Origin of the sequence: Sphingomonas cellulosilytica (assembly GCF_052321755.1) — a bacterium.
Taxonomy (GTDB): domain Bacteria; phylum Pseudomonadota; class Alphaproteobacteria; order Sphingomonadales; family Sphingomonadaceae; genus Sphingomonas.
Window position 1 is genome coordinate 1 of record NZ_JBQRTT010000008.1, and the last position, 57,671, is coordinate 57,671.

Below are 57,671 nucleotides of genomic sequence, written 5' to 3' on the forward strand. Positions count from 1 at the left end.
CGTACGTCAGCACGCCCCATACGCTTGCCGCCGTAACGCACAAACCATGACGCGGGGTGGAGCAGCCCGGTAGCTCGTCAGGCTCATAACCTGAAGGTCACAGGTTCAAATCCTGTCCCCGCAACCACTGGTATAGAACGCCCGTCCTTGGCATCGCCCGGGCGGGTGTTTTCGTTTGCGGCATAGGCGATGAGGTCGGCAACCTTCGCCACCACCTCGGCCTCGGGGCCATCTTCGCCATCCGGGTAGATCGTCACGCTCTCAATTAGCCTTGCCAGCACCGCTGATGCCTCTGGGCGGATCGCGTCATCATCTAGGGAGGCGCGCAAGGCTGCCACCTTGCGCCGGAACTGGTCGACTAAGACCGGGTGGGGCAGGATGTCTGCACGTGGCTTTACTTCGGTCGCGCCGTGAAGGCGCGCTTCAAGGCGTATCTTCTCAGCCTCGCGCTCCCTGATCATCGTCTGCAGCGCGGGGCTGGCGATCCCAACGAGCAGGTTCTGGTATAAATTGGCCAGTTCGACCTCGAGCTGGCGCAAGCGGGCGTGGGCCGCCTCGTTGCGGTGTCCGTCACCTCTGGCCAGCCTGGCCGCCTCGCGCCGGAACTCCTGGACGAACAATCGGGCATGATCCTCAGTCAGTAAATGGGTTTGGAGCATCGCGAGCGTTGCCGTCTCGAGCGGCTCCTTACGAACCGACACGGTGTTGCCGCAGGTGCCACGCTCCTTCTGTCCGGCGCAACGGTAATAGTCCTTCCCACTGATCGTACAATTCGACCCACAGCAGCTGCAGCGGATGATACCCGACAGCAGATGTTTTGCACGCTTGCTGCCGATCGACGATGAGGCCGTTGCAGGGCGCTTGCGCCGCTCGATCTCGCCACGCGCGGCCTCGAACAGGGTATCGTCGATGATCCGCAAATCAGGGACTGCGACCTCCACCCACCCGACGGGTCGCGGAGCCTGTAGCGGCGTTCGCGCTTCTCGCTGTCTGAACCGCCCCGGGTTTGTCGGAGGCCCCAACTCCTGAGAGGAAGGGGCTATGACGAGCAAGACGACGAACAAGTTTGCACCCGAGGTCCGCGAGCGAGCGGTACGGATGGTGCTGGATCACGAGCGCGATCACCCATCGCGATGGGCAGCGGTGGTTTCCATTGCCGAGAAGATCGGCTGCGTTCCGCAGACGCTGCATGAGTGGGTAAAGAAGGCGGAGGTGAACAGCGGCAAGCGCGCTGGCGTCCCGACCGAAGTTGCCGACAAGATGAAGGCGCTGGAACGCGAAGTCCGCGAACTGCGACAGGCCAACGAGATCCTGCGCAAGGCGTCCACGTATTTTGCCCAGGCGGAGCTCGACCGCCCGTTCCGGCGATGATCGCCTTCATCGACGATCACCGTAAAGCCGATGGGGTCGAGCCGATCTGCCGCGTCTTGCCGATCGCCCCATCGACGTATTTCGAGCGTGTCGCGCAGCGGCAGGATCCAATGCGCCTGTCGGCGCGGGCGCAGCGGGATCAGGTTCTCAAGCCCGAGGTGGCTCGCGTGTTCGCCGAGAACTTCGCGGTCTACGGCGTCCGCAAGGTCTGGCGGCAGATGATGCGGGAGGGCTTCCCGGTCGCCCGCTGCACCATCGAGCGGCTGATGCGCGATATGGGTCTACAAGGCGTGATCCGGGGCAAGCCGGTTCGCACGACGATGAGCGACAAGGCAGCGCCGTGCCCGCTGGATCACGTCAACCGCAGGTTCTACGCGCCAGCGCCGAACATGCTCTGGGTGTCGGACTTCACCCCGGCCTTCGCCGGGGCAGGCTCTACGTCGCGACCTGGGCGGGGTTCGTCTACGTGGCCTTCGTCATCGACACCTATGCTCGCCGGATCGTCGGTTGGCGGGCCAGCAGGACGGCGCATGCCAGCTTCGTACTGGATGCCCTCGAGCAGGCGCTACACAATCGCCGGCCGGTTCATCGTGGCGGCCTGGTTCACCATAGCGACCGCGGGTCGCAATACGTGTCTATCAAGTACACGGAGCGCCTCGCTGAAGCGGGGATCGAGCCATCGGTGGGCAGCGTCGGCGACAGTTACGACAATGCTTTGGCCGAGACGATCAACGGCCTCTACAAAGCCGAGGTGATCCACCGGCGTGGACCGTGGCGCAGCTTCGAGGCGGTGGAATACGCCACCCTCGAGTGGGTGGACTGGTTCAACCATCGCCGGCTGCTCGAACCTATCGGCAACATCCCGCCTGCCGAAGCCGAAGAGCTGTATTATGCTGCCGCGGACAACATCGATATGGCGGCATAACTCACAACCCAGCGCCTCCGGCAAACCCGGGGCTGTTGACTACTATAAGCGATACCGCATGCACTCGGCCCTCGGGTATCTAACACATGACCAAACCGAGCAGCGCATGACCGGCCAACGCCGTGTCCGCTGAGCCGAGCGAAGATCGCGTACTCTATCCGACACCCGAACCAAGCGATGCGGCATTCGCCGGGTAAGTACTATTGAAGCCTTATTTCATACATCGCCGATGTCTTCGCGCGGACCTCATCAGCCGACACGTCGGGGGCTAGCTCGATAAGGCGCAGGTCGGCCTGTTCGCGTGCGAAGACGGCGAGATTCGTGATGATGAGGTCCACGCACCGCTCCCCGGTCAGCGGTAGAGAGCAACGCTCGACGATTTTCGGGGCGCCGGATTTGCTGACATGGTCCGTGACGACGACGACGCGCTTCACGCCCGCGACGAGATCCATCGCGCCGCCCATGCCTTTGACCATCTTGCGAGGAATGGTCCAGTTGGCGAGATCGCCATTGCCGGCCACTTCCATGGCGCCCAGAATGGCCATGTCGATATGACCGCCACGGATCATGGCGAAGCTGTCTGCCGACGAAAAGAAGCTGGTGCCCGGTCGTGCCGATACGGTCTGCTTGCCGGCATTGATGAGGTCGGGATCGACCTCGTCCTCATACGGGAACGGTCCGATGCCGAGCATCCCGTTTTCCGACTGCAACGTTACCGTCATCGCCGCCGGAAGGTGGTTGGCGACCAGCGTCGGGATGCCGATACCGAGATTGACATAGTAACCGTCACGCAATTCCTTCGCGGCACGCGCTGCCATGCCATTGCGATCCCAGGGCATCAGGCGGCCTCCCTCTGGCGAATGGTACGGAACTCGATCTTCTTGTCGTAGGGCGCGCCGACGATCATGCGCTTCACGTAGATGCCGGGCAGGTGGATGTGATCGGGATCGAGGCTGCCGACCGGCACCACCTCTTCCACCTCGGCGACGCAGATGCGCCCTGCGGTCGCCATCGGCTGGTTGAAGTTGCGCGCGGTCTTGCGGAAGATCAGGTTGCCGCTCTCGTCCGCCTTCCACCCCTTGATGATCGAGAGGTCGGCGCGGATGCCGCGTTCGAGGATGTAATCCTCGCCGTCGAAGCTCTTCACCTCCTTGCCCTCCGCCACCAGCGTGCCGACGCCGGTCCTGGTATAGAAGCCGGGGATGCCCGCGCCGCCGGCCCGGCAGCGTTCGGCGAGCGTGCCCTGCGGGCAGAATTCCACCTCCAGCTCGCCGGACAGATACTGGCGCTCGAACTCCTTGTTCTCGCCGACGTAGCTGGAGATCATCTTCCTGACCTGACGGGTGCGCAGCAGCTTGCCGAGCCCTTCGCCGTCGATGCCGGCATTGTGGCGATGTTGAGGTCCTTGACGCCGGAGGCCTGGATGGCGTCGATCAGCCGTTCGGGGATGCCGCACAGGCCGAAACCGCCGGCGCAGATCGTCATGCCGTCGTGGAGCAGGCCGTCGAGCGCCGCTGCCGCATCAGATCGTAGCTTGTTCATTGTGTCGGAGCCTCAGTGCATCGGAAGAGGGGGCAGCAGGCGTGCGCGATATTCGCCAAAGCCGATCGGCACGAAGCCGTCGCGCTCGGCGCGCGCCCTGAAGATCACGTCGTCGCCATCTTCGAGCCACAGCCGGCTCTCGCCGCTCGACAGCGGCAGCGGCTCGGAGCCGCCGGTGATCTCGGCGAAACACGCCGCGGCGGTCGCGGCCCGTCCGGAACAGGTGCCGCTGCCAATCAGGTCACCGGCTTCGATCAGGCAACCGTTACTGCTGTGATGCGCAATCAGTTGCGCCATCGTCCAATAGACTTCGGTGAACGAGGTCGCGACGATCCGCTGTTCGGGCAGACCGGCCGCGCGCATCGCGGCGCTATGCAAATGGGCTTGCAGAGCGATGGCGTAGGCGCCGGTGCGCTGGTCCTCGGCATCGTAAAGGTAGGGCAGCAATGCCGGATCACCGGCGCCGCGTGCCTCGGGCGCCAGCGCGAACGGCGCCAGCGCTTCCATCGTGACGATCCAGGGTGAGATGCCCGTCGCGAAGCTCTTGCCGAGAAACGGTCCCAGCGGGTTGCTTTCCCAACGCTGGATGTCGCGGGCCGACCAGTCGTTCAGCAGGCACAGGCCGAAGATATGATCGCGCGCCCGATCGATCGGGATCGGCCGCCTGTCCGGATTGCCGCGGGCGATGAGAACGCCCAATTCCAGTTCGAAGTCGAGCGCCCGGCTTGGACCGAAGCGGATGCTGCCGTCTTGGTCCTGCCATTGTCCGGACGGCCGATGAACGGGCAGACCGCTTTCCTGCACGGTGCTGGCACGGCTGGCATAGGCGATCGGCAGGTGACGGAACGCCGGAGGCACGGTCGCCTTTCCGTCGCGGCGCTGCGTCGCCCGTGCGATATGGTGGATCGACAGCATAGCATCGCTGAAGCTGCGGGGGCGCAGCGGCATGGATAGACGTGCGGCGGTCATCGGAACCAGCGCCGCGTGTGGACGGTCGGCAACCGGGCAATCCGTCGACAGGAGGCGCGACAGCACTTTCCGAAGCGCCGATACGTCCGCCGGCTCGCATTCGAGCAGCAACCCCAGGTCAGTATCCGATCCCGCGATCGCCGCATGCTGGGCACCGGCGGCAACGCCGGCGAGCGCGCCCGAGGCGATCAGCGCGCGCAGGTCGACGATCCGATCGCCGATCGCGACGCCACCGCGCGGGCCGTTCCCGTCGTCGAACACACCGAAAGGCAGGTTCTGGAGCGGGAAGTCGCCGTCCTCCGCATCCGCGCCGTCGACCCAGCTCTGCCGTGCGGGGTCGTGAGTTTCGTTGAGCGTCGTCACCTCAATCATCAAGCACCGCCACTACGCGGCACCAGCCGGCGCTCGCCTTGTGGATCTTCACCGGGAAACACAGGATTTCGAAACCGGTCGAGGGCAGCTGATCGAGGCCGTGCAGCTTCTCCATCTGGCAGTAGCCTATATCGCGACCCGCCTTATGTCCTTCCCAGATGATCGAGGGATCGTGATCCCGCTCCCACCGTCCGGCGGTAAAGCTGAACGGGGCGTCCCACGACCAGGCGTCCGTTCCGACGACGCGGACGCCGCGCGAGGTCAGCCACAGCGTCGCCTCGCGTCCCATCCCGCAGCCGGCGTCGAGATATCCCGGTTTGCCGTAGAGGGCACCTGCCGCCGTGTTGACCACGAGGATGTCGAGCGGTTGCAGGTCGTGTCCGATCCGCGCGAGTTCAGCCTCGACGTCCGTCTCCGACACGACATGCCCATCCGGCAGATGGCGGAAGTCGAGCTTCACGCCGCGCCCCCAGCACCATTCCAGTGGCACTTCGTCGATGGTCAGGGACGGGCGCGGCCCTCCGGGCAGCGCCGCGTCCTGATAGCTGTGATAATGCCATGGCGCGTCCATGTGCGTGCCATTGTGCGAACTGACGTCGAGCCGCTCGACCGCCCAACCCTGGCCATCGGGGAGGTCCTGTCGCGTCAGGCCAGGGAAGAACGACGCGACGTTCCGGACCGAATCGTCATGGCGCGTGTAGGCGATCCTTGGAGCCGAGGACGGCGGATCGCTTTCGATGCCTTCGCGGATCGAGACCGACAAATCTATCAGCTTGCGCGCCATGCGGGTTCCTCTGACATCAGAACTTCTTTTCGAGTTGCAGGCCGATGGTGCGAGGCCGATTGAAGCTCACCTGCGGGTAGGAGAAGGTAATGCTGCCACCCGCAACCGAACGTGCATTGGTGAGATTCGTCCCGTACAGGGTCAGCGAGACCTGCGAGGGCTGATCCGTAACCCCGATACGGGCACCGAGCTCGCCCAGTGGCACGCCCTGGATCGTGGAGGACAATTGGTCCGTCTGATACAGGTAGATGCGGCTCCGATAGCGGTACGACACTTCGACCAAGGCCTTCTTGTTCGCTGTCACCTGGGGCGCGTAGCTCGACTGCAGGTAAAACTGCCAGTCCGGCGATCGTACGAGACTGTTCCCCGAAGCGTCGATCGGTCCCTGGTTCAGCAGATTGCGCGCACCCGGGAAGCTGGAGTACCGCCCATGCGTATAGCTGACGTTGCCGGTAAGCGTCAGGTCGTTCACGGGGTGAAGCGTCGCCTCGGCCTCCAATCCCTTGATGCGCGAACTGGCGGCATTGGTGATCGCAACGCCGCCGGTCGGTACGCCTACGCGAACCTGGAGGTCACTGTAGAGGTTGGTATATGCCGCCAGTGCCAGCGACAGCCGGTGATCGATCAGGTCGAGCTTCGCGCCGATCTCCGCGGAATTCAGCTTTTCCGGCTTGAAGGCAGGATCGTTGCCGAACGCATTGAACCCGCCCGATTTGAATCCGGTGCTGTAGCCGCCGTAGACGAGCAGATCGCGACTCGGCTGGTAGATCAGCTTCGCCCGCCAGGATACATTGTCGAACACAGCCTGATCGGGGTTGTAGACGATTGGCGTACCGGACAACGCCCCCGTGACGACATTTGTGGTCGGCGCGTTCAGCGTGAAGTCCTTCGTCTCCCGCGTGTAGCGGACGCCGCCGATGACCGACACGGTCGGCAGGATACGGAAGGTCGCGTCGGCGAAACCAGCGAACGAACGGCCATCCTGATAAGCAACGTAGCGCGTATCTAGACGCGTAGGAACGGTGAGCTGGAAGTTGTAGATGTTGAAGTTCATGCGCTGGATGGCACTGGAATAGTAACCGCCGACAATCCAAGACAGCCGGCTGCCACTATCGGCAGACTGCAGGCGGACCTCCTGGCTGAACACCTTTGCAGGCAGCGAGCCGGCGTTGAATCCTTCCCGGGCCGTATTCGCGAAACCGTCCGAGTCCGACTGGCCTACGCTGGAAATCGAGTCATAGCCGGTCAGCGATATCAGATCGACACCGCCGAGATGCAGCGTTGCGTTCAGAACCGCATTGTCATCGGTAATGCGCGTGAACGTCGGCCTGTTCAGCGCGAACAGGTTGTCATCCAGGATCGCATGAAGCTGCGCCGCGCTGAGTGGAACACCCGGGGTCGCAGTCCCGGCAGGGATCAGTGCTCCGGCAGGGTTCGGATTCGCCGGCGTCGCGGCATAGCGTGTCAGCGCCGGTTGAACGAGCGTGTAGGTGTGCCCGGCGATGAACCGGATCTCGAGCGCGTCGCTCGGCTCCCACTTCGTCGTCGCGCGGGCGGTGAAGCCACGACCGCCACCGATGCGCTTACCGTTGAAGGTATTCGTTGCCCAGCCGCGATCGTCGTAATAGCCCACGGCCAGGCGTGTGGCGATGCGGCTGGTGAATGGCAGGTTGATCGCACCTTCGGCACGAACCTCGGTCGGATCGGCAAAGGTCAGGCGGCCGTAGCCGGCGACGACATGACCGGGGTCGGGCGTCGTGATAAGGACCGCTCCGGCGGTGGCGTTGCGGCCCTGCAGGGTGCCCTGCGGGCCGCGCACGATCTCCAGGCTTCCGACGTCGACCAGCGAGGTGCCGCTGAACGCACCCGAGGACTGGTAGATGCCGTTGACGTAGACCGCGACAGGGTCGTCGACGAAGAAGGTGTTGGAACCCGCCGTACCGCGGATAGAGATGGGTGCGCTCGCATAACCCGTACTTTGCGAGATGTAGATGCCGGGCGCGATGCCCTGGATATCGGACAGGGTCTTCGCGCCGGAATTGACGAAGGCGCGGCTGTCGAGCGCGGTGATCGCGATCGGCACGTCCTGCAGCCGCTCGGAGCGGCGCTGCGCGGTGACGACGATGTCGCCTGCATCCGGCGCGGATGCGGAGGCGGGGTCGGTTGCTCGCGGCGGCGTGGTTCCGGCACCCGTCTCCTGCGCATCCGCCGGCACCGCGAGCACAAGTGCAATCCCCGTTCCCAGGCATGCCCAGAGCTTCATCGTTCCCCTCCATCTTCATTATTATTAATTAGGTTGAATAGATAACAACATGTGATTAGTCAACGTCGAAAGATCAAGGGAGGCGAGGATGCGGTGGTCGAAAGACGCGGCGGCGGCACGTGACGAGATGGTACGGGGTTGGCCGACGTTGGTCGGTGCCACACTTGGCGTAGCGAGCGGCGCAGCGGCGCTGCCTTTCTATACGGCCGGCGTGTTCGCGGTGCCGCTCCGGGAGCAATTCGGCTGGTCACTCGGCCAGGTATCGCTCGCGGCCTTCGCGATACCGATGACGACCGTCTTCGTCGCGCCGCTGGCGGGCGCGGTCATCGACCGATTCGGCGTGCGCATCCCCGCATTGGTCGGCATGCTGGCGATGGCAGGTGCATTCGCCGGGTTCGGACTGATGCAAGGTGCCTTCTGGGCCTATATCGCCCTCATCGTGATCATGGCGGGTCTGGGATCGCCGTCCACCCCGATCGGCTACACCCGCTTCATCAACGAGCGCTTTTGCAATGCCCGCGGTCTGGCGCTCGGCATCGCCATGGCAGGCACGGGCTTCTCGGCGGCGTTGGCGCCGCCCTTCCTCACCGACATCATCGTACATCACGGCTGGCGCACAGCCTATTTCGCCCTCTCCGCCGTTGTGGCTGGCTTGGCGCCCATCGTACTCATTCTGCTGTCCATCGGCGCCCGTTGCCAACCGGTCGCCGAACGTCCCCCATCCGCCAAGCCCCAGGTGCCGGCGTTTCGAACGCTTGCTGCGGATCGAATCGTCCGACGGCTTGCCCTGACGTTCTTCGTCCTTGCCCTCGGCATCGGCGGCTTCGTCCTTCACCTCGTCCCGTTGCTGCGCGAAGACGGTATGAACCCCGCCGCTGCGGCACTGATTCAGGCGCGCCTGGGGATGGCCATCATCGCAGGACGCCTCATCATCGGCTTCCTCGCCGACTATGTCTTCGCTCCACGCCTGGCTGCCGTGTCGCTTACCGCCAGCGCAGCCGGGCTCGTCGCGCTGGCATGGTTCGGCCCCGTGGCAGCGCCGGCGGCCGCAATAGCCGTCGGATTCGCGCTGGGTGCGGAGGTCGATCTCGTCGGCTATCTGACCGCGCGCTATTTCGGGCTGATGGCCTATGGGCGGACGTATGGCCTGCTATACTCGTCCTTTGCACTCGGGACGGCGTTCAGCCCCTTGATGGTGGCCTATCTCGTCAACGTCAGCGGCGGTTACACAGCGCCACTCTATGGAGGAGCGTTGCTGATCCTGGTCGCCGTCACGCTGCTGGCCACCGCGCCACGCTTCCCGGTTCTAGCCGGAGGCGAGGGGATCGCTTCGCAGTCTTCCGAAGGGGCGCTATGAGCGGGGCATGTCCCGGCCAAGCCTCGCCTCCCTACGCCTGTTCGTCGATCTTGCGCGCACGCTGAGCTTCAGCGACACCGCGGCGACGGCCGGCATAACGCAGCCGGCTCTCAGCCGCACCATCCGCCTCTTGGAAGAAGGTCTCGACGAGAAGCTATTTGTCCGCACGACACGAACGGTAACGCTCACGGCGGCGGGCGAGTTGCTGCTGCCTGTCGCGACGCGTCTGATCGGCGACTACGACGATGCGTTCGACGGGCTGACGGAGATGTTCAAGGGAACGGGCGGCGTGGTGGTCCTGGGGGCGCTTCCCTCCTTCGCCGCGTCGGCTCTTCCCCAGATCCTGGACCGGTTCCATCGCGATTACCCGCACGTCGCCGTGACGATCCGTGATCGCGTCGCCGGAGAATTGTACCGACAACTCCGCGACCGTACCGTGGATCTCGCGTTCACGACGCCGCCAGACGACACCGATCTCTTCACCTTCGCGCCCCTGTTCGATGATCCATGTGTGATGGCGTGCGCACCGGCGCGACGCCCTGCCGACCGGCTGACGGTGGATTGGGCATGGCTGGCGGCCCAGCCATTCCTCGCGATGACCGCGGACAGCAGCGTTCGCGCGATGACCGACGGCGCATTTGCGGCAAGCCGACTCGATATCACGCCGCTGTACGAGTGCAGTCAGCTCTCGACGATGGGGGCGTTGCTTGCGGCCGGACACGGCGTGACGGTGCTACCCGCCTCGGCTTTGCCAATGCTCGAAGGCTTTGGCCTTGCCTCGCTGCCGCTCGCCGGCCTCGTACCGCGCCGTCAGGTCGGCCTGGCGCACCTGTCTCGGCGATACATGACGCCCGCGGCCAGGGCGCTCGGGAACGCTATCTCCTTTTGGTATCAAAACAGGATGATAGATAAGTTAGATTGATAAAGTTGCTCCAGCTGCTAATGTCGCCTGCATAAAGCGTCGGAAAGCAGCAGCCAGCAATTCCTACTGCGCTCGTCGACCGGCGGCCCAGGCGGGGAGCAACGAGCTTGAGCAAAGTGATCAAAATCGGATCGGGTGCTGGTTTCGCCGGTGACCGCATCCCGCCGGCGCGTGACCTCGCGGAGCGTGGCGATATTCACTACCTCGTGTTCGAATGCCTGGCCGAACGTACCATCGCCCTCTCGCAAGACCGAAAGCGGCAGGATCCTGAACTGGGCTACAACGAATGGCTCGAGGAGCGATTCGAGGCCTGTCTTCCAGCCTGTCACCGCCGCGGCATCCGGATCGTGACGAACATGGGCGCGGCAAATCCGATTGCGGCGGGGCACAAGGTTGCCGAAATCGCGCGTCGGTTGAACATCACGGGGCTTACGATCGGCGTTGTCACCGGCGACGACGTGCTCGATCTCATCCTGACGCACGACTATCCCCTGATGGAGAAGGATGCGCCAGTCAGGTCGGTGACATCGGCGCCGATCTCCGCCAATGCCTATCTCGGAAGCGAGGCGGTCGTGGAGGCGCTCGGCGCGGGCGCGCACATCGTCATCACCGGACGGATTGCCGATCCTTCGCTCTATCTTGCGCCCTTGATCCACGAATTCGGCTGGAGTCCGGCAGACTGGTCGACGATCGCCAAGGGTGCGCACGTCGGCCATCTGCTCGAATGCGGGGCGCATGCGACCGGAGGCTATTTCGTCGATCCGGGCTTCAAGGACGTGCCCGACCCCGCCCGGATCGGCTTTCCGATCGCCGAAGTCGAGGAGGACGGCGCCTTCGTGGTGACCAAGATACCGGGAACCGGAGGCGCTGTGCGAATCGAGATGCTGAAGGAGCAGACGCTCTACGAAGTGCACGATCCGAGCAACTACCCGACCGCCGACTGTGTCGTCGATTTCAGCGCGGTAGAGTTCGAGGAGGTGGGGCCGGACCGCGTACGGGTGACGGGCGCCGCCGGACGCCCGCGACCCGCGTCCGTCAAGGTGTCGGTCGGGTACGTCGACGGCTTCATCGGCGAGGGGCAGATGTCCTATTGCGGTCCGAACGCCGTCGCGCGGGGCCGCTGCGCACTGGAAATGGTCCGCCAGCGGCTTACCGATATGCAGGTTCCGGTCGAAGAAGGTCGCTTCGAATTGATCGGCGTCGATGCCGTCGCCCGCGGCGGTGCGATCAAACCGACGGCAGTCCCGAACGAGGTCCGCATCCGCGTCGCGTGCCGCACGCCCGACCGGAAGAGCGCCCGCAAGATCGGGCATGAGGTCGAAGCGCTGTGGCTGAACGGGCCCGCAGGTGGCGGCGGCGCGACAACCGCTGCCCACGAAGTCGTCGCCATCGCCTCGACGCTCGTTCCGCGCGACGCGATCGCGACGTCTGTCACCTATCTGAGGGTCTGACCATGCTTCTCCACGATGTTGCCCACGCGCGCACCGGTGACAAAGGTAACATTTCCGATATCTCGATCTTCCCATATGCACGGTCAGACTATGATTGGCTTTGTGCGACCCTGACGACCGAGCGGATAGCCACCTTCTTCTCGGACATTGCGCCTAGCCGGGTTGAACGCTTTCTGGTGCCAAAGATGTTCGCTATCAAGTTCGTGCTTTTCGACGCTCTGCAGGGCGGGGTCACGCGAACGCTGAACCTCGACTGCCACGGGAAGAGCTTGGGCTCTTCCCTGCTGGCAATGGAACTGTCGCAGAGGCCGGCTCAAGAATTAGCGTGGCATCGCCGCCCGCTATGACCGCAACGCAAGCAAGTACCTTGCCACCATCGCGCTCATTGCCATCATCACCGAGTGGATCAGATGGGTTGCCAGCGGCAACATCTGCCACATAAACAGGCGGGACGCATGCGCTAAGCACTAGGCGGCGTCTACATTTAAAGGATTCCCAATCGAGGTGAGTTCTGATTCAAGGCTGGCGAAGGAGCCAGATCTTGAGCAGACGCACGCTGACGGACGAGCAATGGGAGCGGATCGCGGGTTATCTCCCTGGCCGCGAGGGAACACGCGGCCGCAGCGGCGTGGACAACCGGCTGTTCGTGGACGCGATCCTGTGGATGGCTGGCAATGCGGCGCGCTGGCGCGATCTGCCGGAGGTTTTCGGCAAATGGACAGGGTGCATGCCCGGTTCCGGCGCTGGTCGCATGCCGGTGTATGGGAACGACTTTTCCATAGCCTGGCCGATACACCGGACTTCGAGTACGTCCTCATCGACAGCACCATCTCGAAAGTCCATGCCGATGCGGCAGGCGCAAAAGGGGGGCTGAAGCTGCCGCGATCGGGCGATCTCGCGGTGGCCAGCCTGCCCCGGACTTGATCCGGGGACCAAACTGCATGCAGCCGTCGATGCCATCGGCCTGCCGATCCGCATCCATCCGACGCCCGGCCAACGCGGCGATCGTCCCGAGGCCGAGACGTTGCTGGTGGGCTTGAAGGGCGTCGGCCACGTCATCGCCGATGCCGCTTATGACGCCGATCCCCCACGCACCTTCATCGCCGACGACCTCGGCGCCACCGCGCGGATCAAGGCCAATGCAAGCCGAACCACCAAACCTCCCATCGATTGGCGCCTCTACAAGGAACGTCATCAGGTCGAATGCTTCTTCAACAAGCTCAAGCGTTTCCGGCGCATCGCCCTGCGCTACGAGAAAACCATCACCGCCTTCATGGGCTTCGTTCATCTCGCGTGCGCCACGATCTGGCTGCGCTAAATGCAGACGCGGCCTAGCTCGCGTCAGCGTAGTCGCTTGCCATTCGCGTCCCAGACTTCGACCGGCGCTAGGCCAAGCGCGCGGATGCCCGGCTCGATCGCCTTGAGATCGCCGACGACAACCCATACCAATTGATCGGGCTTGTAAAGCCGCTGCGCGGCGGCGCGCGCCTGGTTCAGCGTCACGCCAGCCAGCCGATCCGCACCGCCCGCGATCCGGGCATAGGGAAGGCCGTACTCCGCCGCGCTCGCCATCGCGCCGAGCAGCGCCGGACCACCGGTCAACTGCAGCGGGATCGAGCGGATGGCGGTGTTGCGACTATTGTGGAATTCCTCCTCGGTGATCGGGCGGGAGGACAGATAACCGGCGATCTGGGAATGGATCGCCGCCATAGCGGCGGCGGTCTTGTCGGTCTGGATTGCGCCGCCCGCGACGAACAGGCGTTGGCCGGCCGGCAGATCGTCTACCCCGCCGCCGAATCCGTAAGTCCAGCCCTTGTCCTCCCGCAAGTCCATGTTGAGCCGGCCATTCGACCCGTCGGCGAGCACCGCATTAGCAAGGGTCTCGGCTGCATTTTCGTCCTTGTCGAACGGCGGCACGAGGTTACCCACCGATATGCTGCTCTGCGCCGCACCCGGCGCATCGACCAGGACGATGCGGGGCTGGGCGGCCTTGACGGTCGATAACGACGCGGCAGCAGCGGGCGTGTTGGGCTGCCAGTCGCCGAAATAGCGCTCCGCCAGCGCCTTCGCCTGGGCTGGTGACACGTCGCCAGCCATTAGCAGCGTCGCGTCCGACGGGCCGATCTCAGCATCGCGAAAGCGGATCACGGCATCGCGGCTCAGCGCTCGGTAATCCTCCGGCTGGGCAAGTCGGCCGCGCGGATCGCCGTCGCCATAGATGGCATGGCTTAGCAGTCGTCCGGCGCGAGCTGCTGGATCCTGCGGCGTACTCAGCGCCCGCCTGGTGCTGGCCGCCGCTTCGGCGACCAGCGGCGCGGGGTAGCTCGCATGTCGGATCATCTCAGACGCCAGCGCAAAAGAGTCGGCTAGCCGATCCGGCGCGGCACTCCAGCGGAAGCTGCTGCTCTCCTCACCCGCCGCCGGAGTGAGCGGAATGTCGAGCCGCCAGCTTCGATCGGCGATCACCGCAGCGCTCAGGTTCGGAGTGCCGCCTCGCATCAGCGCGAAGGCGGCGGCCGCCGCGCCGGGAGCGTAGTGACTGTCTGCGTTCCTACCGGTGGCGAACTGCATCGTCACGTCGACAATGGGTAGCCGTGGCCGCTGGGCGACGACGAGCTTCAACCCGTTAGCGAGCTGCATCTCGATGATCGCGGGCAGGTTGATCGCCGTTTTGAGCGGACCGGGGGCGGGAATCTGGGAGCGGTCTATGTCCACCTGCGCCGTCACTAGCGGAGGAGAAGGCAGTTGCACCTGCTGGTGATAGGGCCGGTTCAGCCAGCGGTTCACCGTCTCTGCGACTTCCGCAGGCGTCGCGGAGGAGGCTTGGGTGCGTTGTTTGAGGAAGAATTCGGGATCGCCATGGTCGATTTCGCCATCCATCAGGAAATTGGCGACATCCGCGTTGCTGTCGAGCGCCCGCAGGACGGCGGTATCGGTACCGATGCGGATCGAGGCCAACCCGTCCGGCGTCGGACCGGTGCGGAAGAAGGCGGCGAGCGCACGATCAAGCGCGGCATCCCCTTGTGCCGGCGTCACGCCAGGACGAAGGTCCATCCTGATGGTGAAACGGCTGTCGAGCTGCGCGGTGTCGAGTTGCGCATCGACTGCGGTCGCGACCTTGCCCTCGCCGACCAACGCCCGGGTCAGCGGCGCGTCCGGAGTGGCGGTCATCGTCCGCGCCGCGAGCAGCAGCAGGGTGACGCTGCGCAGGTCCTGGTTCGACACCGGCCAGGTTCGCGTAAGGCGGGTCGTCGCGTCCGGGACGTAGAGTACGTCCTTGCGCACCGCGCCGAAGGACGGCACCCATTCCACCGGCCGGCTGAACGCCTTGCCCGCACGAAGCCCGCCGAAATATCGCGTCACCTTCGCCTTGGCGGTGGCGAGATCGACGTCGCCCGCCAGCACCAGCACCGCGTTGGACGCGCCATAATGGTCGGTGAACCACTGCCGCACGTCGGCGAGCGATGCCGCCTCCAGATCCTGCATGGAGCCGATCGTGGTGTGGGCATAGGGATGGCCGGCGGGATAATAGCTCGACAGAAAGCGATTCTGCGCCTCTTCCGCGGCGGGCGATTCCCGCTGCCGCTTCTCGTTCTGTACCACGCCGCGCTGCTCGTCGAGCGCGGCCTGGGTGATGCCGCCGGCCAGATAGCCCATCCGATCCGATTCCATCCACAACGCCATGTCGAGGGCGTTGGTGGGCACGGTTTCATAGTAATTGGTATAGTCGGCGGTGGTGCTGCCGTTCAGACCGGTCGCGCCGGCACGTTCCATGGCCGGGATGAACTTCTCCTTGCGGTTCGCGGTCTGCTGAAACATCAGATGTTCGAACAGATGGGCGAAACCGCTCTTGCCGGGCGGCTCGTCCTTCGACCCGGTACGGTACCAGACGCCGACGAACACCGTGGGTACCGTGTGGTCGGTATAGACCAGAGTCGTCAGCCCGTTGGGCAGGGTGAATTTAGAGTATGGCACCGTGATCCGCGACGGAGAGCCGGGGGACGAGCCGGGGGCTGTGGAGAAGGCCGACGTGACGCCGCGGGCGGGGGGCGTCGCCGGCGCCGTATCCCGTCGCGCACGAGGTGTCCCCATGGCGAGCGTGGACGCGGTCAGCAGCAGCGCTGCGGCAACAGGCAGGATGGGCTTCACGACGGTCGCTCCAGTGATGGCGGCTGATCGGTGCCATCAACCACGGCAAGCTTGCATCAGCCTTGCAGACAGCCGTTCCCCCACGGCGATTTCGGTTACAATGTATCATTGATTGGCGGCCCGACATATCGCGCCGGTTTTGCGATGCGGCCAGTTTCGTGCAAGCTTAGCGGCATAGCCAGACGCTCGGGGACAACATTCGCGTAGGGAAGGCGGCGGGTTTCCGGTGCGGCGCAAACATCTATAGAGCGGCTGCATTGAGGATCGCCGGCGAACCCGACCGAAAAGGGAGGGTCTGATCATGAAGCGAATCGCTTTCAAATTCGTGGTGCTTGCCGCTGGTTCGGCATTGGCGTGCGCAGCACAGGCACAGGCGCAAGAAGGGCCGCAGGCGCAGGACGGTCCCTCGCCGCCGGAGGCGCAGTCGAAGTCCAAGCCGGTCAAAAGCAGGCCCTTGTCACCCGGCGAGATCGCGGCGGCGGCGGACCGTCACGCCAATGCCGATCCGGACGCCGACATCACGGTGACCGGCAGCCGATTGGAAGGCGGCGACCCCACGACGCGGCTGACCGTCATCACCGCCGAGGAGATCAAGGCCAAGGGCGTCACCAGCGTCGCCGAGCTGATCCGCACGCTGCCGCAGAACCTGTCGACGATCGGCGCGATCACCAACAACCGGACGCAAAAGGGACCGCTCGTCGATCAGAACCGGCTTCCGCTGGTATCCGGGGTCGGGGCACTGGGCGTATCGGCAGCCAATCTGGGCGGCGTCGGCGCGGGAAACACGCTGGTGCTGGTCAACGGGCGGCGCATGGCGGCGGCAGCCGGGATCGAGAGCGGCTTCGTCAACCTGAACGGCATCCCGCTGGCCGCGATCGAACGGGTCGAGATCAGCCTCGGCGGCCAAGCGGCGATCTATGGCGCGGACGCGCTGGGCGGCGTCATCAACTTCATACTGAAGAGCAACTACGTCGGCACCACCGTGTCGGCGCAGCGGCTGCTGTCGAGCGGCGGCGCCAACGTCACCCGCCTGAGCGGCTATTCGGGCTATGGCTGGCGCAGCGGCAACGTGTCGGCGACGGTGGACTACACCCGCCAGGATCCGATCGTGAATGCCAAGACGGGGTATGTCACCAACAATTACGCGCCACTGTTCGGCGGCAACCCGCTGTATGACAAGCGGAACCTGGCGACCGGGCGGCAACCGGCGGTCATCATCCAGCCCGCGGTCTACGATCCGGACACCGGAGAGTTGCTGCAGCCGGAAACCGGGTTGACCGTCCCGACCGGCTTCCAGGGGCGGCCGGGCATCGGCGATTTCGTGACCGTCGGCCTGGACAGCGCGCGCGACTATGTACCCGAATATGCCGGCCCGTTCACCGACACGATCAGCGGAACGTTGAATGTCGACCAGAAGATCACCGACACGCTCTCCGTGTTCGCCACCGGCCTGATCACGCGGGCAACGAACACGCAGCTGAATACGTCGCTGGACGGGCTGTCGCTCACGCTGGCGCCGGGGCAATATTACAATCCGTTCCCTGCCGGGTATTTCGACCCGTCGACGCCGACCACGACGGTCTATTACTATCCGGCGGCGGAGCTGGCGGCGGGGACGGTCGGGCCCGGGCGTATCACGAACGTCACGACGACGTGGAGCGCGAGCACCGGCCTGCGCTACGATCCGTCGAAGTCGCTGCGGGTCGAACTAAGCTACACCGCCTCGTCCAGCCGGACGACGGGCAGCGGCAGCACCTTGAGCAGCCCGGTCATCTTCGCCGCCGATCCGAGGGCGCCGAACGGCTTTCGCTGCTCGGACTTCGCGCTGGACAACGGGCTGATACCGGCAAGCCAGCTTGCCGCCTATCGCGCCGCGATCGACCGGCAGTGTCTCGCGCTGAGCAGCAGCGATCCCGCCGTCGCCTTCAACCCCTTCAAGTCGACCGCCAGCGGCGGCGGCAGCAGCGTCACCGATTTCCTGTTCGTGCCGTCCGGTGGCCAGGATTCGCTCGGCTCAATCCTGCACGATTTCGAGGCGCATGTGACCGGTCGCGCGTTCAAGCTGCCGGCGGGATCGATCCGCTACGCCCTGGGTGGCGAATATGTGCACACCAGTACCCGGTACAGCAACGTATCCACGCTGCGCGGGCTGAGCGCATCGCCGGACCGTTACGCACTGTTCGCCGAAGTGACGATGCCGATCTTCGGCGGCGCTTTCACCCTGCCGCTGCTCCATCGGCTGGAGCTCACCGCAGCGGCGCGCCGGGATTCCACATCGGTCACCGGCCCGATCGGGACGGTCGACGACGTGCCGATCGACCAAGGCGGCAAGCCGATCCTCGCAACCAACCGGTTCACGCGGGTCACGCCTTCGGCCGGGGTCCTGTGGTCGCCGGTGGACAATCTGGATTTGCGCGCCAAGTTCACGACCGGTTTCAAGGCGCCGCCGCCGACGCGATTGTTCAACCCGGGGGGATCGGTGATCGGTCTCACTGCGATCTCCGGCGATCCGCTGTATACCTGCACCAGCCAGTGCAATCCGAACGGGTCCTACGCCGTGCCCTTGCGCCTTGCGCCGAATCCCGATCTGAAGCCCGAAACGTCCACCCAATGGATCTACAGCGCGGTCTGGCATCCGTCGGGGCCGCTCGGTGGGCTGAATCTCGCGCTGACCTACAATCGCAATCAAATCAGGAACCAGATCGCCGACCTGCGCTATCTATCCCGCCTGATGAACGAGACCGAGATCTATCGCCTGCCGTTATTCTACCCGCGCGACGCCAGCGGCCGGATCATCGAGGGGCGGCAGTTTCCGTTCAATGTCGCGGGCAGCACCTTCGAATCGCTGACGTTCGAGGCCTCCTATCTGTTCTACACGACGATCGGCTCGTTCGAGCCGCGGGCGGTGCTGGTGCGCAACCTGCATGCCGAGCATTTCGGCCTCAGTTCATCGTCGGTGATCGACGATGTCGGGACGATCCTGGGTCCGGACCGCTACAAGCTGAACGGTTCGCTGTTGTGGAACGTGGGCCGGTTCACCACCAGCCTGTTCGTCTATCACACGCCGTCCTACCGGAACGACTATCTGACCAGCCTCAACGCGGGCCGGGTCGACAACCCCGACCTCATCACCCGCGTGTCGCCGCTGACCACGGTCGACCTCAGCGTCAATTGGGCGGTGCGCAACAACCTCAGCGTGCAATTCTCCGGGCGCAACATCCTGAAGGCGAGGGCGCCGTTCACCGTCGTCGAGAATCTGCCCTATGATACTGCCCGTTACGACGTGGCGGGACGGACGCTGGCGTTGCAGGTGCAGTTGGGCTTCTGACCGGGCGCCGTGGCGCGGCATCGGCGTGCCGTCCCTTCGCGGGACGGCATGCCGATGATGTAAGAAGCATGCACCTTCTGATACTTTGCTCCTAAGAGGGGCAAGAGGGGCGGGATCGGAATGCGGCTGCTGATCGTCGAGGACGACATGGAGGTGGCGGAGACGCTGGCCGCCTATCTGCGCCGCAACGGCTATGTGGTCGACCTGGCCGACAGCCTGGAGATGGCGCGCGAAGCGTTGGCGACCAACGCCTTCGACCTCGTCGTGCTCGACCGCATGCTGCCGGACGGCGAGGGCAGCGTGCTGATCGCGGAGGCCCGGCAGCACAAACGGCCGCAGCGGTTCATGCTGCTCACCGCGCTGGCCGGGGTCGACGACACGGTCGCGGGGCTGGAATCCGGCGCGGTCGATTATATCGCCAAGCCGTTCGAGCCGCGCGAACTGCTGGCGCGGATCCGCAATGCGTTGCGCCGGATCATGCCGATGGCGCCGGAGGTGCGGCGCTACGGTCCGCTCTCCTACGATGTGGAGGCGACCGGCTTCTTCATCGACGAAGAACCTTTCGTGCTGCGCCGGACCGAGGCGCTGGTGCTGGCCGAGCTGATGCGGCGGCCGGGTGCGCTGGTGACCCGGCAGACGCTGGAGGCGCGCGTCTACGGCTATGACCGGATGGTCAACGTCAATTCGCTGGAAACGCAGATCTCGCGCCTGCGTCAGAAGCTGGCGCATGCGTCGACCGAATTGAGGATCGTCGTGGTGCGCGGCACGGGCTACCGGCTGATGCTGGAATGAGGCGGCACCGGCCTGCACGCGGCGGCGGCGGGAGGCCTGACGGCGCCCCATCCGCCGTCGCATCCCATGCGCGCAGCGGGACGCCGCCGGGCGCGGCGGGCCGTATTGCCCGGTCGATGCTGGTGCAGGTGCTGCTGCTGACCGGGATTTTCCTGGTGGGCAGCGTTTATGTCTTCGCGGTGCGCCCGCTGATGGACTTCCCCTCGCTCGATCCGCCCGATCCGCGAGAAACCACGCTGGAAGCGGTGCGCGAGGTGATCTGGCAACAGACGGTATCCGGCCTGCCGCCGGAGGCGATGGCACGGGCCATCGTGCGCGACCCGGTGTATCGCGCCGCCGCGGGCCGCAATCCGGACCTCCGCTACAGCATCACCGCCGGCGATACGGTGATCGGCACCCCGCGCCTGTATCGGCGCTTCGACCTCGATCGCATCGCGCGGGCCAAGCGCGGCACGTCGCGCGACATCTGCGCGCAACTCGATCAGATAGTCCGCGAACCGGCCGGCTGGGGCTACATCCTCTTCATCGATTGCGACGGCGTGCAATCGTACGAGGTGTCCGGCCTCGTGCAGCCGATCGATTTGCATGTGCCGCCCAAATGGCGGACGTATGCCCGCCTGTTCTGGAACTACAGTCGATCCTTTCTGCTGCCGGCGCTGGCCGTGTTCGTCATCTGCATGGCGATCCTGGCCGGCCATATCGTCATGATCCGGCGGATTGCGCGGCTGATCCGGCCGCTCGATGGCGGTGCGGCGGTCAGCCGCCTGCCCGAACGCGGCCTGCCGACCGAGGTGCTGCCGCTGGTGCATGCGGTCAACCGGGGGATCGCGCATGTCGCCGATGTCGAACAGCGCCAGCGCTTCTTCCTCTCCGCGGCCGCGCACGAGATGCGCACGCCGCTGACCGTGTTGCGGACGCGGCTGGAGATGATCGAGCCGGAGCCGCTGAAGGACAAGCTGGTCGCCGATGTCCGCCGTCTGACCCGGCTGGTCAACGAACTGCTGACGCTGATGAGCGTGCGCGAGCGCGCCAGGCCGCTGGACGCGATGGACCTGGTCGCCGCCTGCCGCCGCGTCATCTCGGCGCTCGAACCGGTGGCGATCGACAGGGGCGTGACGATGCGGCTCGATGCGGTGCCGATGACGGTCACCGGCGATGCCGCGTTGATCGACGTCGCATTGTCCAACCTCGTCGGCAATGCGCTCGCCTTTTCGCCCGAGGGCGGGCGGGTGACGATCACGGTGGGCGGCGACCGCTCGGTCAGCGTATCCGACCAGGGCGGCGGCGTCGCGGAGGAGCAGATCGGCCTGCTGTTCGAACCCTTCGTCCGCTTCTCCAAGACGCCGGGGGGACATGGCCTGGGGCTGACGATCGTGAAGGCGATCGCCGACCTCCACGGCGCGCGGATCGCCGTCGCCCGAGGCAGCGATGGCGGCGCGGTCTTCACTTTGGAATTCCCGGCGCCGGCGGCTTGAAGGGTGACGGTTCGGCCGGCAATGCGGCTCGCGTGCGGCAATCCCCTGTCCGGCGGCGGCGGCGGCGGGTTCTACCGCGGCGCGTCAGCGGTGGCCTGGGCTGGCAATTGCAACTCGGCGCGTGGGAAGTCCAGGGCGTAGGAGGCCAGCCGGTTCAGCAGATCGAGCCCGACGATCATCGTCGGCTTGCCCGTCCCGCCGCCGGCGGCGGGCTGGCCGAGGAATACCACGGGCACGCCGCGGAACGCACGGGGGCCGATCGCGATGCTGTCCATGGTGCCCAATTGCGCGCTGGCCCCCCCGGCCGCAGCGCCGCTCACCCCTCCATAGGGCGAGAGGCGGTAATCGTTCGCGTCCCAACCCAGCGCCTTCAGCACATCCGGCCCGGCGACGCAGCCTTCGGCGCCCGAGTCGATCAGCGCCTGCATCGGTACGCCATTCACCAGTAGCGGCACGATCAGCCCCTCGGCGGCAGCGGTGCCGCCGACCGCGACCGATCCGGGTGCGCCCGGCCCCGACGGCTCGACGCGGACCTGCCGCTGCGCACGGTCGATCACCAGCTTGCGTGTGCGGAACAGGTCGACGCCGACGATCGCCTGCGCCTTGGTGACGCCGATCGACGACAGTGCGATCAGGTCGACGTCCTTGAGGTCGAACAGCGCGCTGGACAGGCTCTTGACGTTGTAACGGCTTGCCGACTCCCCGCCGGCGATGCCCGACACGGCGACCTGTTCGCCGACGGCCGGCAAGCCCAGGTCGCGCGCGAGGCCGGACAGCAGGATCGTCCGCTCCGCCCCGGTGTCGACGATCGCTTCGACCGGCGGCTTGCCGTCGATGGCGACGGCGATGGTCGGCCGTCCCTTGGCGTCGGTGCCCATCGGCGCGGCGGCCGACTGCAACGCCTGCGCGACCAGCAGGACGGCGGCCATCGTCGGCGTCATCATCGGTGTTCGAGATCCATGGCACCATCAAGCACGTCAAGCTTGCATCAGCCTTGCACGCCGCAGGGCCTGCCCGATCACCGATCCATCGGCTCGGCTGCCAGACTGGTGCAAGGAAGCGATGCCAGGAAGGTGAAGGCGCGCTCACATCCGGATCAAGGACGGATCACCATGCAGAACGAGAACAGGATCACCGCCGATGCCGCGCGCGAGGCGGCGGCGGAGTTTCGCGACGTCTTCGGGCGGGTGCGCACCGAGGTGCAGCGGATGATGGTGGGGCAGGGCGACGTGATCGACGGCGTGCTGACCGCGCTGATGGCGGGCGGGCATGTGCTGCTGGAGGGTGTGCCGGGGCTGGGCAAGACGGCGCTGGTCCATGCCGCCAGCCGTGCGGTGGCGGTGCCGTTCTCGCGCATCCAGTTCACGCCCGACATGATGCCCGCCGACATCGTCGGCACCACCATGCTCACCGAGGCAGAGGGCGGCGGCCACGAGCTGGTGTTCCAGCAGGGGCCGATCGTATCCAACCTGGTGCTGGCCGACGAGATCAACCGCGCGACCCCCAAGACGCAATCGGCGCTGCTCGAAGTGATGCAGGAAAAGCAGGTGACGGTGGGCCGCCGCACCATCCGCATGCCCGAACCGTTCTGCGTGATGGCGACGCAGAATCCGGTGGATCAGGAGGGCACCTACCCGCTGCCCGAGGCGCAGCTCGACCGTTTCCTGTTCAAGCTGCTGGTCGATTACCCGACCGAGGCCGATTATCACGCGATCGTCGACCGCACCACCGGCGCGCAGCAGGTGTCGGTGGACGCGGTGACCGACGGCGCCACCCTGATGCGGATGCGTGAGGTGGTGCGCCAGGTGCCGGTGCCGACCGCCGCCAAGACCTATGCGATCCGACTGGTGATCGCGACGCAGCCCGGTAGCGAATATGCGCCCGACATCGTCACCCGCCACGTCGCGCTGGGATCGTCTCCGCGCGGAGTGCAGGCGCTGATGCTGGCAGCCAAGGTCCAGGCGCTGCTCGACGGCCGCTTCGCGGTCAGCAGCGAGGATGTCGCCGCCATCGCCACACCCGCCCTGCGCCATCGCATCGTGACCAACTTCCACGCCCAGGCCGGTGGCATCACCGCCGATGCCCTGGTGGAGGAGGTGCTGGCGAAAGTGACGCGGATCCACGACCTCGCCTGATCGCGCATGAGGATCGAGACATGCAAGATGATAGCAAAGCCATGGTCACGGACACCGGAGGCGCGCGACGTATCCTGGGTGAAGCCCTCGTGTCGCTGGAGCGGCTCTCCACCCCCGCCGGTGAGCTGGCGGCATCCCTGGTGTCCATGGCCATGGAGCAGATCGACGAACGTGCAGGCTGCCGCGCCCCTGCCAAGCGGTAGCGCGGCAACGCAGCAACGCTCTTACTTGTGCCAGGAACGACGTTTCGAAGCGGAGCGTCGGTCCAACAGGGCGGTGAGATCGGACTTGCCGACACGCCCCCCCGCTTGGTGCCCGAAAAGGGGTGGGCGGATGATGATTGGCCCCATGCCCCATCCATCGATGCCGGGATCGAACACCCGGCCTCTTTTGGATTTCGCCTCTTTCAACGTCGCATGCGCAGCGAAGCGCACTGCAAGCTCCGTGCAAGTTAGCCGGGCTAACGGGTGAGCGGAACAATTGGGCCGTGCAATGAATCCGAGTTCGACGATCTCCGTTACGGCATTCGAGCGGACACTCGATCGGATCGAGGCGCGTGGACGGAAACACCTGAGGCTGGTGGCCGATCATCGGGCAGCGATCCGCGTGATCGGGATAGTCGCGCCGACGGCGCTGGCCTGTGCGCTCGTGCTGCTCGCCATCCGGATGACGGATCTGATGGCGCCGCTCGCCCTGGCCGGGCTAGGGCTGCTCGTGCCGGTCATCGTTGGCGCGGTGGTGTTCGCGCTGGTGCGGCGTGGCGGTCAGACCCGGGTTGACGCACTGGCACTGGTGGACGCGCGATTGGCGTTGAAGAACCGAGCGGAAACCAGCGACGAATTCCTGCGCCTGGCCGCACGCGACGGCTTTCACGAGGCGGCACTGCTGGAGGCGCAAGGCTTTATCGATCGCGCCGCGGACGCGCCGCTCCCCGGCCCGAGCGGTCCGGTTCGTCCGAGCCGTGCGCAGTGGCTGATGCTGGTCGCGGCGGTGTCGATCATCGCGATCGCACTGCTGCCGGGTCGTGTGACTGGTGGTTCCGAAACATCTTCGGTTCGGTCGGATGCTGCGGTCGGAAAGCGGAGCGAGGGGACGGCGGGAGACCGCCGGTCGGCCCGAGATGTTGTGGGGGCCGACGGCACGCGTGCAGGCGGCGGCGACGCGGGTGTCGGATCGCCCGCGGCCCCCGTCGATCCAAGCCATGCGGAGGTGGCAGGGGGCGCGAAACCGGATGCGCGTGAGGCGGGTTCGAACCAGGACTCCCAAGCGCAGCAGCAGCCAGGGAATGCATCTGCCGGTGCTTCGCCCGCAAGAGGTGAAGCGGCGGCGTCGGGAGGAAGCGCGCGACGGGACAGGCAGGAGCGCGTCGAGGCCGGACCAGGGGCGAGCGAAGCCGATCAATCGGCAAGCCGGGACGGAGGCGCTGCACCGCGTGACGCGTCCAGTGGCGATGCGGCAGGAGAGCAGGAGGGCGAGCGGGGCCGGCAATCTGCCACCGATGCGCGGTCGTCACGCAACATGCCCCTGCCGCCGCAGCCAGGCAGTGCGCCAAAGGGGCGGAGCGGTGCCGCGGCGCCGAATGTCGCTGCGGCCGGTAACGAGCAGCCGCAGCAGTCGCAGCAGAAGCCGGGGCAGCAGACCAGCAATGGGGGGCGGCAGAGCGGACAAGGCAGCGGACGCAGTTCGGGCAAGGACGCGCTGAAGCACACTCGCGGCATCGGCGCGCTGCTGCTCGCGGTGCCGATGGAGGATCGTTTGATAGGAACGGTCAATACCGGCGCGGCACGCAGCACGACGCGTGCCGCCCAACTGCGCGGTGCTCCCGATCCAGGCGCCATCGCCGCTCAAGAGCGTGGACAGCAGGAGGGCGACAGCGGCCGAATCGGCCATCAACCGGCATCGCTGCACGACAAGACACTGGTGCGGCGCTACTTCGATCGTGATGCGGGGCGCGCACGATGAATGCGAAGCCAACGTTCGGCGAATTGTTCGACCCGTCCTTCCTGGAACGATTGGGCGCGCTGTCGCTGCGCATCGGACTGGCGCAGAAGGGGGGGCGACTCGCCGATCAGCGGACCCCGGCGCGCGGGCAGGGCTCTGATTTTGCCGACTTCAAGCCCTATGTCGCCGGCGACGACCTGCGTGCGATCGACTGGAACATCTATCGGCGCTTGGGCAAGACGTTCGTGCGCGTGTTCGAGGAACGGCAGGATCTGCCCGTGTATCTGCTGGTCGATGCGTCACCCAGCATGTATGTCGAAACCCCGCCGCGGATCGCCGCCGCCCTGCGCACCGCACTGGCGATCGGTGCGGTGGCGTTGCAGCAGCATGACTCGATCCATCTGCTGACCTTTGCCGACGACCTGACGCTGCACTTGCGCAACCTGACCGGCAAGGCGGCGGTGGCGCGGCTGGCGCAGGCGTTGGCAGGGACGACGGGGGGGCAGCGCAGCGGCCTCGCCGCGGCGCTGCGCCGGCTGGCGGGCATGCGCGTACGGCACGGGCTGGTGGTCGTCATCTCGGACTTCTTCGACGACGAGGGTGCGGCAGCGACGGTCGCCGCGATGGGCGCTCTGCCGCACCGGCTGCTGTTGGTGCAGCTGGTACGGCTCCATGATGCAAACCCGGCGTTGAACCCCGATCTGGCGGGCGATGTGACGATCGACGACGGCGAACGGCAGTTGCCGCTGTCGATCACACCGGCAACGCTGGAACGGTATCGCGCGCTCTATGCAGAATTCGCCACGACGCTGACCGGTTTCGCGCATGCACGCGGCGCCGGGATGGTTCGGCTGGACGCGAACCGCGACGTGCTGGATCAGCTCGTTCCCCTGCTCGCGGGCGGACGGTCGCTATGAGCTTCGCCAACCTTCCGCTGTGGGCGGTGATAGCCGGCGTACCGGTGCTTGCCGGTGCGCTGTACCTGCTGCAGCGGTTGCGCAGCCAGCGGCGCGTCGTCGCCTTCGCCGCGACACCGCTGTGGGAGCAGGTGACCCGCGATCCGATGTTGCGCATCCGCGGGCCGCGCTTTCGCTATTGGACATCCTATGCACTGTCGCTGGCGCTGGTGCTGCCGCTGTGGTTCGCCTTTGCCGGCCCGATCCTGAACGCTGCCGCCGGGGGGCGGGGTTTTCGGCTGTTCTATCTCGATAACTCCGCGGTGCTGGCCGGCAACATGGCGGCGGCCAAGCGTGCGCTGCTGGCGGATGTGCGCGGTGTCGCACCATCACGGCGGGCGGTGTTCCTGGGCGACGCCACGGCGACGCAGTTGCTGGCGCCGGGTGAGAGCACGTCATTGCTGGCGGCGCGGCTGGACCGGATCGATGCCGATCCCCGCCCATCCAGCCTCGGCGGGTGGATCGCGGAACGCGTGGCCCGCACGCCGGGCGCACCGATGCCCGCCGTCTCTTATTACGGCGGCTGGGGGGCAGTGGAGGCCAGCGGTGCGGCGCATCTGCGCTACGGCTATCTGGCGAAGCCGGTGCCGGACAATCGGGGCATCGTAGCGCTGGGTGCCTCACCTGCGGCGTCGGGCCGGTGGAGCAAGGCGGATGTGCTGGTCGCGTTCGCCGGACCCGGGAACCGGCCGCCGGGAATAGACGACTTTTCCATCACGCGTGGTGGCCGGCCGATCGTTCCGGCCGGCATCGTGCCAGCAGGCGCGGGCCGGTTTCTGCTGCGTGACGTGGATGCGGACGGCGATCTCCTGACCGTGGCCCTGCGGCGGCACGACGGCTTTCCCGCCGACGACCGTGCGGCCGTCCGGCTGCCCGATCGCCACGTGATCCGCATCGCGCTCTCGTCCACCACCCCGCCCACGATCCGTGCCGTGATCGCCCACGACGACGCGTTCGCGATCGTGGCGCCGGACGAGGCGCAGGTGGTGGTGCGCCGCGCCGGCGAGGCGTTCGGGGGTGATCGCCCCAGCCTGACACTGGCGCCGGTCGGCAAGGCTGCGGAGACGTTCCTGTTTTCGGGACCTGCGGAGGAACGCCGCGATCTGGCAGCGCGGCTGGACGATTACGGTCTGGCGCAGATCGACGCCGCGATGCTGGCCGACCAGATGCATCGGCCGATCAGCGTCGACGTCGCAGATGCATCCCGGCGCGCCGTTCGCGTGTGGGCGCCGCTTTTCGACTCAGGTTCGTCCTTCGCCAAGACGCCGGGCATGCCGCTCTTCGTGTCGCGTGCGCTGCGTTGGCTGGCGGGCGAGCAAGGTTGGATCCCCTATGCCAAGGCCGGGTGGCCGTTGCCCGCAGTGTCGGCGATGACCGACTGGCCGGGCAGCACGCCAGGTGCGGACCGGGGGCTGGGCGGGCAGATCTTTGCGGACGATGCCGGCGTGCTGCACCTGAAGGACCGCCGGATCGCAGTCGCGCTCACCGACCGCGCCACCACCCTGGGTGTGGCGGCGGTCCCGCCCGTGGGGATGCCGGTGGGCGAGGGGCGTTCCGCACTGCTGCCGCACGATGCGCCGTACGCGCTGCTGATGCTGCTCGCCATCCTGCTGCTGGCGGGCGAGTGGATCGCCTATCAACGCCATCGGATGCCCTGATCGCGATGTCCCTGACCTTTTTCTATCCGCAGGCGGGTTGGCTGCTCCTGCTGCTGCCGTTGCTGTGGTGGGTAGCCCCTTCGGGGCGGCCGGCGCATGCGGTGTTGCGGGCAGGGACGTTCCTGTGCCTGATCGCCGGACTTGCGCAGCCCAGCCTGATCTATCGCCGGGGCACCGCCCCCCAGATATATGTCGTCGACCAGCGCGACGACCTGAGTGCGGGGGCGCGCACCCAGATACGCAAGGCGCTTGCGCGGCGGCTGGCCGAGGCCCCTCACGCGCGGCGGTTGCTGATACAGCTGGGTGGCGCGCCGATTGTCGCTGCGGTGGATACGCGCAATGTCCTGCCTGGCGGATCGCTGACGCCGGGATTGGCGCGCGCGCTGCAATCGCTGCCGATCGGGGCGGGCGGGATCACGCTCATCACCGACGGGCGCTCGACCGACCGCCATTGGGAGCGGCAGGTGGCGGCGATGGTCCGCCGCGGCATCCCCGTCGACACGATCCGCATCGAAGATCCGGCGCGGCGCGCGTTCATCGGCGACGTTCGTCCGGCGGCGGTGCGCGTCGGCGAGCAGGCCGTGGTGCGCGTGGCGGTGCAGGGCGACGGGCGGCCGCACCGGCTGTCGCTGACCAGCGGGGGCCGTACGCTGGCGAGCGGGATGGTGCAGGCCGACGGACCCGCCGAGGTCGCGTTGCGCTTTCCCGCCGAGCGTGCGGGCTTCGTGCCGCTCCGCGTCAGGATGGACGGCGTGGACGCAGCAGGGGGAACGATCGACACGGTGCTGGCGGTGCAGGACCCTCTGCCGCTGCTGTATCTGGGCGCGCGTCGGACGGGCGCCGTGCCGCTGTTGCAGCGGCTACTGGGCCGTGGTTTCCGCGTCGACGCGCGGGATCCGGCCGCGATCGGCGATGTCGCACGCTATCCCCTGGTCATGCTGGACGACGTGCCCGCAAACCGGTTGCCCACGCACGATCAGCGCCGACTGAGCCGGGCGGTGGCGGGCGACGATGTCGGCCTGCTGGTGACGGGCGGCCAGACGGTGTTCGGTGCGGGGGGCTATGCCGGCGCACCGCTGGGGGCTGCCCTGCCCGTCCTGCCGCTGCCGGAGGAGAAGGTGGAGGAGCCCGGCGTCGGCGTGGTCATCGTGGTCGACACCTCCGGTTCGATGCATGGAGACCGGCTGGACAACGCCAAGCAGATGGCGCGGCGTATCCTGGACAAACTGAAGCCGACCGACCAGTTCGGCGTACTGGAATTTTACGGCGCGCGGCAATGGACGGTGCCGTTGCAGCCCGTGACGGACCGCGAGGCGAACGGGCGGGCAATCGCGCGGTTGCAGGCGCAGGGCAGTGACGACCTGCTGCCCGCGCTGGAGGATGCCTTTTACGCGCTGAAGGGCGTCAACACGCGCTACAAGAACATCGTCGTCATCACGGACGGTGAACTGCAACCCAATCGGTACGACCAGTTGCTGCGGCAGATCGCGCAGGACCGCGTCAACGTGTCGACGATCCTGACCGGCGACGACGCGGCAGCCACCGAGATGATGGCACGCTGGGCGCGCAACGGCCATGGCCGGTTTTATGCGGTACCCGACGAATTCAGTCTGGTCTCGATCGATTTCAAGCAGCCGCAGATCAAGCCGCAACCGGACCACCAGCCGGGCGCCAAGGCACTGCGCGACACCTCCGGCGCGATGTGGTGGCGCGACGCGGGCATCGCCGCGATTCCGCCGCTGAGCGGCTACACCCGGGTGCGGGCGCGACCGGATGCCGAGACACTGCTCGCGACAGAATCGGGCGATCCGATCCTGGTGAGCTGGCTGTACGGGGGCGGTCGGGTGAGCGCGATGATGACGGAGCCGCTGGGCGAGGGGTCCCTCAGCTGGCGCTCCTGGAAGCAGTATGGCCAGTGGCTGGCGCGGCTGGCGAGTATGACGGCGCGCCAGCGGCCGGACATGACGGTGAACGTGACGCGGCGATTCGACCATGTCGCTATCGCTGCGCAGAGGCTGGACGGACGCGCAGGGCCCGTGCCCCACCTGCGCCTGATGAGGGCCGACGGCGCTGCGCCGGAGCGGCCGATCGCGCTGGAGGCGCGGGCCCCGGGGCTGTTCGTCGCCGACATGGCGGTCGCAAACGATCGACCGGTGCTGATCGAGGCGGAGGATGGACATAGCGGCGTGATCCGCATCGCGGAGCGCGGCCGATCCGACATCGCCGCTGCGGGCGCGGTCCTGCCGGCGCGCGCGATGCCTCTTGCCCGGCTGTCCGAGCTGACCGGGGGGCGATATCAGGATGGCGCGACGGGAGATGGCAACCAGCCCCCCGCACGACCCGGCGGGTTGGCGGCGGCGGACCTGTGGCCGTGGCTGACGCTGCTGGGCATGCTGCTCTACCTTTGCGATCTTTTCTACAGGCGGTCGCCCGCACGCCATGTCCGGCGCACGACCTCAGCATGATGACTGCCATGACCCCTTATCGCACCTTCGTCCTTGCGCTGATGCTCGGCGTGTCGTTCCCCACCGGTACGTATGCGGCGGTCCCGGCCGCAGAGGCGGCGGACGCCGCGCTGGCGGCCCTGATCGCGGCGCCGCGGCTGGATGCGGCAGCGGTGGGTCGGCTGTACGACCGGACGCTGCCTTCGGGCGAGGTCGGAGCGCTCCATGCCCGTCTGGACGCCATGGCGCGTGCAGAGGCCCAGGGCGACCGGCGCGCCCGCATCCTGTTGTTGAACGCAGCGCTGTTCTGGCGGGAAGGCGACCGCACCGACGCGCTCGCAGCCACCGATGCGGCGATCACCGCGTCCCCCGGCACCGACGCCTACATGGTGCGTGGTGAGCTGACCGAGATCACCGATGCAGGCGCGGCGGCAAACTGGTACCGCAAGGCGCGGGATAGTTCGACGGTCGCCGCGGAGCGCCTGCGCCTGGGACTGCGCATCGCGCTGATCGCGGGACTGGCGAACCCGGATGCGCTGGTGGCCTTCGCCAAGTCGCAGCCGGAGGCGAGCCGTGGCGGCATGGCAACGGTGGTGGCGCTGCTGGGCAAGCCCGCAGCGGCGCTGGCGCTGGATCCGGCTGGCAATTCGGGCGGACTGACGGGTGCGCTGCGCGATGCGGAATGGGCCGCGGCGGCGGCCGATGGGGAGAGTACGCGCCGCGCGGCGTGGCGTGCCTATACGTTGGCCAAGGATCCCCGCGACCGGAACTATGCGCTGGCGCTGCTGGTGGAGGGATTCCGCGCAGCAGGGGACATGACGGCCGCGGACGCGTTCCTGGCGTCGAAACCCCAAACGGCCGACATCGAGGCCGCGCGTGCCGACATATTGTTGGAGGCGGGGCGCAACGCAGATGCCATCGCGCTGGTTCGCGGGTCCCGCGATCCCGCGTTGCGAGATCGGCTGATCGGCATATTGAACCTGGCGGGTGACAGGGCCGGCGGCGTCGCCGAGTATCGCCGGCGCATCGCGACGACCCCGCAGGCGATCGATGCCTACGTCGGGCTGGCGGCGATGTACCTGGGCCGCGGCGAGGAGGCGGAGGCCAAAGCGGTCTTCCGCGAGCTGTTCGCCGCGAACAGGGGGCGGACCGAGGTGCTGACCGCGGCGGGACGGCAGATGGTCGCGATGGGGCTGGGCGACGATGCGATCGCCATGATGCGAACCGATGGGTCGACCGCGGCAGGGAACGTCACGCAATTGTTCCTGTTCCGGAGCTATCTGGACCAGGGGAAGACTGCGGAAGCCGAGGCCGCACTGGCCGCGCTCGCGGCGAACGCGCCTTCGGCGGCGGTGATGGCCGAGATCGCCGATGGGTACGACCTGCTGCAACAGCCTGACAAGGCGCTGAACATGTTGCATCGGCTGGAAGCGCGCGGCGCGCTCGACTACGACCGGTCGGTGCAGGCCGCCCAGCTGGCCGCGAGTGCCGGGCAGACGGAGGAAGCGCTCCGCCGCTGGATGGCGGTGCGGCAAGCGGCGACGTTGCCCGCACGGCGCAGCTATGCCGAGAAGCGGATCACCGCGCTTGCGAACGACGCGGGGCGGATCGACGCGCTGGCGCGCGACAGCGAAGCGAGGTTAGCCGCAGGCACGGCGCAACCCGATGAGATCGATTTCCTGGTCTCGCTGCGGCTGGCCCAGGGCGACCGCACGGGCGCGCTGTCCGCGGTCCGCCGCTACGCGGGCGCAACGAAGCAAGGCGAGGTCGCGGCGCTGCGTCAGCAGGCGCAAATCTTCGCACGGCTGAAGGATTACGATGCCTTGCAGGTGACGCTGCGCCGGCTGGTGACGGCCGATCCCGCTCATCGCGACGATTACCTGCGCCAGTTGACCTTGACCGCCGTGCGCTACGGCGAAGGCACCGGAGATGCAAAGCGCGCGGAACTCGAGCGGCTGATGGCAAGCTTCGATGATGCCGCGCCCGAATTCCGTGGTGCGGTCTATGCGCTGGCGGGGTTGGGCGGCGCCGCATTGGACCAGTATCGTAGCGCGTTGGCGGCAGATCCGGGGAGCGGCGACGCGCTCACGCGCTTTGCCGATGCGCTGCGCAAGCAGGGGCGCGGGAGCGAAGCGGCGACGGTGCTGCAATTCGCCGTGGAAACCGCCGGCAGCGACGATGCCGCTGCGGCCGGGCTGGACGGGATGCTGGACCTCGCCGATCCGGGCAGCGGCGGGCGGGACCAAATCGGGCCGGCGCGTCTCGCGGCCCTGCAATGGGTGGAGCGCCGCGCGTTGGAGCGGATCGCGAAATCGGGTGCCGATGCGCGATTGAGCGGAATCCTGGTGGATCTGGCCGAGATGTCGGGCGACGCCGCGCTGGAGGTGCGCACCTACGAATCGTCGCTGCCGGGGGCCGGGGGACAGCGCCCCTACGCGCTACGCCAGCTGCTGATGCTGACCGGGCCTGTCGACGGTGGCGAAGGTGCCGCCGCGGTGACGCTGGACGAGCCGCAGCGCAGGCTTCGCTACATGCGCCGGCTGCTCGCGCTGCGTCAGCCTTATCCCCCCGAATTCTATGGTTCGGTTGCCGTCGCGATGTTGAAAGCGGGCGATCGGGCCGGTGCGGAGCGCGCGTTCGCGCTGATGAGCAATGGGGGCCTGGTCAACGTCGATGAGGTTCGCGGACGCGCTTATGCCGCGGCGGGGCTGAAGGACGCGGCGCTGGCGGCGATGGGGCTGGCGCTCGCACGCGACCAGGACAATCTGAACCTGCTCGTCGATACGTCGATCCTGCGCGAACAGAACGGCGAACCGGCGCTGGCGTTTCGTTGGTATTGGCGCGGGCTGACGCGTGTCATCGCACGGCAGGCGGAGGGCGCGCGCAACGCCGCGGACCAGGCGTTCGACATCGACAAGTTCGGGGCCACGCTGACCGAGGGTGCGCTGCTCAACTGGCGTGCCGCCGGGCCGCAGGGCGATGCGGCGATCGTGGCGCTTCAGGGCATGTTCGATACCGCGGTGGCCCCGATCGACACGAAGGCGCCGGGAACGCTGCTCGACCATGCGCGCCTCGCCTCCATCGTCGACCTGGGCCGGCGGGTACGCTCCGCGCAGCTGGACAGTGGCCGGTTGGCGGATTGGGACGCAGCGCTGGCGCCGCTCTTCGGAAAGGATATCGCCTATCAGCGCCAGAGCGCGTTGTTCCGCGACCTGGAGGGGGTGCGCGGGGCCGCGGTGCCCGGCTGGTCCGATCGCGGCGCCGCGATGCTGTTCGTGCAGGCGCGAGACAGCGGCAATGCCGCACTGGCCATGGCGCTGGCGATCCGCGCGGGCGACATGGACATGGCGCGGACCACGCTGGAGGATCAGTTCCGTTCGGACCAGGCCTGGCAGGTAGCGGCGGAGAAGAAGCAGGCGATCGGCGGCATGCCGCCCGACCTGTCGCAACTGATCGGCCAGGCGGTACGCGGCCTGTCACCCGAGCAGATCCGGGCCGTCGTCGTTCCCGTGGTGACGGGCATGGCCAATGGCGAGGCCGCGCTGTTCGACCTGTACCGCGCGCAGCCCGAGCTTTATGCGCGGCTGGGCGCGGCGATGGGACGTGCGCCGATCGCGGAGGCGCGGCTGCTCGACCTGCTGAACACGCGCGCCAACGACCGGATCGGATGGAGCGCCGCAGTGGGCGCCTATTGGGGCGGAGACTGGATGCCGGGTGACTTCACCACGGAGCAACAGCTCGACCTGTACGACCGACTGACCACGCGGATGGAAGGTGGCGCGGTCCCTTCGCCGCTGGCCACCGGGGTGCTGCGGACACTGCTGGCGCATCCGCTGTCCCCGGCGCAGGCGATACGGCTTGCGGCGATCCTGCACCGCGACGTCGCCTACATCCGCGATCCGCGCGAGCGCAGCATCGCGCCCGTCCTGCCCCACCTGCTGTTGCCGGACACGCTGCTCGCCAACCGCGCGCTGCTGATGGCTGCGGTGGAGCAGGCGAACGGCACATATCCCGATGCGGCGGAACTCGCTCCCTTCCTGACCGCGTGGTTCACGGGCGATGCGGCAGGGGCGATGCAGCATCTTCAGGCGCTGGAAAGCGGGCTGGCGGCAACGCCGCAGCTGGAAAACGCGATAGATATATTCCGTAATCGGCAGGCCGCGCAGGACCGGCAGCGCAAGATCGACGCGGTGATGAAGGCCGTGAAACCGACGCCGGAACAGATGACGGCGCTATACAACGATGTCATCATGGGGGCGGCTGGCAATCTGCCGCAGCGGCAGGTGCTGGACTACTCGCGACGCCTGATCGCGCTGGACCCGGACAGGGCAGCCTATCGCACCGCGCCGCTCGATTTCTATCGGCAGAACGGCGACGGCGAACTGCTCGTGGGGCTGCTGCGTCCCTATGTGGACCAGCACAAGGGCGATACGCGGGCTGCGGCCGCGCTGGCGCTCGCCTATCGCCTGATCGGCGACCGCGCGGAGGCGGACTCGGTGATCGCGCGCAGCCAGCTGAAGCTGGATGATCCGGCATGGATGCAGGTGCAGATGGCGGCGGACGGGGGTGCCGGCGTCGATTTCGCCGCGCTGCTGGGCGGCGTATTCGAGCGCTACAGCGCCGCCTATCCGGACGATCCTGCCGTTCAGGCCGTCCTGCACGCCCGCGGTCAGACCGGCGATGCCTCTGCCCCCCTTGTCACGCTGCTCCTGCCGATGCTGACGGCGCAGAAGCGCGCGCCTGGAGACGTGCCGGGCATCGTTCGGGGATGGTGGCGCAACAATGTCGGCGACGAGGCAGCGCGCATGGGCGTGATGGGTGTGGTAGCCACACGGATAGCTGCGGGCGACCGCGTGCTGGCATCGATCTTCGCGCGCGCCGATGTCATGGCAGAGCTGTCGGCCGAGCTGGACGCTTTGTCGCCGGACGATCGTCACACCGCGCAGCCGGTATATGACATCGTTGCGCGCGGGTTGGTGGCAAGCGGTGAAGCGCCCGCCCGGCTGGATGAACTCAGCGCGCGCCTGCGTGCCGGTGAGATCACGGCGAACGATCTGCAGTTGCTCGCGACACTGGCCGATGTCGCGAGCAGCCCGCTGGACGGGGCAACGACGCAGGCGCTGCTCGACCGGCTCCCGCACTCGCCCGCGATGGGCGTTCGGGAGCGGGTGCGGCTGGCAGGCGTTCTGGGGCGTTCGGGGCAGGTGGAGCTTGCGATCGACCTGATGGTCGCGGCGCTGGACCAAGCCTCCTATCCGCTGACCACGCTGGACCGCGATGCGGGCGCTGGCACGGTGGTGGCTGCACTGCGGTCCTGGTCGGATCGCCCTGTCGCACGGCGCGCCTATGACGCGCTGGTGCAACGCGCGCGCCAGATCACCCTGGCGGATCCCGACAGTACGCTGGAAATTCCACCCTTTGAGGTGATCGCGACGCCGATCGCACAGGAGGCTGACGGCTGAAGGTGCGCGTCGCCGCCCAGGTGGCCGTCGCTATCCGGCCGGGTCACCGCTACACAGGCCCTCGTCGCTCGTCAGGCCGAAAGCTCCGCCCGCACGATCGCCGCGCCGGCGCTGAGTGCCCGCAGCTTGCCGCGCGCGACGTCGTGCGCCAGCGGCGCCATGCCGCAGTTGGTGGCGGGGTAGAGCTTGTCGGCGTCGACATAGCGCAAGGCCTTGCGCAGGGTGTCGGAGACCTGCTCCGGCGTTTCCACGGCGTCGGTCGCCACGTCGATCGCGCCGACCATCACCTTCTTGCCGCGGATCAGCTCGATCAGCTCCATCGGCACGCGCGCATTCTGGCATTCCAGCGACACGATATCGATCGTCGACTTCTGCAGGTTGGGGAAGGTCTGCTCATACTGGCGCCATTCCGAGCCCAGCGTCTTCTTCCAATCGGTATTGGCCTTGATCCCGTAGCCGTAGCAGATGTGCACCGCGGTTTCGGCGCGCAGCCCCTCCGCCGCTTTCTCCAGCGTGGCGATGCCCCAGTCGTTCGCTTCGTCGAAGAAGACGTTGAACGCGGGCTCGTCGAACTGGATGATGTCGACACCCGCCGCTTCCAGCTCGCGCGCCTCCTGGTTGAGGATCAGCGCGAATTCCCAGGCCAGTTTCTCGCGGCTGCGATAATGCGCGTCGTACAGGGTGTCGATCATCGTCATCGGGCCGGGCAGCGTCCATTTGATCGGCCCGTCGGTCTGCGCGCGAAGGTATCGGGCATCCTCGACGAACACCGGTTTCGGGCGGGAGACGGCGCTGACCACGGTCGGCACGCTCGCGTCATAGCGGTCGCGGATGCGGACGGTTTCGCGCTGCTGGAAGTCGACGCCGTCGAGATGCTCGATGAAGGTCGTCACGAAATGCTGGCGTGTCTGTTCGCCGTCGCCGACGATATCGATTCCGGCCCGGCGCTGGTCGTCGACCGCGAGGCGCAGCGCGTCGCGCTTGCCCGCCGCCAGCGCCTCGCCCTCCAGCTTCCACGGCGACCAGAGCGTTTCGGGCTGCGCGAGCCAGGCGGGTTTGGGCAGGCTGCCTGCGGTGGTGGTCGGCAACAAGGTCGTCATGTCGAAAAATACCTTTGTGGATCGCGGAAGGTCAGCGGGGGCAGCGTGCAGACCACCGATCGAGCGCCGCGGCATGCGGCTTGATGAAATGTTCCTCGGCGAAGCGGCCCTGCTCGATCGCCAGCCGGCTGCGTTCCTCGCGATCGTAGACGATGCGGGTCAGCGAATAATCCTGATAGGTGAGGCTGGGCCGATAGCGGGCGGCGGCGACCGAATTGGCGTTGTAGATTTCCGGCCGGTAGATCTTCTGGAAGGTTTCCATGGTGCTGATCGTGCCGGCCAGTTCCAGCGCGGTGTAATCGCCGATCAGGTCGCCGATATGGTAGAAGGCGAGCGGCGCGACGGCGTGGCGCGGCATGAAGTAGCGCACCGTCATGCCCATCTTCGCGAAATAGGCGTCGGTCGCGGAGACATCGTCGGTGCGATATTCCACGCCGAGGATGGGGTGCCCGTTCGTGGTCCGATGGTAGGTCCGGCTGCTCGACACGCTGAGGCAGATGACCGGCGGCTTGGCGAACCGTGTCCGATAGGCGGCCGAGTTCAGGAAGTGCTTGAACAGATTGCCGTGCAGATCGCCGAACCCTTCGGGTGCGCCGCCCTCCGGATGCCGGCGCAGGTGTTCGGGCAGCACGACGCTGAAGTCGTAGTCGCGGACGTATGACGAGAAGTTGTTGCCGACGATGCCGTCGATCCGCTCGCCGGTGGTCCGGTCGACGATGGTCGTCTGCAGGATCTCGATCAGCGGAAACGCGTCGGCGGGATCGGCGGCATCGATCGTCAGTGCCGCGGACAGGATCGTGAGTTCGACCGCGTAGCGGTTCCCTTCCGGATTGTCCCAATGCGCCAGCGAATTGAAGCGATTGTCGATCATCTGCAACGTGTTGCGCAAATTCTCCTGCCGGTTTGCGCCGCGCGCCAGATTGGCGAAATTGGTGGTGGTGCGCGTGTTGTCGGCGGGGCGATAGCCCTCGTCGAACGGGATGCTGCCGATCGTGAACGTGAAGCCGCTATTCGTCATGACTCACCTGCACTGTGCAGACGGGTGAGCCGCAGGATAGAGCGCGCGAGGCACGGGCAAGCCCGTGCCGACACGCACGTGTCGCGGACCTTGCGTCAAGCGCGATCCACCGGAGGAACCCCCGTCCGAGGAACGTTATGGCGTCGAAAGGCAGGTCTCCTGGCTCACGGGTCAATGCGGTGGTTCCGGCCTTCCCGAGCCTCTTGCGGAGGCTCAGTGACACGAAATGGGACCATCGCTCGCCGCTTACAGTTGCGGGGGCAGCGCCGGATTCCGCCCTGCAAGAGCGCCACCGGCTTCCCGTCTTAGCCCCGCCGTCACGCCTGAGGCGGGGAACCTCGACCCGCGCCTTCAACACCAGCCCGGCGGGACTGTCAATCGGGATATAAAGATTTCTTTATATGAGGTGCGGCGCTTGGTCGACCGATCTCCAGGTCCCCCGGTTCCCGCTGTCGCAAGATAATTTTCGATCCATGTTACGGGTTTGCGACACCCGATTGTCTTACCCAGGGCCGGGTATGTCCAAAACGGACGGCCGGCGCGGGAAATGGGGGAGCATCGCATGAGGGTTCGCGTCGCCATCGCACTGCTGGTCGGCACCAGTGCGCCGGCCATGGCTGCACAGGCACAGGCACAGGCATCAACGGCCACCGCCACGGCAAAGGTCCGCTTCAACATCCCGGCGGGCACGCTCAAGGCCGCGCTCGACGAATGGGCGGCGCAGTCCAAGCGCCAAATCATCTATTCGGCCGACGAGATCGCCGACGGCCGGACGAAGGGGTTCAAGGGCGTGGCGACGCCGGACCTCGTGCTGATCCGCCTGCTGTTGCAGACCGGCTTCTTCGCGCAGACGGACCCTTCGGGCGCGATCGCGATCATCAAGCGGCCCAAAGAGATCGCCTCGATGGATGCGACCCCCGACATCCTGGTGACGGGCCGGCGCGACTGGTCGCTGAACACGGGCATCGAGCGCACGGAAAACGACAGCCAGCCGTTCATCGTGCTGACGTCCGAGGATATCAAGCGCTCGGGCGCGCCGGATCTGGAGACGTTCCTGCGCAACCAGCTGACGGTGAACAACAGCGCGGGTACGGCCAGCCAGGCCGGGCTCGACAATCCGCTGAACCGCGAGGCGAGGGGGCTGTCGCAGGTCAACCTGCGCGGTCTCGGATCGCGCGAAACGCTGATCCTGGTCGACGGCCGCCGCCAGCCCGGCGTCAATCTGGGTAACGGGACGTTCGGCCAGGCGCAGATCACCGGTATTCCACTGGCGTCGATCGAGCGGATCGAGGTGCTCGCATCGTCCGCCTCCTCGATCTACGGCAGCGGCGCCAGCGGCGGTGCGATCAACATCGTGCTGAAGCATGCTTACTCCGGTGGCGAGCTGACCGCGACCTATTCGAACACCGACGATTTCGTGGCCGGTACGGGGCGAATCGACCTGTCGCTGGCGAAGACGCTGGAAGGCGGCCGGACCAACATCAGCTTCGGGGGCAATTGGCGCAAGGCGCTTCCCGTTCTGTACCGCGACCGTATCGGGATCCGTAACGACAATGTCGCCGAGACGATCCGGCTGACCGGCAAAAATCCGTTCGGCGCGATTATTCCACCCGGCGCCACCCCGAACTTCCGAAATCTCACCCGCAGCACGGACGGAAGGCCGGCGCCCTTGCGGCTCAAGCCACAATATGGCGGTGCCGTGCTGAGCAGCGGCATCGGCTATGTGCCTGAGGGGTACCGCGGGGTGCTGCTGGACGGCGTCACACCGCTACTGGCCAATATCGGCAGTATCAACCTGGAGGCACCGGCCGGCACGACGAACGGCGGTCTCGATGCACCACTGATCTACGGCGGCGAAAACTACAGCGGCCTGCTGACCGTCCGGCGTAACATGAACGACTGGATGACGCTTTACCTTCAGGGGCAATATAGCGAAAACCGGTCGGTCTCCTTCGTCAGTCGGGGCGCCAATATCGTCGATCTGGCGGCCAATGCGCCAAACAACCCGTTCACCACCCGAATCCAGGTTTTGGGGCCGAATTTCGGTGATATCCAGCGGTTCGACAACACCTTGAAGCAATGGAGTGTGGTAGGTGGCGGCATCTTCAAGCTGCCGTACGCATGGCAGGCCAATATCGACGTTTCATATGCGCGCAGCCGCTATACCATTCCGGACTACCCGCCGTTCGTGGCGCAATCGACGCGAGACGCATTGGCAGACGGAACGATCAATTATCTGCAGGATGTTACGGCCAATCCTTTTCCTGTCGTGTATAACACGGGCTTCAACTACAGAAACGCGCCGCAACTCTCGTCCAACCTGACGACGTCGCTGCGGCTGTCCGGGCCGTTGCCGATCAAGCTGCCGGGCGGCAAGATCCAGGTGACCGTGAACGGCGAACGGTCCGAGGACCGGCTGGGAGAAGCCGTCCGCTCGGCGGGTTTGTTCGGGTATTTCATCGCCTATCAGCCGAAGGCGAGCTACAAGCTCTGGTCAGGCTATGGCGAGGTCGCGTTTCCGATCATCTCACCAGCGAACGACATCCGGTTCGTCAAGTTGTTCGACATCCGCGTGTCGGGTCGCGGCGAATATTACGATGCCAGCGGCGCTTCCGAACTTTTCACGTGTTACGCCGGCCTCGCAATCCCTACCGCGGCGGACTATGCCGCCTGTCCTCCGGCAGGATATAAAAGTGGTGTGGGTGAATCGCAGCGATCCCACATCGACCCGATGGTCAGTTTCCGCTGGCAGCCGGTCGGCGACGTGATGTTCCGCGCCTCCTACGGCACCGGGTATCTGCCGCCGACGCTGACGCAGTTCAGCAAGCAAACCGGCCCGCTTGAGGTCACCCTCGTCGATCCATTGCGTGGGTTCGAGCGGGTCGAGAACGCCGACGGCTTCATCGAGGCGAGTTACGGCGGTAATCCCCAGGTGAAGCCGGAGACATCCAAAACGATTACGGCGGGTGTCATCCTGACGCCGCGTGTCATTCCGAACCTGCGCTTCTCAGCGGATTGGACGCGGATCACGAAGAGCAACAACTTTTTCGCGCCGATCGCGTTTCAGTATGCCGCGCGCTCCTTCAACGGCAAGCTGGAAGGCGCGACTGCCGAACTCTTCCGGTTCCTCGAACTCTATCCGGATCGCGTCAGACGTGGGCCGGCATCTGGTGGATATGCGGTCGGGCCTATCACCTACCTCGACCTGTCGCTCTCCAATTTCGTCGGGACGCGGGTGGAGTCCGTCGACTTTCAGCTGGATTATTGGTTCAACCTGTTTGGCGGGCGGGTCGACCTCCAAGGCGCAGCGACCTGGAACCGACAATTGGAAGTCGAAGGCTTCCCCGGAGAAATCGTGAGCTACCTGGGCGTGTCGGGCGGCCAGTCGGCCATCGCGGGCGGGTACGGCGCCTTGCCGTGGCGCGGGAACGCCACGGTTCGCTGGACTAAGAACTCCTTCTCCATCGGCGTTCAGACCTTAGTGTTCGACCGTTACTATCTGAACACCAAGCGCTCATATGACGATACGCAGGGATCGGCGTATGTTCCGGCGCAGACCTATCAGAACCTGATGGTGTCCTACGCCTACGACAACGGCATCACGTTGCGTGCGATCGTCAACAACGTGCTCGATAAGCGGCCGCCGCGCGACACCAGCAGCTCCCCGCTGTTCTACAGCCGGTACGGCGACCCGCTCGGGCGCAATTTCCAGCTGTCGGTCACCAAGGCGTTCTGACGTTGCCCGGTCCGCGATCGAGGTTGGGATGATGCTGCGTACGATGCTCCTGGCCGGCGCCGCGGCGGCGCTGGCGTTTCATCCCGTCGTGGCGGCGTCGCGATCGGCCCTGTCCCTTCATACGGAAGCGGCTGGGCCGGTGGCGCCCGCCGACCTCGCGGCGCTGGTGGCCGATTATACGATCCCGTACCAGAGCTTTACCCTGGCCAACGGGCTGCGGGTGATCGTGATGACCGATCGCTCCGCCCCGCTGGTCTACACCTCGATCATGTACGATGTCGGGTCGGCCGACGAGCCGGAGGGAAGGAGCGGCTTTGCGCATCTGTTCGAACATCTGATGTTCAACGGCAGCGAGAATGTGCCGGGCGATTATTTCGCCCCGCTCCGCAACGCCGGGGTGGTGGGCATCAACGGCACGACCAGCTACGATTATACGAAGTATCACGAAACGGTACCGACGGGCAGCCTCGATCGCGTGCTGTTCATGGAAGGCGACCGCATGGGCCACCTGCTCGGCGCGCTGACCCAGGCGACGCTCGACGAGCAGCGCGGCGTCGTCCAGAACGAGAAGCGCGAGAAGGACAACCTGCCGGGCAGCATCGGCGAGTATATGCTCCGCGCCGCCCTCTATCCCAAGGGGCATCCCTACGGCCATGCGCCCGTGGGGTCGATGAAGGACCTGAACGCCGCGTCGATCGAGGACGTGCGCCGCTGGTTCCGGGACCATTACGGCCCCAACAACGCGACGATGATCCTTGCCGGCGATATCGACCTCGCCACCGCGAAGGCGAAGGTCGATCGGTATTTCGGCGATATCCCGCGGGGCAGGGATGCGCCCCCGCCCACCGCTACGCCGCCGGTGCTGGCGGCGGCGATCGACCGGACGCTGACCGCTCCCGTCACGGAAACGACGATCCTGCGGGTGTGGCCGGGACCTGGCATCGGCAGTGCGGACGGCGCCGCGCTGTCCGCGGCGGCCGAACTGATGACCGGCATCGATGGCGCTCCGCTGGAGGAGGCGCTGGTCGAGCGGGACAAGCTGTTCTCCTGGATCGTCGCGCGCAACGACCAGACGCGTGGCGGCGCCGAATTCAGCATCCGCGGCGGCGTGCGTGAGGGGGTGGATCCGCAGGTCGCCGGGCGCGCGCTGGACACGCTGATCGCCGAATTCCTGCGGAGGCCGCCCGCCGCGGATGCACTGCGGCGCTACAAGAGCGCCTTCATCATCCCGACGATCCGCATCAACGAGGGAATGGAGGCGCGCGCCGACCTGCTGTTGCGGGCGGCGGTGTTCAGGGGATCGGCTGGTGCGTACAAGCAGGAACTGGAGCAGGCGCTGAACCTGACGCCCGGGGATGTTGCGGCTGCCGCCCGCAAGTGGCTGACCCGTCCCGGTTATCGGATGGTCATGACACCCGGTCCCCGCATGACGCCGCCGGGCGACGAGATCGCCGGTGCGGGCAGCGCCGCCACGGCGGCGGCCGCTGCGGCTGTCCCGCCTGTCGGCCGGCAGGCAGAGCCTCGTTCCGGCGCTCGTGGTGCGCTGCCCGCCATCGGCGAGCCCGGCAAGCTGCATTTCCCCGACATCCAGCACGCGGTGCTGAAGAACGGCATCCCCGTCGTCTACGTGCCGTCGCAAAGCCTGCCGTTCACGCAACTCATCCTCGCCTTTCCGGCCGGCAGGGTGGATGCGGCGGTCGACAAGCCGGAGGCGTTCGACTGGATGTTCAGCCTGCTCAACCAGGGCGCGGCGGGTCATGACCGGCATTGGTTCGATCAGCAGCGCGAATTGACCGGAGTCGACGTCGGCGGCGGTGCCGACGATGACGGGGTCCACTCTGCGCTGTTCGCCGGTGGGCCGACAGCCAGTTTCGGCCGGGTGCTGGACACGGCGATGATGATGCTGACGCAGCCGGATTTTCCTGTCGACCGGATCGAGGATCGGCGGCAGCAGAACCTGGCCGCGCTGGCGGCGGTGCCGACGTCCGCGCAGATGCTCGCCAATACGGCATTGGCGCGTGCGCTGGCGCCGGGGTCATCCGCGGCCAGGCTCGCCGCGATCCCGACGCCGGAACGGATCAAGAGCATTACGCGGGCCGACCTGCAGGCCGCGTTCCAGCGCTGGGTCCGGCCGCAGGGAGCCAGGATCTTCGTCGTGTCCAACGCGCCGCTGTCCACGCTGCTCCCGCAGATGAACGCGACGCTCGGCCGGTGGACGGGGGCCGATGCGCCTGCGGGCAAGCCGGTGCCGCGCGTTCTGCCGACCGCCAGCGCCTCGCCGCACATCGTGCTGATCGACATGCCCGAGGCGGTGCAGGCGAGCGTCACCGGCGGCCAGTTGCTGTCGATCCCCTACGGTGACGAGACGTTGATGGCACGGGTGGCGAACACGCCGCTGGCCGGGGAATTCCTGTCGCGGATCAACATGAACCTGCGGGAGGACAAGCATTGGTCCTATGGCGCGGTCGGCGCGTTCGAGAACGATCCGCTGATCTCGTCCTATGCCGTCGAGACGGAGATCCAGCCCGACAAGGTCGGCGCCGGCATCGCGGAGATACGCAGGGATGTGCAGGAGATCCTGTCGACCAGGCCGATCACGCAGCCGGAGTTCGCCGCGGCGGTCGAGAATCGGCTGCGCAAGCGCGTGGGCATGTATCGCACGAGCAGCGAGATGCTGCTGGGTGCAAAGCTGCTGTCGGACAAGGGATGGCCGGATGATTTCCACACCCGCTACGACGAACGTTTGAAGGCGCTGACGCTGGCGGGCGCCAATGCGGAACTGCGCAAGCTTCTCGATCCGGCGAAGTGGGTGTGGGTGGTCACCGGTAACGCCAAGGTGATCCGGCCCCAACTCGACATGCTGGGCCTCCCCGTCGAGGTGGTGACACCGGCGCAGGTCGTCGCGGGCACGTAAGCGTCCGATGCGAGATCGAGCGGCCGGTCGGCGCGGGCGAACCCGCGGCGTACAGATGCAGCCCTTCGTCGTCGCCGAGGGGCGGTGCGCCCGCCGCCTTCAACGACGACGACAGGCGCCCCGCTCAGCCTGCGAGAGCGACGGCCAGGAGGTGGCGCGGAGTTCGTCGGATGGCGCTGCGCTCGTCCGACCGGCGCTGCGGCGGCAGGATCGCGCCCAGTGTTTTCCGGGATCACATCAACCCGGCAAGCGCTCGTAGTACGGCGCGCATGTCGAGCGGCTTGTTGCAGTTGACGGCACCGGCGAACCGTTCCGTGAATACCTCGCTTCCATAGCCGCTGGCGAACAGGAACGGCACATGTCGATCGGTCAGAAGATCGGCGACGGGAAATACCGTTTCGTTGTTCAGGTTCACATCGAGGATCGCTGCGTCGATCTGCTCCTCCGATGCGATGCGCATCAGCGCGGCCTGCACCGAAGGTTCGGGACCGATCGGGATCGCACCTGCTTCCTGAAGGGCGTCGCATAGATCGTGGGCCAGCATGTATTCGTCTTCCACGACAAGGATGCGACGGTCATTGAGGGGCATGGGGAAGGCTCGCTTGCGTCCGGTTCGACACGGGCAGGGCGATAGAGCAGCGCACGCCGTCCGCCGCCATCACGTAGGTTGTGCGGGCGCGGAGCTGATAGGGCAGCGCTCCCTCGATCAGCTTGCGGCCTTGGCCGGTACCAGCCGCCGCCCCGCCGGCCGGCGGCATCGTGACGCCGCGCTCGTGCCAGTCGAGATGTAGCCAAGGCGTTTCATCCGCTGCGATTTCCACTCGCCAGGTTACCTCCAGTCGCGTGTCAGGCTGGCCGAGCGCGCCATATTTGACCGCGTTGGTGATCAGTTCGTGCACCGCCATGGCGAAGGTCTGCACGGTACTGGAACGCAGCAGGACACCCTCGGGTCCGGACAGCGTCACGCGCGGATCATGCTCGGGCAGCGCGCCGGCGGCGGCCAGTTCACCGCGCATCAGTTCGCCGAACGATATGCGATCGTCGTCCTGCAACCGCGACAGCAGACGCTGTACGCGTGCCAGGGCCGCGATACGTTCGCCGAACGCATCCTTGAAAGTCGCCAGGCTGTCGCTCGATCTGACCGTCGCATCGGCCATCGACCGCACCATGCCCATCAGGTTGAAGGTGCGGTGCTGAAGTTCGGTGACGAGCACCGATTGCCGTTCCTGAAGACTGCGCATGTCATCGACGTCCGTCGAGGTGCCGAGCCATTCGACCACGTCGCCCGCGGCATTTCGCACAGGTGCGGCGCGGGTCTGGAACCAGCGGTAGCGGTCCTCCGCGGCGTGGCAGATGCGATAGTCGGCCTCGAAGGCGCCGCGTTCGACCGCTTGACTCCAGACGGCGCGGACGCGCGCACGATCGTCGGGGTGAACGGGATCGAGCCACCCCCAATCGCGACTGTCGGGTTCGGATTGCCCCGTGTAGACGGTCCATTGGGGGCTGGCCCAGGTCCATACGCCGGGATGGCTCGCGCGCCAGACCAGCTGCGGCACACCCTCGATCAGCGTCTGCAACCGCCGTTCACTCGCATCCAGTGCCTGCTCGGCGAGCTTGCTCTCGTGAACGTCGACTGCGGCTCCGAACCAGCGAACGATCGCGCCGTGTTCGTCGCGTACCGGCACATGCCGGACCAGATGCCAGCGATAGCCGTTCCCGGCCTTGTGGATGCGTTGCAGCCGTTCGAGATGTTCGCCGCTGGCGAAGGCGCGCTCGAATGCGGCGCGCGTGGCGGGAAGGTCGTCGGGGTGCGTCGCGGCGAGCCAGCCGAAATCCTGCGTCTCGGCCTCGCTTTGCCCGGTGTAGACGGACCAGCTTTCGTTGAGGCTGATGTCCTGCCCGTCGGGGCTGGCCGACCAAAGGAAGGCCGGCACCAGTTCGATGGTCAGTCGCTGTAGTTCTTCGCTCTCTCTAAGTGCGCCTTCCGCTTCGACCACCTCGTTGACGTCGACCGACACACCGACGTGGCCGAGATAGGACCCGTCCGGAGCGAAGAGCGGACGGGCATAGTTTTCGAACCAGTGCCACACTCCGTCTGCCCGCCTGAGACGATTTCGGTCGCGCCACGGTTCGCGGGTACGCACCGCATCTTCATAACCGGCGACATAGTCTGCTTCCAGAGCGGGGTCGATCAGCCCCTTCCAGCCTTCGCCAGCGATCTCTTCCGGCGAGCGTCCGGTATAGTCCACGAAGACCTGGTTGACGAACGTGTTGCTGCCGACGTGATCGTTGAACCAGATCAACGCCGGCGCGGTGTCGGCAAGCGTCCGCAGGCGCTGTTCACTCTCCCGCAGCGCTTCTTCGGCCTCCCTGCGTTCGGTCACGACGGTACCGGCGCCGAACCACTCGACGATTTCGCCCTGCCGCCCCAGCAGGGGCACGGCACGCGATATGACCCAGGCAATTCCGCCATCTGCCGCCCAGACGCGATGTTCCAGTTCGAACAGGGATTTCGATCGGATCGCCGTGTCGATGGCGGCACGCACTGCGGGAAGGTCGGATTCGGGAATATACTTTTCGACCCAATGCTCGATCGGCTCGGCAGTGTCGGCCAGCGTTTGGCTGTCGAGCTGATACATCAACCGCCAGTCGGCACTCATGCGGTAGATCGACAGCGTGCCCGCGGTCACCAGAGCGCGGAACCGTTGCTCGCTGTCGCGCAATCTGTCGTCGCTGCGCTTGGCGGCGTCGATATCGGCTATGACGGACACGACGCCGGTTATCGCACCGTCGTCGCCGCGCACCGGCGCCGTCGCTACGGCCGTCCAGATTTTTCTGCCTGCGTCATCGGTAAAGAGCATCTCCTGGCCCGGCACGACGGTTTCGCCACGCAAGGCGCGCGCGCCCGGGAACTGCTGCGCCGGCAGGGGGTGCCCCCCGCTATCCCATGCCTGCCAGCGCGAGCCGTCGGACGCATCGCCGGAGGGAATGATCTCGTTCGGCAGGAACCGCCGATGCTCCGCATTGGACCGGATCGCCTTGCCCGATCGATCGATGATGGCGATCCCAACCGGTACGCTGTCGAATGCGGCAGCGAGCTGCGCCTCGCTCTTGCGCACCGCGTCTTCGGCGCGGGCGCGCTGTATCGCAGCCCAGGTGCGCTCTGCCACGTCCTCCACGATAGCGATCTCGCTGGCCGACCACGCGCGGGGCATCGCATCGTGAATGGCAAGGTTGGCGACGAGCCGCTGCCCCTTGACGAGCGGGACGGCGATCGCTGCCAGCGTTTCGACGTTCGCGAAAGCCTGTTGTTCGCGCTTGGACAGGCGCGTGTCTCGTCCGGTGTCGGTCAACGCCAACGTCCGACCGTGTCTGAGTTCCGCCACCAACGGCGCGCCGAAGGCTGTCAGCGGGTAACGCCGCGGCATCGGGGAACCTGACCTGACGAATTCGGCGAGGCTTTCCCCGACTTCGCTATATGGCTCCCCGGTCACCTCGGTAAATTGCGCCTTGCTCGCATCCATGTGCTCGACCAGGATGCGGCACGCGGTTTGGGCGATGGCATCGGCATCGGCCAGCGGTCGGAGATGGTCGCTGAGTTTCAGCAGGAAAGCCTGCCGTGCCTCGCTGACGTGCAAGGCCTCCTGCATCTGCTTCTGGTCGGTGACGTCGCGATGCGCGCCGACCATTCTGACAGCCACGCCCTCGGCGTTCCGTTCGATATCCGCCCTTGCATGGATCCAGCGCATTGCGCCATCCGAGGGGCGGATGATGCGGTATTCGCTCTCATAGCTCGCAGCCGTGCCTGCCAGCGCATCGAACAGACGCTGCTCCGCTTCGTCGACATCGTCCGGATGGACACGCGCGCGCCAGTCGGCATGGGTCTCGTTCGCGCCTTCCGGACCCAGGCCGTGCAACCGCAGGAATTCAGGCGAACGGTAGCTGACCAGCCCGCCCGCCACGTCGACGTCGAGACCGCCGACCTGACCGATGCGCTGCACGCGGATCAGATCGGCCTCACGTTCGCGCAGGGCGGCCTCGGTGCGCACCTGTTCGCCCACTTCCAGCCCGACCATATGGGCACCGATGACCGCGCCATCGATGTCGAAGACCGGGGTCAGATACGCGTCGAATATCTCCCCCTGTCCGGTGATCGCCAGAGGCTGCGCGGCAACCCGCATCGCTTCGCCTGCGTACACGCGATCGTAGAGGGCCGCGACGCTCGGATAGCTGTCGGGAAACGCATCGGCGAGCGGTTGCCCGAATGCTTCGGGATGGCGATCCCCGTACAGCCGTGCCGCCGTGTCGTTGTAGATCAGCCGCCGCTCTGGCCCGATTGCAACCGACGCCACCAGAGGGCTGGCCAGCACCAGGTCGACCACGGCCTTCAGTCGCTCCGACCAATCCGCGATCGGACCGAGCGCGGTCGCCGTCCAATCGAACGCGGCCAGGCGCGCAGCCGCTTCGCTCGTGCTGAAAGGCCAGGTGGGCATGCCGAAGTGAAGACCAGATCGCCGGGCGATGCCACTAACCTATGTGGGGCGCTGCGGATAGAATGAAGCGATCGATCCTGGTGAGGCGGGCAGACTTTCGTCTGCTTCCGCGTTGTGGTCCGGTGAAGGAGACCATTTCGTGACGATCAAGATCCTTGTCACCGGCGCGAGCGTCGCCGGCAACGCGCTCGCCTGGTGGCTGGGCCGGGCCGGCGCCGAGGTGACGGTGGTGGAGCGTGCGGATGCGTTTCGCGATGGCGGCCAGAATGTCGACATACGCGGCGTCGGTCGCACGGTCATCCGGAGCATGGGGCTGGAGGGGGCAGCTTTGGCGTGCGGCACGGGGGAGGAGGGTACCGCCTGGATCGACGCCGATGGGCACATCGCAGCGTGCCTCGGGACGGACGCGAACAGCGGCGATGGCCCGACCGCAGAGATGGAGATCCTCCGCGGCGACCTTGCGCGGCTGCTCTACGAGACGGCTCGGGATCATGCGACCTACCGCTTCGGCGATCATGTCATGGCTGTGGAGCAGACGGCGGCGGCAGCCTGCGTGACCTTCGCGAGTGGCGTTGCCGAATCCTATGATGCGGTGGTCGTTGCGGAGGGTGTCGGCTCTGCGACCCGCGATCTGGTATTTCCCGGCGAGAACAAGCCGCGCTGGATGAATCTCGCCATCGCCTATTTCACCATCCCGCGGCAGGACGACGACGATCGCCTGTGGCGCTGGTACCACGCACCGGGTGGCCGCAGCGTGTCGCTGCGGCCGGATCGTCACGGCACCACCCGCGCCATGCTGACCGTGCAGAAGCCGCCGGAGGGGGAGCAGGCCTGGGGGGAGGAGCGGCAGAAGGCCTGGCTGCGCGAGACGTTCGCCGATGCCGGCTGGCAGGCGCCGCGGGTGCTCGATGCGATGGCCGACACCGGCGATTTCTACTTCGACGTGCTGCGGCAGATCCGCATGCCGCGCTGGTCGAACGGCCGCGTCGTGCTGTGCGGCGATGCTGCCTGGTGCGTGACCCCGATCGGCGGCGTCGGCACGACGCTGGCCGTCACCGGCGCGCGCGTGCTGGCGGGGGAAATGATCCGCGCAGCGACCCTCACCGACGCGTTCGGCGCCTATGAGCGCGCCATGCGCCCGATGGTCGACAAGGCGCAGGGGATACCCCGCTTCGCGCCGCGCCTGGCGAACCCGCACAGCCGCGCCGGCATCGCCACGCTGCATGCGGCGATGGCGGTGGCGAGCCGGCCCGCGGTCAGGGCGGCGGCGGGCAAGCTGTTCGGCGGCGGCGACGGACCCCAGCCGGACCTGTCACGCTACGCCGATCCGCGATCGGACGCGCCGGCCGGCAATGGTACCGATGTCGCCAATCCCGCCGCCATGCGGCGTGGCCTGTCGCCGGTGGCGGCGGTCGGGGCCGTCGCGCTCGTGCTGGGCGCGAGTGCGCTCGTCGGCCGGCGCAACGCGCCCGATCCATCGCATCCCGGCATCCGCCGCTGGTACCGGCGGCTCGACAAGCCGGGCTATACGCCGCCCGATGCGGCCTTCGGCGCGGTGTGGCCGCTGCTCGAGGCGGGGTTGGCGATCGGCGGCTACCGCCTGCTGCGGCGGCCATCGGGCACCGCCCGCAATGCCGCGGTCGGGCTATGGCTCGCCAATACGGCGATGGTCGGCGGCTGGACCGAGCTGTTCTTCCGGCGCAAGCGACTGGGGGCGAGCGCGGTTGCATCCGGTGCGATGGTGGCGTCGGGTGCGGCGCTGGCCGCGACGGCCGCGAAGGTCGATCGCCCCGCCGCTGCATCGGCAGTCCCGTTCGTCGCATGGCTGGGCTTCGCCACGCTGCTCGCCGAGCGCATCCGCCGCGACAATCCGGAAGCCGGGCGGTGAGGCGTTCAGCGGGTGAGCGTCGGCGTCTTGGTCGCCTGCGCGAACAGTTTCTGCATCGCGGCATGGATGCCCGGCCCGTCCGAGGCCTCGAAGAAATAGCCCGGTGACGCGCATGCCTGCAATGCAGGGGCGATCTGCGTCGCGATCGGCTGGATCAACTTGATGTATTCGTCGCGCAGCGCCGGGTTCCTGGGGTTGGTCGGGTCCGCCTTGGTCGGCAGATAGGTGGTGTAGACGACGCCGACGGTGATGCCCTTCTGCTTGTAGGCGTCGCACGTCGCGGGGTTCATCGGGCTGGTGCAATGGCCGTAGGTGCACCAGCCCTCGGTATCCGTCACGCCATCGGTGACGATGAAGAAGAACTTGCGCGCGCGCACCTGTGTGGTCCCGTCGTCATAGGCGGCGCTCGTCGCCTTGATATAGGGGAGGACGAAGTTGGTGGTGCCTGGCAGGTCGGTGTCGCCGAAGCCGACCGAACCGTCGTTGGCGCTGAGCGACAGCGACTGCACCTGGCGGCGGACGGAGGCGAGATCGGTCGTCAGCGGGGCATATTGATCGACGCCGATCGCATAGCGGCCCGCGTTCTTGCCGATCCGGTACAGGGCGAACTGATAGCTGGTGTTGGTGCCCTGGCTCTGCACGGCGGTATCGATCATGTCGGTGGTCGCGTCGCGCAGCACGTCGACGCGCAGCTTTGCGTTGACGTCCGGCATGCGGGCGATGTCTTCCATGGAATATTTCTCGTTGGGATCGCGGGCGTGACAGCCGAACTGGCAGCCGCGCCCGTTCCTGGCGAGTGTCGCGTTCCACAACTTCAACGCATCGGCATCGGTCGCGGCGAGGCCCATCGACTGCGATGTGTCGAGCGCCAGGTGGATGTCGATGAAGGGGGCGTTCACGGTCTTGGCGGTGGCGCTGCCCTTGATGGTCAGCGTGGCAAGGCCCAGCACGCCGGCGAAGCTGTTGTCGGACGTGCCGCGGAAATCGATGCGGGCGACGCGCGAGAGCGGAATGGGGCCGACATCCAGCCCGGTGAGGCCGATCGTCGGGCAGGTCAGCGTCGCGGGCGGCAGGCTGGCATAGGTATCGGTGATCGTGATCGTGAATTGCGACGCGATCAGCGGGTCGAGATGCAGCCCCGCAAGGCCCGTGGCCTGCGCGACGAACGTGCGCCGGGCGACGTCGCAGGCGGTCAGGATCGGTTTCTGCATCATCGGCTGGGTCACCGCGGCGAGGCTCGCGGCGTCGGCGACGCTGGCGACCTTCGACTGCAGACTCATCGCGCGGCTGTAATCGACGCCCATGCCGGTGGCGAAGGTGAGGGGGATCAGCGCAAAGGCGGTGAACATCATCACATTGGCACGCCGTTCGCGCCAGATGCGGCGCAGCGCCGCTGCGAGGGACGAAAGGGCGGAGAGCGGATCAGCAATCATTGCAGGGCACCGACAGCGCGTTGCGGGGGCTCATGTACAGCGAGTCGGCCAACGTCCGCCGGCCGACGATGCCGAAGCTGACGCCCGGATTGTAGGAATAGACGATCTCGCTCAGCAGCAGGTAGCTGCCGTTGGTGCGCAACGTGGCGGGCAGCGCGACCGTGCTTCCCTTGGCCAGCGGCGCGGTGTTGCGGCCGCGGCTCCACACCACGGTCGTTTTGCCGGCCGCGTCCGTATAGACCTGGCTCAGCCGGACCTGCGCCTGCGCGGCGCTGTACGGCAGCATGACCTGCACCGAGGCGGAGAGGATGGTGTCCAGATCGGCCGCAGCGACCTGCTTGTAGCGGGTGCCGAGATCGGCGATCGTCCGGTTGGCGATACCGACCTTGCGTTTGCAGGCGATCGCGTCCGACATCTGATAGCCGCCGAGAAACAGCAGCAGCAACACCGGGAAGGTGAAGGCGAATTCGGTCAGCGCGAGGCCGCGCCGGTCCGCGATCAGCGCGACGGCCGCGCGGTTCACGAATATTGCTCCGTCTTGGCGACGGCCGTTGCGATCAGCAAGCGGCGGCCGCCAGGCAGCGTGCTCAGATTGTATCCCAGCGACACCGATGGCAGCTGCCAGACATAATATAGCCGCAGCGTCACGATCTCACCCGGCGCACCCAGATTGTAGGGGGTCGTGTTGGTGGGAGCGCCGTTGGCGCCGAAGGTGATGGCGGGGACGGTGGTGGCAGCGCCGGCGAAGTCCGTCGACCGATCCACCGACACCAGAAGGTTGGCGCATTTGAGATAGATCGGCAGCGTCGCGCAGACCTGCGACTTGAATTGCGTCTGGGTGACCGATGCGCTTTGCGTCGCGCCAGTGAGGATCGATCGCGCCGCCGTTGCTGCCACGGTTTCGAGCCCCTGCTGGGCGAAGAACGTGAGGCTCGTGGCGAGGGCGGCGAAGATGACGGCGAGGAACGGAACGGCGACCAGCGCGAACTCGATCATGGCAGCACCACGCACGTCCGCACCCACCCGGCGGCGGCTGGGTGGCTCCGCACTTGGGCGGTGTTGTGGGGAGGCGATCATCATTGTCACGGGCAAGTGACTAACATGGATCGGTTTAATGGCGGTTAATGTCCGAATCGGTAAGAACGCCGGACCTAAATACAAACCGGTTCTTTTGCTTCACGGGCGGTGGCGTTCTGGTGACCGGCGTCCATGAGGCCGCCTCGCCCGACCCGATCAGGCAGTACGCAGAAGAATAAGGTGAGACTGTTCGTCGATTCTACTGGTCGAAGGCGGCACCGACATGGAACGTGAGGTTCGCAATATTAGCCGGTGGCGAGGTCGAGGGCGTCACATGCAACAATCCTGGCAATCTGTGGCAGGATGTTGTGGATCGCGAACGCATGCAGGTCCGCCGATCGCGATGCGGTGGCGTCTTCCGCGATCACGACGTCGTAGGACAATTCCCATGCCGACCGCGCGGTGGATTCGACGCCCATGTTGGTGGCGATGCCGGCGATGACGACGGTGCGGATCCCGCGGCGGCGCAGTTGCAGGTCCAGGTCGGTGCCGATGAACGCGCCCCAGTGATGCTTCAGCACGACGATATCCCCGTCCTGTCGCAGGTCGGGCACGAACTCGCTGAACGCGGGCGGGGTGCCACCCGCCGGGAGGCTGGGCTTGTCGACGATCTGGCTCGGCATGGTGGCGGGGGTGAAGCCGACATGCACCAGCACCACCGGCGCGCCTGCGGCGCGAAAGCGGGCGGCGAGCGCTTTTGCCGCCCGCACCACGTCCTCGCCCGAACGCGGCCCGCCAGCGTGCGGTACGATGCCCTGTTGCAGGTCGATGAGGATCAGCGCGGTGGAACGGGGATCGAGCGTCGTCATGCCAAGCTCAACCGGCGGGGTGGCCGCGTGTTCCGGTTGCCTGCCCCTCTGGGTCGCACGGCTTTCCTTCCCCCTCGGTGAGGTGGGCTATCCGGGAGATGGCGAACGGCAGGGCGGGATCGTCCGCCGCTCCGGCCCAGGCGACGATGCCGTCCGGCCGGATGAGGAGGGCGTCGGCCGGGCAGGCGAGGGTCGCGGCCGTGGCGCGATAGTCGAGCCGATCGCTCCATCGCCCGGCACGCGTCCGCAGCCGTTCGGCAGGGCCGACGTCGAGCAGCACGAACCTGCCGTCGCGCAGATGCGCATTGAGCGGCCGTCCGTCGGCGAGCGGCAGGTCGGGCGCGCTGCGGCCGACCAGCGGATGCGCTGCCGCGGCGGCCGGATAGTGCAGGTCCGCGTCCCACAAGCGGCTGGCGAAATAGGTCGCACCGTCGCGGGTTTCCATGAGGTCGCGGACGACCGCGCGCAGTGCCGCCGTCCCCGCGCCGGGCCGCAACAAGGCGACCTGCGCGCGCGACCAGTCCAGCACCTGCTCGGCGATCGGCCGGCGTTCCTGCTGATAGCTGTCGAGCAAGGACGATGCGGCACGGCCGGTCACGACGGCGGCGAGTTTCCATCCCAGGTTCATCGCATCGCCCAGCCCCAGGTTGAGGCCCTGTCCGCCGAGCGGCGCATGGACGTGCGCCGCATCGCCGGCGAGCAGCACGCGTCCCTGCCGGTAGACGGATGCCAGAAAGGCACGATCGGTCCAGGTGGTGGCGAGGTCGACGCCCGTGACATGCACGTCGCTGCCCGATATGCGGCGCAGCACGGCCTCGATATGCGCGGTGGACAGGGGCGTGGCGCGATGCCGGTCGCCGCCGTCGAAATCGACCATCGTGACGATGCCCGGCGGTGCGTAGGTGTACATGCCGGTGGCGGTATGTTGGCGACCTGGGCGAAGCGGGTTGGGATCGCCCAGGCGAAGCGCCAGCGAATAGCCGGTGAATTCGGGCTCCGTGCCGGCGAAGCCGATCCCTGCGGCCTTGCGTATGGTGCTGCGGCCGCCATCGCAGCCGACCAGCCAGGGCGCAGCGATGCTTTCGCCGCCGGCGTGGACGACGACATTGTCCGTACCGGCGTCGATCCCGTCGACAGCACAGCCGTAGCGGAGGGTGACGCCGAGCGCGGTGGCGCGTGCCGTGAGCACGCTCTCCAGGTCGGCGAGGGCGATCGCGAGCATCTCGCATGATCCGGCAGGACGCCATGGCAAGGCGGCCTCGTCCACCGTGTCCCGGAAGAATTGCAGCCCGGCGAAATGCCCCGCCGGACGCCGCGCGCCCGTGGTCCAGGGGGCTGCGGCCGCCGTCCCGCCCGCCCGCATGTGATCGCGCAGCGGCGACAGCAAGTCGCGGCGATCGAGCGCGTCCATCGTCGGCAGGGTCAGACCGCGCAGCCCGAACGGCAAGTCCTTCAACGGCGATGCGGGGGTGGCCGCCCGTTCCAGCACCAGCACGCCGCATCCGGCGAGCCGCAATTCGCACGCCAGGAACAGGCCGACCGGACCGGCCCCCGCGATGATGACGTCATAGGCAGAAGGATGATCGGATGACATGGCAAAGGCTCCTGCAGTCGAGATTCGACCGGAGCGTTCCCCATCCAGGTTCCCGCGCGGACGAACGATCAGACGCCGACCGCGGCGCCTGTTGTTCGTCGTGGGGATCCCGGCCGAGGCCAAAGACCAGAGCTTCCGTTACCAGAAGGGCTTGGGCTGACCACACCAAGCCTGCCTTTTCCGACAGCGGCCAGGATAGCGTGGCCGCCCGGCAGGTTCAAGAGAGGAGAGGGCGATGGCGGGAGCGGGTCGGGATCCGCGTCACGCCGTGAAGCGCCGGTGCGATACGCAGGTCCTGTCCACCAGATCCCAGTCGATATCGACGCCGAGCCCCGGTCCGTCGGGAACATGGATGCGGCCGTCGGCGTCGATGAGGTCGCGCAGGCTCTGCTTCATCGGCAGCTGGAACGTGTCTTCGGGGACGAACAGCTCGAAATATTCCGAATTGCGCACCGCGCATGCGACGTGGAGGTTGGCGATGTCCATCGGCCCCATCGTCGTGGTGTGCAGTTCGCAGTTGATGCCGTGCGCCTCGGCGAGGTGGCAGACCTTCAGCGTGCCGGTGATCCCGCCCTTCCACGACACATCGGCGCGGACCATGTCGACCGCATCCGCCTTGATCGCCTGCGCGACGCCCCATGGGCCGCCCCGGGTCGTCTCCGTGCCGACGATCGGCATGTCGACGGCGGCGGCGAGCTTGGCGTATTTGTCGAGCTCATAGTCGCGGAACGGCTCTTCGAGCCAGTGGTAGCCGAGGCTCTCCATGTGCCGGGCGACGCGGATCGCCTCCGGCAGGGTATATTCGGCGACGGGGTCGCTCATCAGCACCATGTCGGGGCCGACCGCCTCGCGGACCGCGGCGTGGATCGCCATGTCGACATGGCTGGGGCCGCAGGGGTGGACCTTGTACGCCTTGAAGCCGCGTTCCTTGTAGTGCAGCGCCTCGCGGACGTAATCCTCGACGCCAGGCAGCCACAGGCTGCTCGCATAGACGGGCAGGCTGGTCCGATAGCTGCCGATATAGCGGTGGAGCGGCAGGCCGGCGGTGCGCGCCGCGGCATCCCACAAGGCGACGTCGATCGGGCCGGGCAGGAACACCGGGAAGAAGGCGCCGTGACGGTCGATCGTCCAGAACTCGTGCCAGATCGCCTCGCGATCGTGGATGCTGCGGCCGAGGATCACCGGTGCGATGACGTCGGCGAGATAGGCATCGGTGACCGCACCCGAGCGCGCCGCCCAGAAGGTCGCGATGCCCTGCACCCCGTCCGAGGTGGTGATCCGGCCGACGCCGTAGCTCCACGGCATCGGTGCGG

Annotated in this window: 34 protein-coding genes, 1 tRNA gene, 3 pseudogenes, 1 riboswitch and 1 other annotated feature (1 of these 40 running past the window's edge); of the genes and pseudogenes, 20 read left to right on the plus strand and 18 right to left on the minus strand. The window is 66.8% G+C overall.

All coding sequences use genetic code 11. The annotated features are described in order from the left end of the window. The first annotated feature begins 50 nt into the window (after nucleotides 1-50). A tRNA-Met gene (locus ACTZQ5_RS12200) sits at nucleotides 51-127 on the plus strand. Here ACTZQ5_RS12200 and ACTZQ5_RS12205 read toward each other — a convergent pair. After that, nucleotides 84-941 (minus strand): recombinase zinc ribbon domain-containing protein, encoded by an 858-nt coding sequence (locus ACTZQ5_RS12205; protein WP_443585550.1) that lies wholly within the window; start codon nucleotides 939-941, stop codon nucleotides 84-86. The genes ACTZQ5_RS12200 and ACTZQ5_RS12205 overlap by 44 nt on opposite strands. A 100-nt stretch (nucleotides 942-1,041) precedes the next feature. On the opposite strand from ACTZQ5_RS12205, the pseudogene ACTZQ5_RS12210 reads away from it, so the two are divergent. After that, nucleotides 1,042-2,296: pseudogene (locus tag ACTZQ5_RS12210) on the plus strand (IS3 family transposase). Next, nucleotides 1,326-1,442, plus strand: a sequence feature (AL1L pseudoknot). Its footprint overlaps the pseudogene before it by 117 nt. Before the next feature lie 200 nt (nucleotides 2,297-2,496). Here ACTZQ5_RS12210 and ACTZQ5_RS12215 read toward each other — a convergent pair. The 5 genes and pseudogenes from ACTZQ5_RS12215 to ACTZQ5_RS12235 form a co-directional block, all read right to left on the minus strand. Further along, the gene (locus ACTZQ5_RS12215; protein ID WP_443585462.1) at nucleotides 2,497-3,135 is read right to left on the minus strand and encodes a 3-oxoacid CoA-transferase subunit B; all 639 of its coding nucleotides are present in this window, start codon (nucleotides 3,133-3,135) and stop codon (nucleotides 2,497-2,499) included. After that, nucleotides 3,135-3,838: pseudogene (locus tag ACTZQ5_RS12220) on the minus strand (CoA transferase subunit A). Before ACTZQ5_RS12220 ends, ACTZQ5_RS12215 begins: the two are co-directional and overlap by 1 nt. A 12-nt stretch (nucleotides 3,839-3,850) precedes the next feature. After that, a complete protein-coding gene (fahA, locus tag ACTZQ5_RS12225; RefSeq protein ID WP_443585463.1) occupies nucleotides 3,851-5,179 on the minus strand; it encodes a fumarylacetoacetase in 1,329 nt (442 codons plus the stop codon). Beyond that, complete coding sequence (locus ACTZQ5_RS12230; RefSeq protein WP_443585464.1) at nucleotides 5,172-5,963, minus strand: cyclase family protein; 792 nt, start codon at nucleotides 5,961-5,963, stop codon at nucleotides 5,172-5,174. Before ACTZQ5_RS12230 ends, fahA begins: the two co-directional genes overlap by 8 nt. Nucleotides 5,964-5,979: 16 nt before the next feature. Beyond that, on the minus strand, nucleotides 5,980-8,226 hold the full coding sequence (locus tag ACTZQ5_RS12235) for a TonB-dependent receptor (protein WP_443585465.1): 2,247 nt from the start codon (nucleotides 8,224-8,226) through the stop codon (nucleotides 5,980-5,982). An 88-nt stretch (nucleotides 8,227-8,314) separates the two neighbouring features. Between ACTZQ5_RS12235 and ACTZQ5_RS12240 the strand changes: the two genes are divergently transcribed. The 5 genes and pseudogenes from ACTZQ5_RS12240 (at nucleotide 8,315) to ACTZQ5_RS12260 (ending at nucleotide 13,274) form a co-directional block, all read left to right on the plus strand. Continuing rightward, complete coding sequence (locus ACTZQ5_RS12240) at nucleotides 8,315-9,583, plus strand: MFS transporter (protein WP_443585466.1); 1,269 nt, start codon at nucleotides 8,315-8,317, stop codon at nucleotides 9,581-9,583. 7 nt (nucleotides 9,584-9,590) lie between these two features. Further along, the gene (locus tag ACTZQ5_RS12245; protein WP_443585467.1) at nucleotides 9,591-10,505 is read left to right on the plus strand and encodes a LysR family transcriptional regulator; all 915 of its coding nucleotides are present in this window, start codon (nucleotides 9,591-9,593) and stop codon (nucleotides 10,503-10,505) included. A 116-nt stretch (nucleotides 10,506-10,621) separates the two neighbouring features. Continuing rightward, on the plus strand, nucleotides 10,622-11,956 hold the full coding sequence (locus ACTZQ5_RS12250) for an acyclic terpene utilization AtuA family protein (protein ID WP_443585551.1): 1,335 nt from the start codon (nucleotides 10,622-10,624) through the stop codon (nucleotides 11,954-11,956). Between the two features lie 2 nt (nucleotides 11,957-11,958). Then, a complete protein-coding gene (locus ACTZQ5_RS12255) occupies nucleotides 11,959-12,303 on the plus strand; it encodes an AtuA-related protein (protein ID WP_443585468.1) in 345 nt (114 codons plus the stop codon). A 194-nt stretch (nucleotides 12,304-12,497) separates the two neighbouring features. Next, nucleotides 12,498-13,274, plus strand: a pseudogene (locus ACTZQ5_RS12260) (IS5 family transposase). A 23-nt stretch (nucleotides 13,275-13,297) separates the two neighbouring features. On the opposite strand, the gene ACTZQ5_RS12265 reads toward ACTZQ5_RS12260, so the two are convergent. Next, on the minus strand, nucleotides 13,298-16,105 hold the full coding sequence (locus ACTZQ5_RS12265) for a M16 family metallopeptidase (RefSeq protein WP_443585469.1): 2,808 nt from the start codon (nucleotides 16,103-16,105) through the stop codon (nucleotides 13,298-13,300). Between the two features lie 301 nt (nucleotides 16,106-16,406). On the opposite strand from ACTZQ5_RS12265, the gene ACTZQ5_RS12270 reads away from it, so the two are divergent. From ACTZQ5_RS12270 to ACTZQ5_RS12280, 3 genes are all read left to right on the plus strand, one after another. Continuing rightward, nucleotides 16,407-19,433 carry a TonB-dependent receptor domain-containing protein gene (locus ACTZQ5_RS12270; protein WP_443585470.1) on the plus strand — a complete coding sequence of 1,009 codons (3,027 nt, stop codon included), beginning with the start codon at nucleotides 16,407-16,409 and terminating at the stop codon, nucleotides 19,431-19,433. A 120-nt stretch (nucleotides 19,434-19,553) separates the two neighbouring features. Next, complete coding sequence (locus tag ACTZQ5_RS12275; protein WP_443585471.1) at nucleotides 19,554-20,225, plus strand: response regulator transcription factor; 672 nt, start codon at nucleotides 19,554-19,556, stop codon at nucleotides 20,223-20,225. Nucleotides 20,226-20,341: 116 nt separating this feature from the next. Beyond that, nucleotides 20,342-21,700 (plus strand): sensor histidine kinase, encoded by a 1,359-nt coding sequence (locus tag ACTZQ5_RS12280; RefSeq protein WP_443585472.1) that lies wholly within the window; start codon nucleotides 20,342-20,344, stop codon nucleotides 21,698-21,700. 71 nt (nucleotides 21,701-21,771) lie between these two features. Here ACTZQ5_RS12280 and ACTZQ5_RS12285 read toward each other — a convergent pair whose 3' ends face one another. Continuing rightward, nucleotides 21,772-22,644, minus strand: a complete 873-nt coding sequence (locus ACTZQ5_RS12285) for an aspartyl protease family protein (protein ID WP_443585473.1) — start codon at nucleotides 22,642-22,644, stop codon at nucleotides 21,772-21,774. 168 nt (nucleotides 22,645-22,812) lie between these two features. Between ACTZQ5_RS12285 and ACTZQ5_RS12290 the strand changes: the two genes are divergently transcribed. The 7 genes from ACTZQ5_RS12290 to ACTZQ5_RS12320 all read left to right on the plus strand — a co-directional run bounded on the left by ACTZQ5_RS12290 (nucleotide 22,813) and on the right by ACTZQ5_RS12320 (nucleotide 36,296). After that, the gene (locus tag ACTZQ5_RS12290; protein ID WP_443585474.1) at nucleotides 22,813-23,835 is read left to right on the plus strand and encodes an AAA family ATPase; all 1,023 of its coding nucleotides are present in this window, start codon (nucleotides 22,813-22,815) and stop codon (nucleotides 23,833-23,835) included. Between the two features lie 41 nt (nucleotides 23,836-23,876). Beyond that, nucleotides 23,877-24,038 (plus strand): hypothetical protein, encoded by a 162-nt coding sequence (locus tag ACTZQ5_RS12295; protein WP_443585475.1) that lies wholly within the window; start codon nucleotides 23,877-23,879, stop codon nucleotides 24,036-24,038. Between the two features lie 289 nt (nucleotides 24,039-24,327). Further along, nucleotides 24,328-25,797, plus strand: coding sequence for a hypothetical protein (locus ACTZQ5_RS12300; protein ID WP_443585476.1), 1,470 nt, complete (start codon nucleotides 24,328-24,330; stop codon nucleotides 25,795-25,797). Continuing rightward, nucleotides 25,794-26,693 (plus strand): DUF58 domain-containing protein, encoded by a 900-nt coding sequence (locus ACTZQ5_RS12305; protein WP_443585477.1) that lies wholly within the window; start codon nucleotides 25,794-25,796, stop codon nucleotides 26,691-26,693. The genes ACTZQ5_RS12300 and ACTZQ5_RS12305 overlap by 4 nt, the downstream gene beginning before the upstream one ends. Further along, the gene (locus ACTZQ5_RS12310) at nucleotides 26,690-28,390 is read left to right on the plus strand and encodes a BatA domain-containing protein (protein WP_443585478.1); all 1,701 of its coding nucleotides are present in this window, start codon (nucleotides 26,690-26,692) and stop codon (nucleotides 28,388-28,390) included. The genes ACTZQ5_RS12305 and ACTZQ5_RS12310 overlap by 4 nt, the downstream gene beginning before the upstream one ends. A 5-nt stretch (nucleotides 28,391-28,395) precedes the next feature. Next, complete coding sequence (locus ACTZQ5_RS12315; RefSeq protein WP_443585479.1) at nucleotides 28,396-30,855, plus strand: VWA domain-containing protein; 2,460 nt, start codon at nucleotides 28,396-28,398, stop codon at nucleotides 30,853-30,855. An 8-nt stretch (nucleotides 30,856-30,863) separates the two neighbouring features. After that, nucleotides 30,864-36,296: a tetratricopeptide repeat protein gene (locus ACTZQ5_RS12320; RefSeq protein WP_443585480.1), complete on the plus strand. Its 5,433-nt coding sequence runs from the start codon at nucleotides 30,864-30,866 to the stop codon at nucleotides 36,294-36,296. A gap of 71 nt (nucleotides 36,297-36,367) precedes the next feature. Here ACTZQ5_RS12320 and ACTZQ5_RS12325 read toward each other — a convergent pair whose 3' ends face one another. Both ACTZQ5_RS12325 and ACTZQ5_RS12330 read right to left on the minus strand, forming a co-directional pair. After that, nucleotides 36,368-37,396 carry a methionine synthase gene (locus ACTZQ5_RS12325; protein WP_443585481.1) on the minus strand — a complete coding sequence of 343 codons (1,029 nt, stop codon included), beginning with the start codon at nucleotides 37,394-37,396 and terminating at the stop codon, nucleotides 36,368-36,370. Between the two features lie 31 nt (nucleotides 37,397-37,427). Next, nucleotides 37,428-38,414, minus strand: a complete 987-nt coding sequence (locus ACTZQ5_RS12330; protein WP_443585482.1) for a DUF1852 domain-containing protein — start codon at nucleotides 38,412-38,414, stop codon at nucleotides 37,428-37,430. A gap of 132 nt (nucleotides 38,415-38,546) precedes the next feature. Beyond that, nucleotides 38,547-38,770, minus strand: a riboswitch (cobalamin riboswitch). A gap of 206 nt (nucleotides 38,771-38,976) precedes the next feature. Here ACTZQ5_RS12330 and ACTZQ5_RS12335 point away from each other — a divergent pair. Continuing rightward, the gene (locus tag ACTZQ5_RS12335) at nucleotides 38,977-42,150 is read left to right on the plus strand and encodes a TonB-dependent receptor domain-containing protein (RefSeq protein ID WP_443585483.1); all 3,174 of its coding nucleotides are present in this window, start codon (nucleotides 38,977-38,979) and stop codon (nucleotides 42,148-42,150) included. Between the two features lie 31 nt (nucleotides 42,151-42,181). After that, nucleotides 42,182-45,064, plus strand: a complete 2,883-nt coding sequence (locus tag ACTZQ5_RS12340; RefSeq protein WP_443585484.1) for a M16 family metallopeptidase — start codon at nucleotides 42,182-42,184, stop codon at nucleotides 45,062-45,064. A 232-nt stretch (nucleotides 45,065-45,296) separates the two neighbouring features. On the opposite strand, the gene ACTZQ5_RS12345 is transcribed toward ACTZQ5_RS12340, so the two are convergent. Both ACTZQ5_RS12345 and ACTZQ5_RS12350 read right to left on the minus strand, forming a co-directional pair. Further along, nucleotides 45,297-45,653, minus strand: coding sequence for a response regulator (locus tag ACTZQ5_RS12345; protein ID WP_443585485.1), 357 nt, complete (start codon nucleotides 45,651-45,653; stop codon nucleotides 45,297-45,299). Next, a complete protein-coding gene (locus ACTZQ5_RS12350) occupies nucleotides 45,640-49,557 on the minus strand; it encodes a PAS domain-containing protein (protein WP_443585486.1) in 3,918 nt (1,305 codons plus the stop codon). Before ACTZQ5_RS12350 ends, ACTZQ5_RS12345 begins: the two co-directional genes overlap by 14 nt. A gap of 139 nt (nucleotides 49,558-49,696) precedes the next feature. Here ACTZQ5_RS12350 and ACTZQ5_RS12355 point away from each other — a divergent pair, with 139 nt between their 5' ends. Continuing rightward, nucleotides 49,697-51,445: a tryptophan-rich sensory protein gene (locus ACTZQ5_RS12355; protein WP_443585487.1), complete on the plus strand. Its 1,749-nt coding sequence runs from the start codon at nucleotides 49,697-49,699 to the stop codon at nucleotides 51,443-51,445. A 5-nt stretch (nucleotides 51,446-51,450) separates the two neighbouring features. Here ACTZQ5_RS12355 and ACTZQ5_RS12360 read toward each other — a convergent pair whose 3' ends face one another. From ACTZQ5_RS12360 to ACTZQ5_RS12385, 6 genes are all read right to left on the minus strand, one after another. After that, on the minus strand, nucleotides 51,451-52,878 hold the full coding sequence (locus ACTZQ5_RS12360; RefSeq protein ID WP_443585488.1) for a TadE/TadG family type IV pilus assembly protein: 1,428 nt from the start codon (nucleotides 52,876-52,878) through the stop codon (nucleotides 51,451-51,453). Beyond that, entirely contained in the window at nucleotides 52,868-53,401 is a 534-nt protein-coding gene (locus ACTZQ5_RS12365; protein ID WP_443585489.1) for a TadE/TadG family type IV pilus assembly protein, read from the minus strand. The genes ACTZQ5_RS12360 and ACTZQ5_RS12365 overlap by 11 nt, the downstream gene beginning before the upstream one ends. After that, the gene (locus tag ACTZQ5_RS12370) at nucleotides 53,398-53,874 is read right to left on the minus strand and encodes a TadE/TadG family type IV pilus assembly protein (RefSeq protein ID WP_443585490.1); all 477 of its coding nucleotides are present in this window, start codon (nucleotides 53,872-53,874) and stop codon (nucleotides 53,398-53,400) included. Before ACTZQ5_RS12370 ends, ACTZQ5_RS12365 begins: the two co-directional genes overlap by 4 nt. A gap of 326 nt (nucleotides 53,875-54,200) precedes the next feature. Then, a complete protein-coding gene (locus ACTZQ5_RS12375; protein ID WP_443585491.1) occupies nucleotides 54,201-54,764 on the minus strand; it encodes a hydrolase in 564 nt (187 codons plus the stop codon). A 7-nt stretch (nucleotides 54,765-54,771) separates the two neighbouring features. Beyond that, nucleotides 54,772-56,358 (minus strand): FAD-dependent monooxygenase, encoded by a 1,587-nt coding sequence (locus tag ACTZQ5_RS12380; protein WP_443585492.1) that lies wholly within the window; start codon nucleotides 56,356-56,358, stop codon nucleotides 54,772-54,774. Nucleotides 56,359-56,619: 261 nt separating this feature from the next. Continuing rightward, nucleotides 56,620-57,671, minus strand: the 3' portion of a protein-coding gene (locus ACTZQ5_RS12385) for an enolase C-terminal domain-like protein (protein WP_443585493.1). 73 nt of this gene lie beyond the right edge of the window; only the last 1,052 of its 1,125 coding nucleotides appear in the window; its start codon lies beyond the right edge, outside the window; it ends in the stop codon at nucleotides 56,620-56,622.

Bases quoted from the DNA above. Each gene is read 5' to 3' on its own strand.
- ACTZQ5_RS12280 (WP_443585472.1), top strand. From the start codon at position 20,342: ATGCTGGTGCAGGTGCTGCTGCTGACCGGGATTTTCCTGGTGGGCAGC.
- ACTZQ5_RS12305 (WP_443585477.1), top strand. From the start codon at position 25,794: ATGAATGCGAAGCCAACGTTCGGCGAATTGTTCGACCCGTCCTTCCTG.
- ACTZQ5_RS12370 (WP_443585490.1), bottom strand. From the start codon at position 53,874: ATGATCGAGTTCGCGCTGGTCGCCGTTCCGTTCCTCGCCGTCATCTTC.
- ACTZQ5_RS12230 (WP_443585464.1), bottom strand. From the start codon at position 5,963: ATGGCGCGCAAGCTGATAGATTTGTCGGTCTCGATCCGCGAAGGCATC.
- ACTZQ5_RS12255 (WP_443585468.1), top strand. From the start codon at position 11,959: ATGCTTCTCCACGATGTTGCCCACGCGCGCACCGGTGACAAAGGTAAC.
- ACTZQ5_RS12245 (WP_443585467.1), top strand. From the start codon at position 9,591: ATGTCCCGGCCAAGCCTCGCCTCCCTACGCCTGTTCGTCGATCTTGCG.
- ACTZQ5_RS12310 (WP_443585478.1), top strand. From the start codon at position 26,690: ATGAGCTTCGCCAACCTTCCGCTGTGGGCGGTGATAGCCGGCGTACCG.
- ACTZQ5_RS12360 (WP_443585488.1), bottom strand. From the start codon at position 52,878: ATGATTGCTGATCCGCTCTCCGCCCTTTCGTCCCTCGCAGCGGCGCTG.
- ACTZQ5_RS12215 (WP_443585462.1), bottom strand. From the start codon at position 3,135: ATGCCCTGGGATCGCAATGGCATGGCAGCGCGTGCCGCGAAGGAATTG.
- ACTZQ5_RS12240 (WP_443585466.1), top strand. From the start codon at position 8,315: ATGCGGTGGTCGAAAGACGCGGCGGCGGCACGTGACGAGATGGTACGG.
- ACTZQ5_RS12375 (WP_443585491.1), bottom strand. From the start codon at position 54,764: ATGACGACGCTCGATCCCCGTTCCACCGCGCTGATCCTCATCGACCTG.
- ACTZQ5_RS12285 (WP_443585473.1), bottom strand. From the start codon at position 22,644: ATGATGACGCCGACGATGGCCGCCGTCCTGCTGGTCGCGCAGGCGTTG.
- ACTZQ5_RS12300 (WP_443585476.1), top strand. From the start codon at position 24,328: ATGAATCCGAGTTCGACGATCTCCGTTACGGCATTCGAGCGGACACTC.
- ACTZQ5_RS12290 (WP_443585474.1), top strand. From the start codon at position 22,813: ATGCAGAACGAGAACAGGATCACCGCCGATGCCGCGCGCGAGGCGGCG.
- ACTZQ5_RS12320 (WP_443585480.1), top strand. From the start codon at position 30,864: ATGACCCCTTATCGCACCTTCGTCCTTGCGCTGATGCTCGGCGTGTCG.
- ACTZQ5_RS12295 (WP_443585475.1), top strand. From the start codon at position 23,877: ATGGTCACGGACACCGGAGGCGCGCGACGTATCCTGGGTGAAGCCCTC.
- ACTZQ5_RS12335 (WP_443585483.1), top strand. From the start codon at position 38,977: ATGAGGGTTCGCGTCGCCATCGCACTGCTGGTCGGCACCAGTGCGCCG.
- ACTZQ5_RS12315 (WP_443585479.1), top strand. From the start codon at position 28,396: ATGTCCCTGACCTTTTTCTATCCGCAGGCGGGTTGGCTGCTCCTGCTG.
- ACTZQ5_RS12345 (WP_443585485.1), bottom strand. From the start codon at position 45,653: ATGCCCCTCAATGACCGTCGCATCCTTGTCGTGGAAGACGAATACATG.
- ACTZQ5_RS12380 (WP_443585492.1), bottom strand. From the start codon at position 56,358: ATGTCATCCGATCATCCTTCTGCCTATGACGTCATCATCGCGGGGGCC.
- ACTZQ5_RS12325 (WP_443585481.1), bottom strand. From the start codon at position 37,396: ATGACGACCTTGTTGCCGACCACCACCGCAGGCAGCCTGCCCAAACCC.
- ACTZQ5_RS12270 (WP_443585470.1), top strand. From the start codon at position 16,407: ATGAAGCGAATCGCTTTCAAATTCGTGGTGCTTGCCGCTGGTTCGGCA.
- fahA (WP_443585463.1), bottom strand. From the start codon at position 5,179: ATGATTGAGGTGACGACGCTCAACGAAACTCACGACCCCGCACGGCAG.
- ACTZQ5_RS12235 (WP_443585465.1), bottom strand. From the start codon at position 8,226: ATGAAGCTCTGGGCATGCCTGGGAACGGGGATTGCACTTGTGCTCGCG.
- ACTZQ5_RS12350 (WP_443585486.1), bottom strand. From the start codon at position 49,557: ATGCCCACCTGGCCTTTCAGCACGAGCGAAGCGGCTGCGCGCCTGGCC.
- ACTZQ5_RS12275 (WP_443585471.1), top strand. From the start codon at position 19,554: ATGCGGCTGCTGATCGTCGAGGACGACATGGAGGTGGCGGAGACGCTG.
- ACTZQ5_RS12330 (WP_443585482.1), bottom strand. From the start codon at position 38,414: ATGACGAATAGCGGCTTCACGTTCACGATCGGCAGCATCCCGTTCGAC.
- ACTZQ5_RS12340 (WP_443585484.1), top strand. From the start codon at position 42,182: ATGCTGCGTACGATGCTCCTGGCCGGCGCCGCGGCGGCGCTGGCGTTT.